At 59.9% G+C, this 56,895-nt stretch carries 53 protein-coding genes; 28 read left to right on the top strand and 25 right to left on the bottom strand.

Annotated elements, in window-relative coordinates:
• Nucleotides 1-142 precede the first annotated feature (142 nt).
• From ACP7B1_RS22960 to ACP7B1_RS22945, 4 genes are read left to right on the top strand one after another with little or no spacing between them, the layout of a single operon-like run.
• Complete coding sequence (locus tag ACP7B1_RS22960; RefSeq protein WP_346305375.1) at nt 143-1,549, top strand: efflux transporter outer membrane subunit; 1,407 nt, start codon at nt 143-145, stop codon at nt 1,547-1,549.
• A gap of 4 nt (nt 1,550-1,553) precedes the next feature.
• Nucleotides 1,554-2,687, top strand: a complete 1,134-nt coding sequence (locus ACP7B1_RS22955; protein ID WP_346305376.1) for an ABC transporter permease — start codon at nt 1,554-1,556, stop codon at nt 2,685-2,687.
• A gap of 5 nt (nt 2,688-2,692) precedes the next feature.
• The gene (locus ACP7B1_RS22950) at nt 2,693-3,424 is read left to right on the top strand and encodes an ABC transporter ATP-binding protein (protein ID WP_223615822.1); all 732 of its coding nucleotides are present in this window, start codon (nt 2,693-2,695) and stop codon (nt 3,422-3,424) included.
• A complete protein-coding gene (locus tag ACP7B1_RS22945; RefSeq protein WP_346305377.1) occupies nt 3,411-4,331 on the top strand; it encodes an HlyD family secretion protein in 921 nt (306 codons plus the stop codon). The genes ACP7B1_RS22950 and ACP7B1_RS22945 overlap by 14 nt, the downstream gene beginning before the upstream one ends.
• A 50-nt stretch (nt 4,332-4,381) precedes the next feature.
• Here the strand turns inward: ACP7B1_RS22945 and ACP7B1_RS22940 are convergent, their stop codons facing one another.
• The gene (locus tag ACP7B1_RS22940) at nt 4,382-5,245 is read right to left on the bottom strand and encodes an AraC family transcriptional regulator (RefSeq protein WP_403182507.1); all 864 of its coding nucleotides are present in this window, start codon (nt 5,243-5,245) and stop codon (nt 4,382-4,384) included.
• 245 nt (nt 5,246-5,490) lie between these two features.
• On the opposite strand from ACP7B1_RS22940, the gene ACP7B1_RS22935 reads away from it, so the two are divergent.
• From ACP7B1_RS22935 to pepT, 8 genes are all read left to right on the top strand, one after another.
• Nucleotides 5,491-6,963, top strand: coding sequence for an alpha-glucosidase/alpha-galactosidase (locus ACP7B1_RS22935; RefSeq protein ID WP_346305378.1), 1,473 nt, complete (start codon nt 5,491-5,493; stop codon nt 6,961-6,963).
• A 76-nt stretch (nt 6,964-7,039) separates the two neighbouring features.
• Nucleotides 7,040-9,115, top strand: coding sequence for an ABC transporter substrate-binding protein (locus ACP7B1_RS22930; RefSeq protein ID WP_426137283.1), 2,076 nt, complete (start codon nt 7,040-7,042; stop codon nt 9,113-9,115).
• A gap of 126 nt (nt 9,116-9,241) precedes the next feature.
• On the top strand, nt 9,242-10,252 hold the full coding sequence (locus ACP7B1_RS22925; RefSeq protein ID WP_223615826.1) for an ABC transporter permease: 1,011 nt from the start codon (nt 9,242-9,244) through the stop codon (nt 10,250-10,252).
• A complete protein-coding gene (locus ACP7B1_RS22920) occupies nt 10,252-11,379 on the top strand; it encodes an ABC transporter permease (protein ID WP_346305545.1) in 1,128 nt (375 codons plus the stop codon). The genes ACP7B1_RS22925 and ACP7B1_RS22920 overlap by 1 nt, the downstream gene beginning before the upstream one ends.
• Before the next feature lie 35 nt (nt 11,380-11,414).
• Nucleotides 11,415-13,061, top strand: coding sequence for an ABC transporter ATP-binding protein (locus ACP7B1_RS22915; protein WP_346305544.1), 1,647 nt, complete (start codon nt 11,415-11,417; stop codon nt 13,059-13,061).
• Between the two features lie 17 nt (nt 13,062-13,078).
• Complete coding sequence (locus tag ACP7B1_RS22910; protein ID WP_426137273.1) at nt 13,079-14,452, top strand: alpha-glucosidase/alpha-galactosidase; 1,374 nt, start codon at nt 13,079-13,081, stop codon at nt 14,450-14,452.
• 8 nt (nt 14,453-14,460) lie between these two features.
• Nucleotides 14,461-14,625 (top strand): hypothetical protein, encoded by a 165-nt coding sequence (locus tag ACP7B1_RS22905; RefSeq protein ID WP_426137272.1) that lies wholly within the window; start codon nt 14,461-14,463, stop codon nt 14,623-14,625.
• 4 nt (nt 14,626-14,629) lie between these two features.
• Nucleotides 14,630-15,862 carry a peptidase T gene (pepT, locus tag ACP7B1_RS22900; protein ID WP_426137271.1) on the top strand — a complete coding sequence of 411 codons (1,233 nt, stop codon included), beginning with the start codon at nt 14,630-14,632 and terminating at the stop codon, nt 15,860-15,862.
• Nucleotides 15,863-15,875: 13 nt separating this feature from the next.
• On the opposite strand, the gene ACP7B1_RS22895 is transcribed toward pepT, so the two are convergent.
• The 4 genes from ACP7B1_RS22895 to ACP7B1_RS22880 form a co-directional block, all read right to left on the bottom strand.
• Nucleotides 15,876-16,553 carry a Pr6Pr family membrane protein gene (locus ACP7B1_RS22895; protein ID WP_346307169.1) on the bottom strand — a complete coding sequence of 226 codons (678 nt, stop codon included), beginning with the start codon at nt 16,551-16,553 and terminating at the stop codon, nt 15,876-15,878.
• Nucleotides 16,554-16,652: 99 nt separating this feature from the next.
• Entirely contained in the window at nt 16,653-18,272 is a 1,620-nt protein-coding gene (locus tag ACP7B1_RS22890; protein ID WP_346307168.1) for an ABC transporter substrate-binding protein, read from the bottom strand.
• Nucleotides 18,273-18,349: 77 nt separating this feature from the next.
• The gene (locus tag ACP7B1_RS22885) at nt 18,350-19,141 is read right to left on the bottom strand and encodes a creatininase family protein (protein WP_346307167.1); all 792 of its coding nucleotides are present in this window, start codon (nt 19,139-19,141) and stop codon (nt 18,350-18,352) included.
• A gap of 54 nt (nt 19,142-19,195) precedes the next feature.
• The gene (locus ACP7B1_RS22880) at nt 19,196-20,020 is read right to left on the bottom strand and encodes a M55 family metallopeptidase (RefSeq protein WP_346307166.1); all 825 of its coding nucleotides are present in this window, start codon (nt 20,018-20,020) and stop codon (nt 19,196-19,198) included.
• Between the two features lie 109 nt (nt 20,021-20,129).
• Between ACP7B1_RS22880 and ACP7B1_RS22875 the strand changes: the two genes are divergently transcribed.
• Nucleotides 20,130-21,596 carry a M81 family metallopeptidase gene (locus tag ACP7B1_RS22875; RefSeq protein WP_346307165.1) on the top strand — a complete coding sequence of 489 codons (1,467 nt, stop codon included), beginning with the start codon at nt 20,130-20,132 and terminating at the stop codon, nt 21,594-21,596.
• A gap of 47 nt (nt 21,597-21,643) precedes the next feature.
• Here ACP7B1_RS22875 and ACP7B1_RS22870 read toward each other — a convergent pair whose 3' ends face one another.
• From ACP7B1_RS22870 to ACP7B1_RS22845, 6 genes are all read right to left on the bottom strand, one after another.
• Entirely contained in the window at nt 21,644-22,639 is a 996-nt protein-coding gene (locus tag ACP7B1_RS22870) for an oligopeptide/dipeptide ABC transporter ATP-binding protein (RefSeq protein WP_346307164.1), read from the bottom strand.
• Nucleotides 22,636-23,655, bottom strand: a complete 1,020-nt coding sequence (locus ACP7B1_RS22865; protein ID WP_346307163.1) for an ABC transporter ATP-binding protein — start codon at nt 23,653-23,655, stop codon at nt 22,636-22,638. The genes ACP7B1_RS22870 and ACP7B1_RS22865 overlap by 4 nt, the downstream gene beginning before the upstream one ends.
• Nucleotides 23,655-24,548, bottom strand: a complete 894-nt coding sequence (gene ddpC / locus ACP7B1_RS22860; protein WP_223615838.1) for a D,D-dipeptide ABC transporter permease — start codon at nt 24,546-24,548, stop codon at nt 23,655-23,657. Before ddpC ends, ACP7B1_RS22865 begins: the two co-directional genes overlap by 1 nt.
• Nucleotides 24,548-25,564, bottom strand: coding sequence for an ABC transporter permease (locus tag ACP7B1_RS22855; RefSeq protein ID WP_223615839.1), 1,017 nt, complete (start codon nt 25,562-25,564; stop codon nt 24,548-24,550). Before ACP7B1_RS22855 ends, ddpC begins: the two co-directional genes overlap by 1 nt.
• A gap of 178 nt (nt 25,565-25,742) precedes the next feature.
• Nucleotides 25,743-27,284: an ABC transporter substrate-binding protein gene (locus tag ACP7B1_RS22850; protein ID WP_426137270.1), complete on the bottom strand. Its 1,542-nt coding sequence runs from the start codon at nt 27,282-27,284 to the stop codon at nt 25,743-25,745.
• 96 nt (nt 27,285-27,380) lie between these two features.
• Entirely contained in the window at nt 27,381-28,055 is a 675-nt protein-coding gene (locus tag ACP7B1_RS22845) for an XRE family transcriptional regulator (protein WP_346305901.1), read from the bottom strand.
• A gap of 128 nt (nt 28,056-28,183) precedes the next feature.
• Between ACP7B1_RS22845 and ACP7B1_RS22840 the strand changes: the two genes are divergently transcribed.
• Together ACP7B1_RS22840 and ACP7B1_RS22835 are read left to right on the top strand one after the other, a co-directional pair.
• The gene (locus tag ACP7B1_RS22840; protein ID WP_346305900.1) at nt 28,184-29,329 is read left to right on the top strand and encodes an FAD-binding oxidoreductase; all 1,146 of its coding nucleotides are present in this window, start codon (nt 28,184-28,186) and stop codon (nt 29,327-29,329) included.
• A 28-nt stretch (nt 29,330-29,357) separates the two neighbouring features.
• Nucleotides 29,358-30,620: an amino acid deaminase gene (locus ACP7B1_RS22835; protein ID WP_346305899.1), complete on the top strand. Its 1,263-nt coding sequence runs from the start codon at nt 29,358-29,360 to the stop codon at nt 30,618-30,620.
• A gap of 20 nt (nt 30,621-30,640) precedes the next feature.
• Here the strand turns inward: ACP7B1_RS22835 and ACP7B1_RS22830 are convergent, their stop codons facing one another.
• Nucleotides 30,641-32,002 carry a HAMP domain-containing sensor histidine kinase gene (locus ACP7B1_RS22830; RefSeq protein ID WP_346305898.1) on the bottom strand — a complete coding sequence of 454 codons (1,362 nt, stop codon included), beginning with the start codon at nt 32,000-32,002 and terminating at the stop codon, nt 30,641-30,643.
• Nucleotides 31,999-32,673, bottom strand: a complete 675-nt coding sequence (locus ACP7B1_RS22825) for a response regulator transcription factor (RefSeq protein ID WP_223615845.1) — start codon at nt 32,671-32,673, stop codon at nt 31,999-32,001. The genes ACP7B1_RS22830 and ACP7B1_RS22825 overlap by 4 nt, the downstream gene beginning before the upstream one ends.
• Nucleotides 32,674-32,940: 267 nt before the next feature.
• Between ACP7B1_RS22825 and ACP7B1_RS22820 the strand changes: the two genes are divergently transcribed.
• Both ACP7B1_RS22820 and ACP7B1_RS22815 read left to right on the top strand, forming a co-directional pair.
• Complete coding sequence (locus ACP7B1_RS22820; RefSeq protein WP_346305897.1) at nt 32,941-33,540, top strand: class I SAM-dependent methyltransferase; 600 nt, start codon at nt 32,941-32,943, stop codon at nt 33,538-33,540.
• Entirely contained in the window at nt 33,533-34,171 is a 639-nt protein-coding gene (locus ACP7B1_RS22815) for a DedA family protein (protein WP_346305896.1), read from the top strand. Before ACP7B1_RS22820 ends, ACP7B1_RS22815 begins: the two co-directional genes overlap by 8 nt.
• 47 nt (nt 34,172-34,218) lie before the next feature.
• Here ACP7B1_RS22815 and ACP7B1_RS22810 read toward each other — a convergent pair whose 3' ends face one another.
• Together ACP7B1_RS22810 and ACP7B1_RS22805 are read right to left on the bottom strand one after the other, a co-directional pair.
• The gene (locus ACP7B1_RS22810; protein WP_288194375.1) at nt 34,219-35,007 is read right to left on the bottom strand and encodes a COG4705 family protein; all 789 of its coding nucleotides are present in this window, start codon (nt 35,005-35,007) and stop codon (nt 34,219-34,221) included.
• Between the two features lie 33 nt (nt 35,008-35,040).
• Nucleotides 35,041-35,301 (bottom strand): hypothetical protein, encoded by a 261-nt coding sequence (locus tag ACP7B1_RS22805; RefSeq protein ID WP_346305895.1) that lies wholly within the window; start codon nt 35,299-35,301, stop codon nt 35,041-35,043.
• Nucleotides 35,302-35,757: 456 nt separating this feature from the next.
• Between ACP7B1_RS22805 and ACP7B1_RS22800 the strand changes: the two genes are divergently transcribed.
• The 4 genes from ACP7B1_RS22800 to ACP7B1_RS22785 are packed head-to-tail and all read left to right on the top strand — an operon-like array spanning nt 35,758 to nt 39,275.
• Complete coding sequence (locus tag ACP7B1_RS22800; RefSeq protein WP_346305894.1) at nt 35,758-36,435, top strand: response regulator transcription factor; 678 nt, start codon at nt 35,758-35,760, stop codon at nt 36,433-36,435.
• Nucleotides 36,422-37,870, top strand: a complete 1,449-nt coding sequence (locus ACP7B1_RS22795) for a HAMP domain-containing sensor histidine kinase (RefSeq protein WP_346305893.1) — start codon at nt 36,422-36,424, stop codon at nt 37,868-37,870. The genes ACP7B1_RS22800 and ACP7B1_RS22795 overlap by 14 nt, the downstream gene beginning before the upstream one ends.
• Nucleotides 37,867-38,466: a tyrosine-protein phosphatase gene (locus ACP7B1_RS22790; protein WP_346305892.1), complete on the top strand. Its 600-nt coding sequence runs from the start codon at nt 37,867-37,869 to the stop codon at nt 38,464-38,466. The genes ACP7B1_RS22795 and ACP7B1_RS22790 overlap by 4 nt, the downstream gene beginning before the upstream one ends.
• Before the next feature lie 23 nt (nt 38,467-38,489).
• Nucleotides 38,490-39,275: an undecaprenyl-diphosphate phosphatase gene (locus ACP7B1_RS22785; RefSeq protein ID WP_346305891.1), complete on the top strand. Its 786-nt coding sequence runs from the start codon at nt 38,490-38,492 to the stop codon at nt 39,273-39,275.
• On the opposite strand, the gene ACP7B1_RS22780 is transcribed toward ACP7B1_RS22785, so the two are convergent.
• Nucleotides 39,261-40,169: a MurR/RpiR family transcriptional regulator gene (locus tag ACP7B1_RS22780; protein WP_346305890.1), complete on the bottom strand. Its 909-nt coding sequence runs from the start codon at nt 40,167-40,169 to the stop codon at nt 39,261-39,263. The genes ACP7B1_RS22785 and ACP7B1_RS22780 overlap by 15 nt on opposite strands.
• 79 nt (nt 40,170-40,248) lie before the next feature.
• On the opposite strand from ACP7B1_RS22780, the gene ACP7B1_RS22775 reads away from it, so the two are divergent.
• Together ACP7B1_RS22775 and ACP7B1_RS22770 are read left to right on the top strand one after the other, a co-directional pair.
• Nucleotides 40,249-41,004, top strand: a complete 756-nt coding sequence (locus ACP7B1_RS22775) for a hypothetical protein (protein WP_346305889.1) — start codon at nt 40,249-40,251, stop codon at nt 41,002-41,004.
• On the top strand, nt 41,001-41,222 hold the full coding sequence (locus tag ACP7B1_RS22770) for a hypothetical protein (RefSeq protein ID WP_346305888.1): 222 nt from the start codon (nt 41,001-41,003) through the stop codon (nt 41,220-41,222). The genes ACP7B1_RS22775 and ACP7B1_RS22770 overlap by 4 nt, the downstream gene beginning before the upstream one ends.
• Before the next feature lie 47 nt (nt 41,223-41,269).
• Here ACP7B1_RS22770 and ACP7B1_RS22765 read toward each other — a convergent pair whose 3' ends face one another.
• The 3 genes from ACP7B1_RS22765 to ACP7B1_RS22755 form a co-directional block, all read right to left on the bottom strand.
• Nucleotides 41,270-42,109 carry a bifunctional allantoicase/(S)-ureidoglycine aminohydrolase gene (locus ACP7B1_RS22765; protein ID WP_346305887.1) on the bottom strand — a complete coding sequence of 280 codons (840 nt, stop codon included), beginning with the start codon at nt 42,107-42,109 and terminating at the stop codon, nt 41,270-41,272.
• A 236-nt stretch (nt 42,110-42,345) separates the two neighbouring features.
• Entirely contained in the window at nt 42,346-43,152 is an 807-nt protein-coding gene (locus ACP7B1_RS22760; RefSeq protein WP_346305886.1) for an inositol monophosphatase family protein, read from the bottom strand.
• 8 nt (nt 43,153-43,160) lie between these two features.
• Entirely contained in the window at nt 43,161-43,988 is an 828-nt protein-coding gene (locus tag ACP7B1_RS22755; protein WP_346305885.1) for an IclR family transcriptional regulator, read from the bottom strand.
• Nucleotides 43,989-44,117: 129 nt separating this feature from the next.
• Here ACP7B1_RS22755 and ACP7B1_RS22750 point away from each other — a divergent pair, with 129 nt between their 5' ends.
• The 5 genes from ACP7B1_RS22750 to ACP7B1_RS22730 all read left to right on the top strand — a co-directional run bounded on the left by ACP7B1_RS22750 (nt 44,118) and on the right by ACP7B1_RS22730 (nt 49,587).
• Nucleotides 44,118-44,870 carry a ribonuclease Z gene (locus ACP7B1_RS22750; protein WP_346305884.1) on the top strand — a complete coding sequence of 251 codons (753 nt, stop codon included), beginning with the start codon at nt 44,118-44,120 and terminating at the stop codon, nt 44,868-44,870.
• An 11-nt stretch (nt 44,871-44,881) separates the two neighbouring features.
• Nucleotides 44,882-45,715, top strand: coding sequence for an acriflavin resistance protein (locus ACP7B1_RS22745; RefSeq protein ID WP_346305883.1), 834 nt, complete (start codon nt 44,882-44,884; stop codon nt 45,713-45,715).
• Nucleotides 45,712-46,524 carry an ABC transporter permease gene (locus ACP7B1_RS22740; RefSeq protein WP_346305882.1) on the top strand — a complete coding sequence of 271 codons (813 nt, stop codon included), beginning with the start codon at nt 45,712-45,714 and terminating at the stop codon, nt 46,522-46,524. The genes ACP7B1_RS22745 and ACP7B1_RS22740 overlap by 4 nt, the downstream gene beginning before the upstream one ends.
• Nucleotides 46,525-46,595: 71 nt before the next feature.
• Nucleotides 46,596-47,633 carry an ABC transporter substrate-binding protein gene (locus ACP7B1_RS22735; RefSeq protein ID WP_346305881.1) on the top strand — a complete coding sequence of 346 codons (1,038 nt, stop codon included), beginning with the start codon at nt 46,596-46,598 and terminating at the stop codon, nt 47,631-47,633.
• 475 nt (nt 47,634-48,108) lie between these two features.
• Nucleotides 48,109-49,587 carry an MDR family MFS transporter gene (locus tag ACP7B1_RS22730; RefSeq protein WP_346305880.1) on the top strand — a complete coding sequence of 493 codons (1,479 nt, stop codon included), beginning with the start codon at nt 48,109-48,111 and terminating at the stop codon, nt 49,585-49,587.
• A gap of 5 nt (nt 49,588-49,592) precedes the next feature.
• On the opposite strand, the gene ptsP is transcribed toward ACP7B1_RS22730, so the two are convergent.
• The 6 genes from ptsP to ACP7B1_RS22700 form a co-directional block, all read right to left on the bottom strand.
• On the bottom strand, nt 49,593-52,067 hold the full coding sequence (ptsP, locus tag ACP7B1_RS22725) for a phosphoenolpyruvate--protein phosphotransferase (protein WP_346305879.1): 2,475 nt from the start codon (nt 52,065-52,067) through the stop codon (nt 49,593-49,595).
• A complete protein-coding gene (gene dhaL, locus ACP7B1_RS22720; RefSeq protein ID WP_346305878.1) occupies nt 52,064-52,693 on the bottom strand; it encodes a dihydroxyacetone kinase subunit DhaL in 630 nt (209 codons plus the stop codon). The genes ptsP and dhaL overlap by 4 nt, the downstream gene beginning before the upstream one ends.
• Before the next feature lie 111 nt (nt 52,694-52,804).
• Nucleotides 52,805-53,806: a dihydroxyacetone kinase subunit DhaK gene (dhaK, locus tag ACP7B1_RS22715; protein ID WP_223615867.1), complete on the bottom strand. Its 1,002-nt coding sequence runs from the start codon at nt 53,804-53,806 to the stop codon at nt 52,805-52,807.
• Nucleotides 53,807-53,821: 15 nt separating this feature from the next.
• Nucleotides 53,822-54,547, bottom strand: coding sequence for an MIP/aquaporin family protein (locus ACP7B1_RS22710; protein ID WP_223615868.1), 726 nt, complete (start codon nt 54,545-54,547; stop codon nt 53,822-53,824).
• A 78-nt stretch (nt 54,548-54,625) separates the two neighbouring features.
• Nucleotides 54,626-56,125 (bottom strand): glycerol kinase GlpK, encoded by a 1,500-nt coding sequence (gene glpK, locus ACP7B1_RS22705; protein ID WP_346305877.1) that lies wholly within the window; start codon nt 56,123-56,125, stop codon nt 54,626-54,628.
• 542 nt (nt 56,126-56,667) lie between these two features.
• Nucleotides 56,668-56,895, bottom strand: a 228-nt coding sequence (locus tag ACP7B1_RS22700; RefSeq protein WP_426137269.1) for a glycerol-3-phosphate dehydrogenase C-terminal domain-containing protein, incomplete at its 5' end; no start/stop codon positions are given.

The raw sequence follows: 56,895 nt of genomic DNA, 5'->3' as shown, positions 1-56,895 counted from the left end.
CACCGAGCGCGATTGGGAAAAACGTTCGTTCCCGCGGCTTCCACGACCATGGCTGTGCCCGAAATACCGGGTGCCCGGTCCAAGGTCGCGTGCGTGAGATTTGACATTGCCCCTTACCCCATTTTTCTGTCGCCATGCGTGCGTGAAGACCATCTGCGTCCTTACCGGTGCGGCGATGCTGACCGCTTGCCAGAATGATGCATCGGGCTTGGCTCTCTCGGCGCCAAGCCTGCCGGCGCGCTATGCGGCCGCCGCGAAGATGCCTGCTGGCCGGCAGCGGGACCTGCGCGACTGGTGGCAGACGTTCGGCGATCCGGTCCTGAGCGGGCTCGTCGTGCGTTCGCTTGGACAGAACCTCACCATCGTCCAGGCGAAGCAGCAGCTTGTCGCCGCGCGAACAATGGCGCGGACATCAAGAACACTTTTCATGCCCACCGCCGATGTATCGGGCACAGCCAATGCCGGAACGGGTTCGACCAAATCGCAGGAACTGCTGCGCCGACCGGTTCAGCTCAACCTTGAAGTGGGCTGGGAGCTTGGCCTGTTTGGCTTGAGCGAGAACACGCAGCGGGCAGCCAAGGCATCCGCCGATATGGTCGCCGAGGATGTCGAAGCCGCACGCATCGCTGTTGCCGCCGAAATTGCCAGCGCTTACGTGCGCCTGCGCGCGCTGCAGGAGCGCGAGGCGATCGCCCGCGCCTCGCTTGCCCTGATCGAGCGCGATGGCAAGCTTGCCGCGGTCAAATACCGTTCCGGCCTTGCCGCCGCATCGGACGCAGAGGAATCCCGGATAAGCCTTGGCGATGCGAAGGCGGAACAGGCCCGGTTCCAGACACAGATCGACATCACCCTGCAGCAGATTGCCACCCTTCTCGGGACCACGCAGATCGACACCTCCCTGCAGCACACAAAACCTCAACCCGTCGCCCGGCTCGACCCCGTCACAGGCCGTCCGGCGGACCTCCTGCGCGCCCGTCCGGATGTCCGGCGGGCCGAGCTTGCAACCGTGCGTGCTGCCGCCGATATCGGCATCGCCCAGGCCGACCTCTACCCAAAACTCCGCCTGAGCGGCATTGTCGGTGTTGGCGGTCCGTCCAACGGTTCGCCATTCGGCATCATGGGCGGGCCGTCGGTTCAAATTCCGGTTTTCGATCAGGGACGGCGGCGCGACGTCGTTGCGGCACGGCAGGCTCTGTTCGACGAAGCTGTTGCGGCCTACCGGCAGAGTGTTCTTGTTGCCTATGAGGAAGCATCATCCGCGCTGCGGGCGTGGTCGGCCGTTCATGCCACGACCCGGCAACTGAATGCGAATCTGGCATCCGCGCAAAAAATGCGCTCCGCAACCACGGTCCTCGAACGGGAAGGCCTGAGCGACGGATCCAAGTCGATTGGCTCGGCGATGCGCGTCCTGGCGCAGCGCAAGCAGCTGGCCGAGGCGCAGGAAGCCGAAGCGCTTGCCCTGATCACATTCTACAAGGCCATCGGCGGCGCCTCGCCCCTGACGACCAGCACGCAAGACGCCGCCCCCACCCGGCAACGGAAGGGGTAACCGGATGTCCGTTTCGATAGCACGCAAAACATTGGTCCATGAATGGCGGCGGTTTCTTCCGGCGATTGTGGCTGTGGGTTTTTCCGGCGTTCTCATGATCGTCCAGGGCGCCCTGCTTCTCGGCATCATCGGGTCCAATGCGCTCTACGTTACACAGTCCAGCGCGCAGTATTGGGTGGGTTTTCCCGGCACGCAAAGCGTGGATCTTGGGCGGCCGATCAGCGCCAGCATCGCAACCAGCCTGTACATGGAACCGAACATTTCCCATGTGGAACGCTTCCTGCTCGGCTCCGGCGACTGGCGCGGCGCGCGCGGCGGCGGCACCAGCATCAATATTGTCGGCATTGACGCGCGCCCTCGCAGCATCGGCCTCTCGACGGTTGTTCCCCCGGCAATGCGCAACCTGCTGCAGCAACCCGGAACTGCCCTGGTGGATGCCACCGACAGGCACAAGCTGGCCATCGATGTCGGCGATACCGCCGAGGTCAATGGCCGCCGCATTCACATTGTCGGTTTGATCGAGGGCCTGCGCGGGCTGGGCGGCGTAAACGTCGTCACGTCGATAGAAACTGCGCGGACTCTGGACAATGCGCTTGGGGCAACGGACGACGTGACCTATTTCCTTTACACTGTGACAAAGTTCGGACCAGCGGAAGCCATTCGCGAGCGTTTGAACAATCCAGCGGGAATCCCGCGCTTTCACGTGTGGTCCGCCCCGGAACTGGCGGGAATGTCGATACGGTACTGGCTTCTCGAATCCGGTGCCGGTATCGCCTTCATCTTCGCAACCATCATCGCCATGCTCGTCGGCGCTCTCGTCACCAGCCAGACACTGATGGCCGCCGTGGCCGGATCCATTCCGCAATATGCAACGCTGCGGGCCCTCGGCGTATCATTCAAGGGACTGCGGGCCATCGTCATCGAACAGGCCGCCTGGGTCGGGGTTCTCGGCTTGATTGTCGGCGCCGTCTTCAGCACCGCCGCCGCTCTCATAGCCCGCATCTACAGCGTGCCCTTTGAACTGCGGACAAGCATCGTTCTGGCAGCATCCACCGTTGTGCTCACCGTGGCGTTCGCTGCCGGCCTTTTCGCCCTGCGGCGTCTGCAGCACGCCGATCCAGCAACATTGCTCCGGTGACCGCCATGCAGCCAACGATTTCCGCGACCGGCATCAGCAAGGCATTTGTCGTCAAGCAAATCCGCACGATTGCATTGCAGGACGTATCCATCGATATCTTCCAGGGCGAACTGACCCTGATCATCGGGCCATCCGGATGCGGCAAGAGCACTTTGCTGGCGACGTTGAGCGGCCTGACCATTCCCGATTCAGGCGCGATCAGAACGCTTGGAACCGATCTTGTGGCGGCAAGCGATGCCGAGCGCGATTCCTTTCGCCTGCATCATTGCGGTTTCGTCTTCCAGGGCTTCAACCTGTTCCCGGCCCTGACCGCCGTCGAACAGGTCCAGGTGCCGTTGGACTATCTCGGTGTTGCCGCCGAAGAGACGGCGGAGCGGGCGGAACGGGCGCTGGAACAGGTTGGTCTCGCTGCCCGGCGCCACCTGCACCCCGCCGAACTGTCCGGCGGCGAAAAGCAGCGGGTGGCCATCGCCCGCGCCATTGTGAAGAAACCCGCCATTCTGTTTGCCGATGAGCCGACCAGCGCGCTCGACAGCGTCAACGGCCAGATCGTAATCGAGATTCTTCACACGATTGCAAGACGAACCCGGGCCACGGTTCTGTGCGTGTCGCATGACCCGCGTCTTATTGCCCACGCGGACCGTGTCCTGCAAATGGAAGATGGCCGCATTCTTCGTGACTGGCGTCCCGCCGCCGGTGCAAAAGCGTCAGGAAATACCAGTCATGACTATGTTTAGCCGCACCTCTCTGCAGTATGCGATCGTTCTGGCAGCGCTGGGCGGTGCCGGTCTGGCACTCTGGGCCATGTCGAGCGCGACGGAGGCCAATCAGGCGGAAATTGCCCAGGCCAGACCAGGCATTATTGCGGCGGCACGCGGTGTCGTGGATGTCGAGGGCGGCCTGCTGCGACTCTCCACCCAGCGTGACGGGGTAATTCAGGATGTGCCGGTGAAGGAAGGACAGCGGGTCAAAGCCGGCGATATCCTCGCCGCGCTTGACAATCGCCGCGAACTGATCGCGGTTCGCACCGCCGAAGCCGAAGCACGCCAGTCCAAGGGCCAGCTGGACGCGTTGCAGACAAAGCTGAGTGCCCAGACTCGTCAGGCGGCACGGCTGCGCCGGGCAGCGGCAGGAAATGCCGTTTCGGCCCAGGCGCTTGACGAAGCCGAGGCGCAGTTGTCGGCAACCAAAGCCGAAGTGGTCATCGCCGAAGCCGCCCTGGCGGCAGCGGAAAGCCGTGCGGACAACAGCCGTCTCGAAGTCGAGATGCGGCTTGTCCGCGCGCCCATCGCGGCACGCATCATCCGCCAGTCCGCCCGCGTTGGCGAAGTCGTATCGACGCAAGCCGTTACCCAACTTTTCACGCTTCTGCCGGAGGCACCGCGTATCGTCCGCGCCGAAATTCAGGAGCAGTTTGTCAAGCTGGTCAAACCGGGCATGGATGTCGACATCATCGCCGAAAACGATGACACCATGTCCATCCAGGGACGCGTCACCAGCATCCAGCATGTGCTCGAACAGCCCAAATCGCGGGATGCGCCCGGTGATCGCGTCGACATCCGCACGGCGGAGTGCATTATCAGCATTCAGCCCAAGTCACCATTCCTCATCGGGCAGCGCGTGATCGTCCGTTTCAAAACCTGACCGGATGATCGCAGCAGGGGGCAGCTTCGGTTCGCCGCCCGTCTGCCGCATCAGCTTTCACCCGATCCCGATGCGCGCGTTGAAAGACTGGCATACATGCCCGTGGTGCGGAATTCCGTCGGACTGGCGCCGTAGATGCGGCGGAATACCTTTGAAAAGTAATTGGCATCGTCGAAACCGGTCATGATCGCCACTTCCTTGACCGGAAGGAATGCGGCGTTGGTCAGAAGCTTTGTCGCCCGCTGCATCCGCTTCTGCAGCACGAACTCCGCCGGGGGCAGCCCCTCGCACTCGGCAAAGACCCGGGAGAAATGCGCCCGGCTCAACCCCGATACCCGTGCCAGCTCGTCGACGGGAAGCGGTTTGTCCAGATTGGCGCTGATGTGATCGATGACGGGCTGCATGACGGTCTTCTCGTGCTGATCGACGGGGTGCGAGCCGAACACGCCGTCATAGAGCGCCATGGCGGCCTCGTAGGCGATGGCCGAGGCGCGGCCGGCGGTCTCCGCGTCCGCGATCAGGCGCAGGCTGCAATCGGCCAGATGCTCTATCGTCTCGCCCGGCAAGCGCAAAACCGGCCCTTGGGCGGCGAGCACCGAGCGGTGGATGCGCAGCGCTTCCTCGCCATTCATGGAAATCCAGAAATACTCCCAGTGATCGCCTTTCTCGAGCCAGTAGCGATGGTTATGCGGCACGAGGACCAGCAGAGTTTCACCCTCGCGCACCTTGTAGTTGCGGTTCTCATAGCGGAGCATGCCCGTTCCGCTGATCGTGTGCTGCAGGACGGTGAAGGGGGTCTGGCCGCGTTTTCGGCCGTCCCAATCATAGATTTCATCGCGCCGCACCTCATAACCGGTGCTGGTCGGCATGGTGTGCAGCGTATGGCGGCCTCGCGGCAGGGAAACCGTCTTCATGGTATGCCCGGTATCGATCAGTTTCTGCAGCACAAAATTACCCTCAAAAGCATAATCCCTCTCTATTCGCTCCCACGAATATACGCATAATGCCAATCAAGAACAGCGGATGAACTGCGGGTAAGGAATAGAACAAGGGGAAAGACAGGAAAATCCTGGTCTTTGCAAAGCCCGGTGTTTTTCCACCGGAGCTACCCTGCCCTGTTGCTTTCACCCGCATTGATGATGGGCACGGTGAGGTCAGCATGAGCAGTTTCAAAATTGCCATTATCGGCGCGGGCAGCGTGGGTTTCACAAAGAAACTGTTTACGGACATTCTGTGCGTGCCGGAATTCAGGGACATCGAATTTGCCCTGACCGACATCAGCGAACACAACCTTGGAATGATCAGGTCCATTCTCGACCGTATTGTCGAGGCCAACCATCTGCCAACCCGGGTAACCGCCACGACCGACCGGCGCACGGCCATCGAAGGTGCCCGCTACATCATCAGCTGCGTGCGGGTCGGCGGGCTCGAAGCCTATGCCGATGACATCCGCATTCCCCTGAAATATGGCATCGATCAATGCGTCGGCGATACGATCTGCGCCGGCGGCATCCTTTACGGACAGCGTAACATCCCCGTCATTCTCGACTTCTGCAAGGACATCCGCGAAGTTGCGGAACCCGGCGCAAAATTCCTCAACTACGCTAACCCGATGGCGATGAACACATGGGCGGCCATTGAATATGGCAAGGTCGACACGGTCGGCCTGTGCCACGGGGTTCAGCATGGGGCGGAGCAAATCGCGGAAGTTCTGGGCGCCCGGTCCAAGGACGAGCTCGACTATATCTGCTCGGGCATCAATCATCAGACCTGGTTTGTCGATATCCGCCTGCGCGGACGCAGGATCGGCAAGGAGGAACTCATTGCCGCATTCGAGGCGCATCCGGTCTTTTCCCAGCAGGAAAAGCTGCGCATCGATGTGCTGAAGCGCTTCGGCGTCTATTCCACCGAAAGCAACGGCCATCTCTCGGAATATCTGCCGTGGTACCGCAAGCGTCCCGATGAAATCGCCAGATGGATCGACATGTCCAACTGGATCCATGGCGAGACCGGCGGCTACCTCCGGCATTCGACCGAAACCAGAAACTGGTTCGAGACCGAATTTGCGCAGTTTCTCGAAGCGGCCGCCAAGCCGATCGATCCGGCACGCCGCTCCAACGAACATGCGAGCCATATTCTGGAAGCGCTGGAAACCGGACGGGTCTACCGTGGCCATTTCAACACCCGCAACACCGGGATCATCACCAACCTTCCCGCCGATGCGATCATTGAATCACCTGGCTTCGTTGACCGGTTCGGCATCAACATGGTCTCCGGCATCACATTGCCGGAAGCCTGCGCCGCGACCTGCATGGCATCGATCAACGTGCAGCGCATGGCCGTCCACGCCGCCATCAGCGGCGACATCGATCTTCTGAAGCTTGCCGTCCTGCATGATCCGCTGGTTGGCGCCGTGTGCACGCCGGAGGAAGTCTGGCAGATGGTCGATGAGATGATCGTCGCGCAAGCACCCTGGCTGCCGCAATATGCCCATGCGATCGATGCGGCAAAGGAACGCCTGCGCCACAAGACCGTGGCAACGCGTGAATGGAAAGGTTCTGCCAGCCGTTCCGTGCGCTCGATCGAAGAATTGCGGGCAGAGAAAGCATTGATGACGCAGGCCGTGAATTAGCTTTCCAGCGGCTTTTCCCGGCTTGGAGGAGACGGGAATGGCCATACCGGCTGGATCAAATCGAGAGGGAGAGACGATGAGCCATCTGCGCTATTGGAGTACACTCGCCTTGGGTGTTTCGATGCTGGCCGTTCCGGCAGCGGCATCGGAGCCGACAGTTCCGCCTGAACCGCCATCCTTCAAAGCGCAAGCCAAAATCACCTATGTCCCGCGCGACGCGATCCTCGAATTCAAGACCCTGCCCGCCTATCATGAGCCGGATTGGATGACCGAGAAGTTCGTCAAGACCGGCAAGCTTCCGCCGGTTCAGGACCGCCTGCCCAAGCAGCCGCTTGTCTACCGGACGACCAACATGCCCGATGGCATCGGTGTCTACGGTGATACCTTGCGGCACGTCATCGGCGGCCGGCCGGAGGGCTGGAACTACAGTGGCGGCCAGTCGCAGGGTTATGGAGGCATCGACATCGGCCTGTCCGAATGCCTGACGCGAACGGCACCGCTGTTCCAGGTCGAAGCGAGCGACGTCGAACCGCTGCCCAACCTCGCCAAGGGGTGGGACTGGTCGCCGGATGGCCACACGCTGACCATGCATCTGATCGAAGGCGCAAAATGGTCCGATGGTGCGCCATTCGATGCCGATGACGTCATGTACTATTGGGAAGACAATGTCCTCGATCCCAATGTTTCACCGCTGAATGGCGCAACACAGGAAACCTTCGGCGTTGGCACAACGCTGAAGAAAATTGATGCCTATACGGTCCAGTGGACTTTCAAGGATGCGTTCCCGCGCCAGTATCTCTATGCCATGGCCTATGGCACGTTCTGCCCCGGCCCGGCGCATATCCTGAAGACGAAACATCCCAAATATGCCGGGACAACCTACGACCAGTACAAGAACGCTTTCCCGCCGGAATATATGAACATGCCGGTCATGGGTGCCTGGGTACCGGTCGAATACCGCCCCGACGACATCATCGTGATGCGCCGCAACCCCTACTACTGGAAAGTCGACGAAGCCGGCAACCAGCTGCCCTATGTCAACGAGATGCATTACAAGCTTTCCACATGGGCCGACCGTGACGTCCAGACCGTTGCAGGGGCCGCCGATTTCTCCAATCTCGAACAGCCGGAAAACTTCGTGGAGTCGCTGAAACGCGCCGCGCAGGACAATGCACCCGCCCGGCTTGCCTTCGGACCCCGCCTGATCGGCTATAATCTCGACATGAACTTTTCCGCCAATGGCTGGGGCGCACCCGATGCGCGCGGTCAGGCCGTGCGCGAACTCAATCGCAACGAGCATTTCCGCAAGGCCGTCACCATGGCCATCGACCGCAAGAAGCTCGGCGAAGCCCTTGTCAAAGGACCGTTCACGGCGATCTATCCGGGCGGGCTGTCATCAGCAACGAGCTTCTACGACCGGCAGTCCACCGTCTATTACCCCTTCGATCTGGAGGGGGCGAAGGCTGAACTGGCCAAGGCCGGCCTGAAGGACACCGACGGCAATGGTATCGTCAATTTCCCGCCGGACAAGGCTGGCGGGAAGGACGTCGAGATCACCCTTCTCGTGAACAATGCCTACAGCACCGACAAGAACCTTGCCGAGGGTGTCATCGCGCAGCTGGAAAAACTCGGACTGCGTGTCATTCTCAACGCCCTTGACGGCAACCAGCGGGATGCTGCCAATTACGGCGGGCGCTTTGACTGGATGATCCTGCGCAACAGGTCGGAACTCGCCTCCGTCGTGCAGAACACGGAACAGTTGGCGCCTGTCGGGCCACGCACAAGCTGGTACCACCGTGCCCCGGAAAACGGCACGGTCGACCTGATGCCCTACGAGGAAGAACTGGTGAAAATCGTCAACGCATTCATCGCGAGCCAGGACAATGCCGAGCGGGCTGAACTGATGAAACGCTATCAGAAGGTTTACACCGCCAACGTCAACACGGTCGGGCTGACTGAATTTGCCGGCGCACTGGTCATCAACAAGCGCTTCTCCAACATCCCGTCCGGGGCGCCGATTTTCATGTTCAACTGGGCTGAAGATGCCGTCATCCGTGAACGCATCTTCGTCAAGGCGGACAAGCAGGGCGACTATGAACTGTTCCCGCAGCAATTGCCGGGAAAACCCGGCGGACCCGGACCGATGAACTAAGCCTCCCAAGGCCTCTGATCCGGCCGGTCGCACCGCGTTGCGACCGGCGGGGTGGACTGAAAAATCCAACGGCATGAATGTGTTCACGCCAGTTTTGAAACCAACACAAGAAAAGCGAACCGGCCCATGCTACGATTCCTGCTTGTGCGTATCGCATCCGCCATCCCGGTGCTGTTTGTGCTGAGCGTCGTGACCTTTGCCATCATTCAGGCACCGCCTGGCGATTACTCCGACTACATCCGCTCACAGCTGATGAACCAGGGTGGCGCGTCCTTCGAGGCAGCCGATGCACAGGCGCAGGCGTACCGGGTTGCCAATGGCCTCGACAAGCCGCTGCCCGTGCAATACGTCAACTGGATCGTCGGCATGGTGACCCGCGGGGATTTCGGCCACAGCATGTTCTACAACAAGCCGGTTGCCGATGTGGTTGGCGAGCGGTTGCCGCGCACGCTTCTCCTCGCCCTCACCTGCCATATCCTCGCGTCGATCATCGGGATCAGCTTCGGGATACTGGCCGCCACGCGGCAATATTCCTGGGTGGACAGCCTGCTCTCCGGCATATCGTTCCTGGGCATGACCGTGCCGCGCTTCCTGATGGCGCTGATCATTGTCTACATCATGGTGTTTCACTTCAACGTCTCGGAGATCGGCAGCTTTTATTCCCCGCGCTATGGCGGTGCGCCGTGGTCGTGGGGCAAGTTCGTCGATCTGGTCCAGCACGTGTGGCCGGTCGTTGCCATCGCCACCTTTGGCGGGCTCGCCTACAATATGCGCGTGATGCGCGGCAATCTGCTCGACACGCTCAACGCCCAATATGTCGAGACGGCACGGGCCAAGGGTTTGAGCGAGGGCGCTGTCATCATGCGCCATGCGGTGCCGAATGCGCTGCATCCCCTCATCATGTATCAGGGCGTCGTCCTGCCATACATGCTGACCGGCGAGATCGAAACCGCCATCATCTTCGCGCTGCCGACGGTCGGGCCCGCCATCGTCGGGTCCATGTGGATCGGAGACGTCTATGTCACGGCGACCTTCATGCTGGTGCTCTCGGCAACATTGATTGTCGGCAACATCATTGCAGACGTTCTGCTGGCGCTGATGGACCCGCGGGTTCGCCAGTACGGGGAGGCGCGGTGATGCAAATCCAGATAAGACCGCCGGTTGCCGCCGTGGACATCCGCAAAGCCAACCGCGGCAATGAAAGCTATTCGGCTCTCGTGTGGCGGCGCCTCAAACGGTCCTGGACCGGCATGATCGGACTTGTCCTCGTCTGCCTGCTGCTTGTTATGGCCGTCTTCGCCGGTTTCTTTGCTCCTGTCGATCCCTCCCAGACGGAGATCGGCTTCGCACCGCCGGAAGCCGTGCGCTTCTTCGACAAGGACGGGCATTTCAATCTGCGCCCGCGCACCTATCCGGTCGCCGAGACCGAGGAACTCGATCCGGTGACATTCCAGCCGGTGGTCGGGCTGGACTATGGCAATCCCCGCCTGTTGGGGTTCTTCGTCAAGGGCTTTGAATACAAGCTGCTTGGCATCATCCCGGCGGACCGGCATTTCTTCGGCACCCTCGACGGCAAGCCCGTGCATTTCCTTGGAACCGACAAGTTCGGCCGTGACGTTCTCTCCAGAGCCATTTACGGCTCCCGCGTCTCGCTGATGATTGCGCTGATTGTCGTCTCCATCGTGACGGTTGTCGGCACGACCGTCGGACTGGTCTCCGGCTATTTCGGCGGACGGTTCGATGCCTGGACACAGCGTTTCGTTGAACTGGTCCTGGCATTTCCCCAGCTTCCACTGTATCTCGCCCTCAGCTCGCTCATACCCGTCACGGCTCCGACGAGCATTTTCCTTGGTTTCGTCATCATCATCATGTCGGCGCTTGGCTGGGCGCAGATGTCGCGTGAAGTGCGCGGCAAGACACTGGCACTTGCCCGCATCGAATATGTGCGTGCGGCGCTGGCGGTGGGTGCCTCAGACCGGCGCATCATTTTCCAGCACATCTTTCCCAATGTCATGAGCCACGTGATCGTTGCCGTCACCATCGCGATCCCGCACATTGTCCTTCTGGAATCCTTTCTGGGCTTCCTCGGGTTTGCGGTGAAGCCTCCGCTGATTTCCTGGGGGCTGATGCTGCAGGACACCGCCACCTATTCCGTCATCGGGTCCTACCCGTGGATTCTCACCCCCGTCGCCTTCGTGCTTGTGACCGTCTTTGCCTTCAATGCCCTGGGCGACGGTTTGCGCGATGCTGTCGATCCCTATTGAGGCCGGAAATCATGCACACGCAGGAACCAAGCACCATGGCACCCGAACAGCGGCTGGACAATTCAGCCCATCGGGACAATCCGATCATCGATGCCCGCAATGTCGCCGTCCGCTTCACGGTCGAAGAGGGGGTCGTGGAGGCCGTCAAGGATGTCTCCTTCCAACTTTATCGCGGCGAGACGATTGCCATTGTCGGCGAATCCGGGTCGGGGAAATCGGTGACCGCCCGCACCATCATGGGGCTCCTGACAAAGCGCGCCGTGGTGTCCCAGGAATCGAAAATTGCCTATGACGGCAAGGATATTCTCAAGTTCTCGAGCCGGGCGCGGCGCGCGTTGCGCGGCAATCGCATGTCCATGATCTTTCAGGAGCCCATGAGCTCGCTCAACCCGATCTATACGATCGGCAGCCAGATCGTCGAAGCCATCCGCGTGCACCAGCGCATCAGCCGGCGCGACGCCCGGCAACGCGCGCTGGACCTGTTGATACAGGTGCAAATTCCCGATCCGGAATCCCGGCTCAACCAATATCCGCACCAGCTTTCCGGCGGTCAGCGCCAGCGCGTCATGATTGCCATGGCGCTCGCCAACAATCCCGACGTATTGATTGCCGACGAGCCGACCACCGCTCTCGACGTGACGGTGCAGGCCCAGATCCTCAACCTCATCCGCGATCTGCAGAAGCGGCTTGGAATGGCGGTCATTCTCATCACCCATGACCTTACCGTCGTCCGGCAGTTTTCCGATTATGTCTACGTCATGCAGCATGGCGAGGTGAAGGAGCACAACACGACCGCAGCGCTCTTTGCCACCCCCCGCCACCCCTATACGTGCCATCTCCTCGGGTCCGAACCCAGAGGGCAGGCCAACCCGATGCCGGCGGACTGCGAAGCCATTCTGGAGGGCAAGTCGGTGCGGGTGACCTACATGTTGAAACGCGGCGGTTTCTTCAAGCCGCAATTGCACGAGCTTGTGGCTGTCGACAGTCTCAGCCTGAAACTCCACAGACACGAGACGCTCGGTATCGTCGGTGAATCCGGCTCCGGCAAGACCACCTTCGGACAGGCGCTCGTCCGGCTGGTGCATACGGACAGCGGCGAGATTTACTTCGACCGGCAGCCGATCCACGACAAGTCGCGGGCCGAAATGCGGCCGCTGCGCTCGCGCATGCAGATCGTGTTCCAGGACCCGTTTTCCTCGCTCAACCCGCGCATGTCGATCGGGCAGATCATCGAGGAAGGACTGGTTATCAATGGGATCGGCGTCAACCGGGCGGACCGTCTCGACCGTGTCCAGAAAGCCCTGGCGAGTGCCGGGATGCCGCACAATATCCTGTCCCGCTTCCCGCACGAATTCTCCGGCGGCCAGCGCCAGCGCGTCGCCATTGCACGTGCCATTGCGCTGGAACCGGAATTCATCCTTCTCGACGAACCCACATCGGCGCTCGACCTGTCTGTCCAGGCGCAGATCATCGATCTCTTGCGCAAGCTGCAGGATGAGCGCGGTCTCAGTTACCTCTTCATTTCCCACGACCTGAAAGTGGTTCGTGCGCTTTGCCATCGTGTCATGGTCATGCAGCACGGCAAGGTCGTCGAGGAAGGCCCCGTCAACGACGTTCTCTTTCATCCCAAGACCGCCTACACTGAACGGCTTGTCAAAGCCGCCTTCGAGGTAGCCGCATAATCCTCCCGGAGATTGCCATGTCAAAACAGCCCAAAGTCACCTTTATCGGAGCCGGATCGACCGTCTTCATGAAAAACATCATCGGCGATGTTCTGCAGCGCCCGGCCCTGTCGGGCGCAAAAATCGCGCTGATGGACATCAATCCGCAGCGCCTCGCCGAGAGCGCCATCGTCGCCGGCAAGCTGGCAAAAACACTCGATGCCAAGGCCATCATCGAAACGCATACGGACTGCCGGCGTGCACTCGAGAAGGCGGACTTCGTCGTGGTTGCGTTCCAGATCGGCGGATACGAGCCCTGCACCGTCACAGATTTCGAGGTTCCGAAGAAATACGGCCTGCGCCAGACCATTGCCGACACCCTTGGTGTTGGCGGCATCATGCGCGGCCTGCGGACCGTACCGCATCTCTGGGCAATCTGCGAGGACATGCTGGCGGTCTGCCCGCAGGCCATCCTGCTGCAGTATGTGAATCCCATGGCCATCAACACCTGGGCAATTGCTGAAAAATACCCAACGATCCGTCAGGTAGGTCTTTGCCATTCCGTGCAGGGAACGGCGAGCGAACTGGCGCGCGACCTCGACATCCCAATTGGAGAAATCCGCTATCGCGCTGCAGGCATCAACCATATGGCCTTCTACCTGCAGTTCGAGCACCAGCAGCCCGATGGCAGTTACCGCGACCTCTATCCGGATCTAGTCCGGGGCTATCGCGAGGGGCGGTTGCCCAAGCCCAGCCACTGGAATCCGCGCTGCCCGAACAAGGTCCGCTACGAGATGCTCACGCGGCTCGGCTATTTCGTCACTGAAAGCTCCGAGCATTTTGCCGAGTACACGCCCTATTTCATCAAGGAAGGCCGTGACGATCTGATCGAAAAGTTCGGCATTCCGCTGGATGAATACCCCAAGCGCTGCATCGAGCAGATCGAACGCTGGAAGGGACAGGCGGAAACCTATGCCAAGGCCGATAGGATCGAAGTGAGCGAAAGCCGCGAATATGCCTCGTCCATCATGAATTCCGTATGGACCGGCGAACCATCGGTCATCTACGGCAATGTGCGCAACAATGGCTGCATCACGTCCCTGCCCGCCAATTGTGCGGCGGAAGTGCCATGCCTTGTCGATGCGTCCGGCATTCAGCCAACCCATGTCGGCGCGCTGCCGCCGCAACTCACCGCCCTCATCCGCACCAACATCAATGTACAGGAACTGACCGTACAGGCGCTGATGACCGAAAACCGGGATCACATCTACCATGCGGCGATGATGGACCCGCACACCGCCGCTGAGTTGGATCTCGATCAGATATGGTCGCTCGTCGATGATCTTCTTGCTGCGCACGGCGATTGGCTTCCCGCCTGGGCCCGTGGTTCCCGGAAAGTGCAGGCCGCTTAGGCGGAGCGATGCATCGTATCAATTGCAGGGCTGTCACCCTGCAATTGAACACCGGCGGCATGCTTGCGGCGGAGGCGAACGGGAAAAAGCGGGGAGCAAGGCAAAAATCTGTTCACGATGCCGGCGGCAAAGGCTACAGCAGTGCATCACTGGCATGCAAAGGTTGGAGCTGAGCCCATGACCGATACCGTTACCGATCGTTTTCTTCGCTACGTCGTCATCGACACCCAATCGGATCCCAAATCGTCCGCACAACCGTCCACCGAGAAGCAGAAGAATCTCGGCCATGTGCTGGTTGGGGAGTTGCTCGCCATCGGCCTGTCCGATGCGCATATGGACGAGCACGGCTACGTCCACGCAACCATCCCGTCCAATGTCGACAAGCCGGTGCCGGTCATCTGTTTCTGCTCGCACATGGACACAGCGCCCGATTTTACCGGCACAAGCGTCAAGCCGCGCATCCTGCAGAACTATGGCGGCGGCGACATACAGCTGCTCGGCGATCCGCAGCAGGTCATTCGGGTCAGTGACCATCCCGTCCTGCTCGACCAGATCGGCAATGACATCATCACGACAGACGGAACCACCCTTCTCGGCGCCGACGACAAGGCCGGGCTGGCGGAAATCATCACGGCGGCACAGTTCCTCGTCGACAACCCGGATATCCGCCACGGCACCATCAAGCTGCTGCTCACCGTGGACGAAGAAATCGGGCGCGGCGTCGACAAGGTGGACGTGGCCAAGCTCGGGGCACAGTTCGCCTATACCGTCGACGGCGAAACCGCAGGCCATATCGAGGACGAGAGTTTCTCGGCCGACGGGGTCGACATCACCATTTCGGGCGTCGCAATTCATCCGGGCTTCGCCAAGGACAAGATGGAAAACGCCATCAAGATCGCCGGCGCCATCATCGACCGGTTGCCCCGGGACATTGCGCCCGAGACAACGGAAGGCAAAGTGGGTTTCATCCATCCGACAGGCGTCACCGGTTCGATGGAAAAGGCGGCGCTCAGCTTCATCATCCGTGATTTTACCGATGACGGCCTTGCCGCCAAGGAAGCCATGCTCGAAGCGCTGGTGAAGGACGTCATGGCCGGTTATCCCGGTTCGTCCTACACGTTCACCGTCAGGCAGCAGTACCGCAACATGAAGTCCGTCCTCGACCGCCACCCGGCGATCGTCGACAACGCGGTTGAAGCGGTCCGCCGGGCCGGCATGGTGCCGGTGCGCGGCAGCATCCGTGGTGGCACCGACGGTTCGCGGCTGTCCTTTATGGGCTTGCCCTGCGCCAATATTTTTGCCGGCGGCCACGCCTTCCACTCACCGCTCGAATGGGTCAGCCGCCAGGACATGGAAAGAGCCGTCAAAACGCTGGTCGAGCTCGCAAAGATCTGGGAAGAACGGGCCTAGCGCCAAATTTGCTCTAGAGTGCCCGCGCAATGCGGGCACCATATCTGCAGGCCAGGCGATCGATAGTGATGACCAGTGTTCCCAGCCCCAGAAAACCGGCAGTCATCCAGGCCATGTTCACCGCCGTTTCATCGAGACCGATCTCCGGGACATCGATGAAGGGATAGGGATAGAACCCGGAGACATAGCCGTGGATCAGGGTGTAGACCGCATAAGCCGCGGGGAAAGACAGCCACCACAAGGCATGGCGCCACAAGAGCGCGCCGCGCCTGACCCAGAACAGCCAGTCAATGAAGTAAAGCACCGGCACGGCGTAATGCAGAATCTGGTCGCCGCGTGCCTGCCATCCCGTTGGCCGCCACGCGGTCTGCAGGACAAGGGCATAAATGATGCTGGTCATGACCACATATGACAACAGCGCCGACCTGACCGGAGGACATAGCGCCCATTGCCCCGGCCGGGACCGTGGTGCCGCCAGGGAAAACACCAGGCCGAGAAAAACAAGCGCATTGGTCTGGATGGTGAAATAACTGAAAAAGTTGGCCGTCAATCGGAGCCGGCTGACATGGGCGGCGGGTATGATGGCAAAATACGCGATACCAATACCCGCCAGCACGACCATTGCGAGCATGGAGCGGTAGATTCGAACGGCCGTCATACCCGATGTTTGAGTGATTTGTGGTGATTTCACCGCCTCAGTTTCCTCCGATGGCCGGAGAATGCTCTAGCCATATCCGTCCGGAAACTGAAGCGGTTTTTGCCTAAATCGTCACTGCACCGAAGCTTTCAGCTATTCCGACAGATCGACACCGTCGAAACGATGCGAACCCAGCGGATCCAGCACATATCCGGACACTTTTTTCGACATCGGCATGACGACGGTCGAATGATCAAGGGCCGCGATCGGTGCCTCTTTCTTGATGATGAGCTGCGCTTCCTCGTAGAGCTTTGTGCGCTCGGCCTGATCAGAAACCTGGCGTGCCTTTTGCAGAAGCGTATCGAGCGGCTGGAAACACCAGTTGGAGTAATTGCTGGCACCGACGCTCGTACAGCTGAAGAAGAAACTCAAGAGGTTATCCGGATCGCCATTGTCGCTGGTACCGCCGAGGATGACGGCTCCGTCCCGGTTCTTGTCGCGCGCCTTCTTGAGATATTCGCCCCATTCATAGGAAACGATCTCGACTGAGACGCCAACCTTGGCGAAATCGGCCTGGATCAATTCGGCGGCCCGGCGGGCATTGGGCATGTAGGGACGGCTGACCGGCATTGCCCAGATCTTCATCGCCAGATTGCTGACGCCCGCAGCCTGAAGCATTGATTTCGCCTTTTCCGGATCGTAGGGATCGTCTTTGACGGCATCGTTGTAGCCCCAGACTGCCGGCGGCAACGGGTTCTTCGCGACCTGCCCCATACCCTGAAACACGGCTTCCACGATGGCCTGTTTGTTGATCGCCATGTTCAAGGCCTTGCGCACCTCCGGCTTGTTGAAGGGCGGAACAAGCGTGTTGTAGGCGAGATAGGCGACATTCAGGCCGGGTTGTTCCAGCACCTTCAATTCGCTGTCGGCTTTCAGCACGGCGACATCGGCGGGCGACGGATAGGAGGCAACCTGGCACTCCCCTGCCCGCAGCTTCTGCATCCGCGTCGTCTGGTCGAGGGTAATGGAGAAAATCAGGTCATCGATCTTCTGCTTGCCGCCCCAGTAATCCGGATTGGCGGTGAAACGGATCACGGAATCCTGCTGGTAATTGACGAACTGATACGGTCCGGTCCCCACCGGCAGTTCGTTGAGCTGCGTCATCTTTCCATCCGCCTGCAGATGATCAGCATATTCCTTGGAAAGGATCGATGCGAAGTCCATGGCAAGGTTGGCAAGCACCGAAGCGCTCGGGGCCGCCAGAACGATCTTGACCGTCTTGTCGTCCACCTTGCTGATTTCCCTGACCATGTCGGGAAGGCCCATGGCGGTTGTCATTTCCCAGGTAACGCCCGTGATATAGCTGTGCCAGGGACTGGTCTTGTCGAGCTGGCGCTGCAGCGAGAAAATAACATCGTCAGCGTTGAGATCGCGGCTGGGCGTAAAATACTCGGTGGTGTGGAATTTTACGTTGTTTCGAAGCTTGAACGTATAGGTGAGCTTGTCATCGGAAATCGTCCAGCTCTCGGCGAGACCGGGAATGACCGTCGTTGTTCCGTTCTGAAACTCCACAAGCCGATTGTACACCGGCTTCGAGGAAGCATCCCAGGTGCTGTTGGCGGAATAAAGCGCCGGGTCAAACCCTTCAGGCGAAGCCTCTGAGCAGTAAACCAGTGTTTTGGCGCTGGCCGGTGATGCCAGGACCGGGAAAAGCGCGAGGGATAAAGCGGTGCAGGCAAGAGCTGCGGATTGCCGGGCAATACCGAAATTCATCAGATGTTCTCCTCTTTTGTTTTTATCGGCGGGGCCAGGACAACGCCCCGCCAGTCTTCCTTGCAAACCAAATCGGATTACGATGCGGCCCAGACCGCCTGCGGCTTGGACCAGAGTTGTTCCGACCGGATCAGCGACACAAGCTCGTCCGCCTGAATCTGGAGGAAGCGCTCGCCCTTTTCTGCCGATGCCGACCGCGGGTCTCCCATGGTGCCGGTGACCGGAGCTCGTTCCGGGAAGGCGTAGAAGCGCGAAATCCCGGATGGAACCGATATGGCGCCGTCATGCTTTTCCGCAGCTTCGGAGAACTTCTCCGTCTTCACCATATCCCCGGCGATGGCCAGCATCAGCGAGGATTCGCCTTCACAGGCATGGGTCGGGCCGGCATCCACCTCCAACACCGCGGCCAGCTTTTCCGGAGCAAGCATCCACGGTGTCGTAGCGACGATGGGCATGGCGTATTCCACCGCCAGCTCACGCACCGAAACCGCCAGCGGATCGATGTTGCCGCCATGGCCGTTGACGATGAGCAGCCTCTGGAAGCCGAGAACCTTGAGCGAGCGGACAATGCTCGTCAGCACGGCGCGATAGGCCGCATAGTCGAGGCTGATCGTGCCGCCGAAGGGAAAGTGATGTTCGCTCATGCCGAGCCAGAGGCCGGGCAGAACCGTCACCGGCATCTCGCCTGCGATCTGCCTCGCCGCCTGCAGCGACACCGCAACAGCGCTGGCGGTATCGGTGATAACCGGAAGATGGGGACCATGCTGCTCAAGCGAGCCAACCGGCAGGATCACCAGCGCATTTGGACGCCCTGCCCGCTCCTTCAGTTCCGGGGCCGTCAAGCGGGCCCATTCTACTTCCCTTGTCATTGTTCCAATACTCCCGAAAATGCTCTGTCATCGCGGGTGACAGGCTGTGCGTGGCTAGAAGGTCAACTGCGAATTGAAGCCGAGAACGAACATGATGAACTTCGACACATCGACCATATCGTCTCCCTGATAGCGGATCGTATAGCCGTCTGTTCGCTCGACGAACTTCAGATAGGACAGGAATTCGGCGGGAAGCCGGTTGCGGAAGGTGATCTCCAGAACGGGTTTCTCAATCACCAGCGGCTGCGTCGAACCAATCCGCGACAGGGCCGTCTTCACGCCCGCCCGCAGTTTTTCATGGGCTGCATTGGGGGTGAGCGAGCGCGCCGAACGGCTGCCATAGGCCCACTTTACGGGAACGGTCACGATGTCCCCGAGATGTTCGCTGATCTCCTGCATCGCCACATCGTCTCCGGACGCCAGGATGACCGGAACGCCGAAATCACCGGCGGTCGCGGCATTGATACCGGCCTCGGGGACAACCTTGCCGTTGATGCGGATTTCGTGAAATGCCGTTCCGCCAATGGTGTGGGAGAGCACCCCGCCCATATGGCTGGCCCCCGCATGGTAACCGATCAGCATGGCTCCGGCGAATGTCCCGACCTCGATCCCCTGCATCATCATCAGCGGCCGCGGCCAGCTGCGGACGATCTGAACATAATCGGGCAGGCGCTCGATCTTGATGCTCTGGCCATTGCCGTGCGAGTCGCTCAGCACGATTTCCTCAACGCCGTTTTCGTGCGCCTCCTCGCAGGCGGCGACAACCGTGTCCGTCATCCAATCGCGGGCACGTTCATACTCGAATCCCTCAGGCGTCAGATGATCGCGGCTGACCACACCAACGATCCCCTCAATATCGGCAGAAATGTAAAGGCGCATGTTTTCCTCCCAGCTCCAGACCATATGGCTTAATACGAGATTGACTTTCCGACAAGAAACATAATTTATCTATAGGAAAATTAATTTTCAAAAGTTTCGGAGGATCACCGTGAAGCTGTTCATTGCAGGCCTGGATACGGAGACAAATACCTTTTCTCCCATACCAACGGGCTATGAAGCATTCCGTGAAAATCTCATTGCCCATGGCGATGCCACGTCCAGGCCATTGAACTGCTGCTCGTCGCAGATGCATGTCTGGTCGAATGCGGCAACGGCTCGCGGCTGGAGTGTGGTTGAAAGCCTCTGCGCGGTGGCAGAGCCGGGCGGCACCACCACCCGGACGACCTATGAAGCGTTTCGTGCGGAAATTCTTGCCGACCTTCGAGCGGCGATGCCCGTTGATGGCGTGCTGCTGGCGCTGCACGGCGCCTGCGTTGCCGAGGGTTATGACGATGTCGAAGGCGATCTTCTGTCCCATGTCCGCAAGATCGTGGGCCCGGATATACCGATCGGTGCGGAACTGGACCTGCACTGCCATCTGACAAAGACCATGATCGACAATGCCACCATGCTGGTCGCCTACAAGGAATATCCGCATACGGACATAGAAGAGCGCGCGGAACATCTTTTCCAGCTGCTGGTCAAGGCGCTTGAGGACGACTGCCGTCCGGTGATGGCCGATTTCGACTGCCGCATGATCGGCATGTTCCGCGTGCATCAGCAGCCGCTGCGCGGACTGGTTGACCGGATGAAAGCGCTCGAGGGACAGGACGGCATCTTGTCTGTCTCCTTCTGCCACGGTTTCCCGTGGGGCGATGTTGCGGATGTCGGCGCAAAGATGCTGGTGGTGGCGGATCGCGACATCGGCAAGGCGCAGGCGCTGGCAACGGCATTTGGCCAGGAAATATTCGCGCTGCGAAAAGAGCTCAAACCGGAACACAGCAGCATTGACGAAGCGCTCGACCAGGCACTGGAGGTGCCACACGGCACGGTTGTGCTTGCCGACGTATCGGACAATGCGGGTGGCGGCGCCCCCGGAGATTCGACATTCGTGCTCAGACGGGTCATCGAACGGGGCATCAAGGACGTTGCCAGCTGCCTCTATTGGGATCCCATCGCCGTCCGGCTTTGCCACGAAGCCGGGGAAGGCGCGGTGCTTCCCTTGCGGATCGGCGGCAAGATCGGCGAGGCATCGGGCCAGCCGCTTGATCTGACGGTGACCGTACGGCGTCTTGCCTCCGGCATCACCCAGCGTTTCGGCATTGTGCCGCTGTCGATCGGCGATGCCGCCTGGGTCAGTTGCAATGGTGTCGACATCGTCCTCAACAGCCTGCGCACCCAGACGTTCCATCCGGAATGCATGACAGCGCTCGGGCTTGATCCCTCCACGCGGAAAATCGTCATCGTCAAATCAAGCAATCACTTCCGCGCCGGATTTGAGCCGATCGCCAGCAAAATTCTTTACATCGCCGCACCGGGCGCATTGCAGCCGCACTTTGAAGACCTGCCCTATACAAAACTGAAGAACAGCTATTGGCCCAGGGTGGAAAACCCCTTTGCCACCGCCATAGCCTAGAGCGCCTGGAAACGCCGCAGATCAAAACGACCTGCGGTGTTTCCAATCTATGCCGGCATATGCAGATGGCAGCGCGCTTGATGAGGGGATGCTTTCTCCGCATCGGCCTTTGGCACAGTCAACAGCGCTTGCGGCAATTCGCATCCCGGCACGGCGGACCCGCACCGCTCGCGATAGTAGCACCCGGCGGGCAGACGACGGTTGTTCGGAAGCTCGCCGGTAAGGCTGGCATCCACGTCAAGAAGAGAGTTTTTCAAACTGGGAACGCTGGCGAGCAAGGTCCGGGTATAGGGGTGTGCGGGATGGTCAAACACCGCCTCCGCTGGCCCCGCCTCGACGATCTGGCCAAGATACATGACGGCAACCCGGTCGCAGAAGTTACGGACCAGCGACACGTCATGCGAGATGAACAGGTAGGAAAGCCCAAGCTCGCGCTGCAGCTTCAAGAGCAGATTGATGATCTGCGCCTGCACCGACACGTCCAGTGCCGATGTCGGCTCGTCGAGGATCAGAAGCTCGGGGTCCGTGCTCAAAGCCCGGGCAATGGCGATGCGCTGGCGCTGCCCCCCGGAAAACTCGTGCGGCAGGCGGTCGAGCTGGTCGCTTCTCAACCCGACGGAGATGGCAAGTTCTTCCGCCCGCGCCCGCAAGGCAGCCGCCGGCATGCCTCCCCTGATATGCAGCGGTTCCGTGATCAGGCGCCAGACCGGCAACCGCGGATCAAGCGACGATTGCGGGTCCTGAAAGACGATCTGCATCTTCTGCCGGAGATCGCGCTTGAGCGTGCCGTTTGCACCGGCAAAATCATGCCCGTCCACCAGTACTCTGCCGCTCGTCAGCCCCACCAGGCCGATCACCGCCTGAACGAGCGTGCTCTTGCCGCAGCCGGATTCCCCGACGATGCCGAGGCTTTCGCCCGGCAGCACGCAGAGATCGACATTGTTGACGGCATGGACCTGCGAGGTCACCCGCCCGTACCAGTTTGTTGCTCCGGGAAACCGGACAGTGAGATTTTCAACGCTGAGGAGAGGTGCTGCTTTCACGACGGAACCTCGCTCGACGGCAGGGATGGATGGCCGGCCCGTTGCCAGCAGGAGACCGACTGCCCGCCCGGCAAGGCGGTTTCATGCGGCTTCTCCATACATCTCGTATCAGCCTCCGGGCATCGCGGCCGGTAAAAACATCCGGGCGGCGGATCGAGGAGATTGGGTACCGTGCCGGGAATGGACTCAAGCGGCTCCTTTGGCCGGACACGTTCGGGCAGGCAGCGCAGAAGCGCCCGGGTATAGGGATGCTGTGGCCGGTCGAGGACCGCGCGGGTCGGCCCTGACTCCACGATGCGCCCGGCATACATGATGTAAAGCCGGTCGCAGATTTGCGATACCACGGCGATATTGTGGGATATGAACACCACCGATGTTCCGGTTCGCCTTGCCCGCCCCTGAATAAGCCGCAGGATCGCCGCCTGGACCGTGACGTCCAGAGCCGTTGTCGGTTCGTCGGCGATGATCAGGCCCGGATTGCACGAGAATGCCATGGCGATGAGCACCCGCTGGCGCATGCCGCCCGACAGTTCAAAGGGATAGGCCTGCATGATGCGGGCGGGCTCCGGGATGAGCATATCGGCCAGAATATTGACCGCCACCGCTTCGGCCGCTTTTCTGCCAAGCGCTTCGTGACGCCGAATGACGCTCACCAGCTGCTGGCCGATCCGGATCGTCGGGTTGAGCGCATTCATGGGCTCCTGGAAAATGGTCGAAACCAGTTTGCCGCGAACCTGCTGAAGCTCCTCTTCGTCCATCGCCATCGGATCGCGCCCAAAGAGACGAATGCTCCCTTGCGTGATCTTGTACCGGCCTTCCGGCAACAGGCGTGTTGCCGCCATTGTGCTGACGGACTTGCCGCAGCCTGACTCGCCGACCAGACCGACGATTTCGGCATTTCCTACTTTGATCGTCACGCCATCCAGCGCCTTGATGGCGCCGGCATAGGTCGGAAATTCGAGCGAAAGGTTTTCGATGCTCAACGCGTGCGGACGCTGTACGCTGTGTGCCGTCATTATCTCGTCCCCAATCGCGGATCCAGCATGTCGCGGATGCCGTCACCCAGAAGATTGCAGCCCATGGCCGTCACAAGAATTGCCAGCCCCGGAAACGTGCCATACCACCACTGATCGAGGATGAAACTCCGGCCGCTGCTGACAAGCGCGCCCCATTCCGCCGTTGGCGGCTGTGCGCCAAGGCCAATGAAACTCAGCGCCGCCGCGATGAGGACAATGCCGCCGAGATCGAGCGTTGCCTGTACGATCAGCGGGGAAAGTGCATTCGGCAGCATGTGCCAGCGCAGGATGTAGAGGTTGGAGGCTCCGAACGTTCGGGATGCCTTGACGAAAACCCGCTCGCGCAGCGAGAGCGTCTGGCCGCGCGCCAGCCTGACATAGGCCGGTATACGCACGATCGCCACCGCCAGCATCGAATTGAAAAGGCTTGGGCCAAGGGCGGCCGCCAAGGCCATGGCAAGCACCAGTGCGGGCAAGGCCAGGACGACGTCCATGATACGCATCATGGCGCTGTCGAAAATTCCGCCAGCAATTCCCGACAGGCAACCCAGAAACACGCCGATGCTCATGGAAATGAGCACGATCATGAAGGCCGCGCCGCAGGACGCGCGCGAGCCGTAGACAACGCGGGAGAACAGGTCCCTGCCAACTTCATCCGTGCCGAACCAATGGGCTGCGCTCGGCGGCATCAGCCGCGCCGACAGCATGACCTTGTTGGGGTCATACGGCGCGATGAAGGGGGCGCCGACGATCATGATGACGAGCAGCGTGATGATCAGCAGCCCGACCAGTGTCAGCGGGCTGCGCCGCGTCAGATACCAGAGAAAATGCAGTCGCGAGCGCTTCGACACGCGGCCTGCAGCGGTTTGATCTTCGGGATTGATTGCAACCATTATCCCACCTCCCGGATTTGCGGATCAGCAAGCATGTAAGCCAGGTCGATCACCAGATTGATGAGGACGTAGCCGATGGAGGCAACCACGGTGAATCCCATGATGGCCGGGAAATCCAGGGTCTGGATCGACGTCACCACGTAGGTGCCCATGCCCGGCCAGGCGAAGATGGTTTCGGTGAGCACGGCCCCGTAGAGCAGATCGCCCAAGGCAAGACCGAGCAGCGTGATCGAGGGTATCAACGCATTGCGCAAGGCATGGTTGAAAATGACGACCCTGCGCCGCAGGCCGCTTGCCCGGGCGGTGCGGATATAGTCTTCCTGCAGCACATCCAGCATCGACGCGCGGATCTGCCGCGTAATGACACCGAGATTGGCGAAGGCCAGCACGAAGGTCGGCAGAATGAGATGCCGCACGGCACTGAGAAACGCGTCAAACCGGCCCTCAAGCAAGGTATCGATCAGGAAGAAGCCGGTGACACGCTGCGGTACGGCAAAGGCCATGGCCAGCCTGCCGCTTCCCGGCAGAATCTGCAATTTGGCATAGAACAGGAGGATAACCACCATGCCGAACCAGAAGACCGGCATCGAAATACCGCAGACCGAGATTGTGCGGGCAATCTGGTCGATCGGGCCATCCTTGTAGATCGCCGAGAAAACCCCGAGCGGCACGCCAATCAGGACCGCTAGCACGAGCGAGAGAATGCCAAGCTCCAGCGTGGCCGGCAGAAAGGTCGCGATGTCGGCGGCTACCGGCCGCCGCGTTCGCAGCGACGTTCCAAGATCGCCGTGCAGCAGGCTACGCACATAGATGACGAACTGATCGGTGACCGGCCGGTCGAGCCCCAGGTCGCGCCGCACATTCTCCAGCGTTTCCGCGCTCGCCCGGTCTCCGGCGATCAGGCGTGCGGGATCTCCGGGTATCAGGTGCGAAATGGCGAAAGTAATGATGGCAACGCCAAAGACGACGAAGAACAACAGGATGAGGCGCGGAACGATAATTCGAGTGATTGTCATGAACATCAATCCTCATTTCGTGCAGGTTATGCTGAGTCACATCATGGAAATGCGCGCATCCCTTCCGTCCTGTCCGGACGGAACCCGATGGTCCTCCTGTCCCTCGCGTTGCGTGAACGCTTAGGACAGGAGTTTCAACTGACGAAATGTCAGGCCGGGTGGTCACGCCAGCGCCCGGCTATTCCTTCTTGGACATTGTCGCGAAGTTGTAGACCTGGATCAGCATCGGGTTATAGACATAACCCTGAACTGCGGCCCTCCGCGCAAAAATATCATTCTTCTGAATGAGATAGAGATAAGGCGCATCCTGCGTGGAAAGCGTCTGGGCTTCCAGATAGAGCTTTTCGCGCTTGGCCTGATCAACTGTGCTGGCCGCCTCCTGCACGAGGCTTGTTACCTTGGCATTATTATAGAATGCGCGATTGCCCGGCCCGCCCATTTTCGCCGGGTCGAACCAATAGTTCATGAACATGTAAGGATCGGCAAAATCCGGTGTCCAGGCACCCGGGGCAAGGTCGTAATTGCCCTTGGCCGCCATTTCGCGCTTTGTCGTATCAGCCACCGCCTGCAGATCCAGCTTGATGCCGATTTCGGCAAGACTGGCCTGCAGGGCAAGGCCGACCGGTTCCCACGACGTATCGGCCTGGGAGAACGTATAGGTCAGATGAACATTGGACTGACCCGCTTCCTTCATCAGTGCCTGGGCTTTTTCAATGTTGTAGCTGTACTGGAAACCTGCGGGATCATGGCCCCACATTCCGTCGGGCACGGCCCCGCGCATTTGCACGGCCTGCCCCTGCATGATGCCGTCCACGATGCCCTTATAGTCAACGGCATAGGAAATCGCCTGGCGGACGCGGACGTCATCCAGCGGCGGACGCTTGTTGTTGAGGTAGACGTAGCTGACATAGAGGCTCGGATTGCTCTCGACAACAATCGAGGGATCCTTCTTCAGGGCTTCCGCTTGATCGACGGGCACCTGTTCGATGATATCCGCGTCACCATTGACGAGTTGCAGGCGGCGGGCGGAAACTTCTCCCATGACCCGAATGACGACCTGCTTCAGGGCAGGTGCCGGCCCGGAAAAATGCGGATTGCGGTCAAGCACGATGCTCTGATTGCGCTCCCAGCTCGAAATCCTGTAAGCGCCGCTCCCTGCAGAGTGCTCGACAAGCCAGGCCTTGGCCATGTCGCCGTTGACTTCGTGCTCCATCACCTTCGGATTGACAATCGCCGCACCCGAAACCGCAAGGGTCGACAGGAACGGAGCGAAAGGCGACGACAACACGAATTTCAACGTCATCGGATCGACGACCTGCACTTCCTTCAGCACGGGAAATGAATCGGACGGCCCGGCCTTGAGCTTCATCAGGCGATCGAAACTGAATTTGACCGCCGCCGCGTCAACGGCGGTGCCATCGTCGAATTTATGGCCGGCGGCGAGCTTGATCGTCCACACCAGATTGGCGTCATCGACAGACCAGCTCTCGGCAAGTTCGGGAACAACCTCGGTGGTCGCTCCTTTATACGCAACCAGATGTTCGTAGGCTGCGTAGATCAGCGTATAGCCGCTGTTGCTGATTTCCACGCCCGGGTCCGCTGTCGGCGGATCCTCGGCGCGCGCAAGAACCAGGACATCTGCGGCGGCCATGGCGCTGCTGCTGACCGACGTGGCAAGCAACAGGGCAAGCCCAATTTTTTTCCAATGTGAGAAAACCATTTTAGACCCTCTGAGGTTCGGCGGACTCGAACGGCGCCTTGTTTCCGGCAATTTATCCGCACAATCAGAATAGGTAATGATTTTCCTAAGCGCAACTTATTTTCTTATCATACTAGTCTTGCGCTGGTTTTTGGATTTCTTTTTCAAATTCGAAACCTCGCCATCGGCACCGATCAGTGAGTTGATCAGATCCTTTTCAGAGGTCGAGCAAACACAGAGAATCCGCGCCGGAGTTTCGCTGACGGAGAGATAGGCGTGCCCCATGGAAGCATCGAAATAGACTGAATCACCGGCTTTCAACGTCGCGGGCTCATAGTGTTCCGTGTGCAGTTCCAGAGCACCTTCAACGACGTAGGTATATTCCTGACCGTCATGGCGGACGAATTCACCAAATTCCTCCATTGTCCTGGCATGCAGAACGGCAAGGATCGGCACCATGGATTTCTTGGATATTTCCGTGCAAAGGTAGAGATAGTCATAGTTTCCGGTCTGGATCAGCCGCCCTTCCCCTTGCCGGCTTATGGCGCGGCGCCCCAAAAGATTGGGGGTGGAATCCACAGGCCTTGTGCCGAAAAGCTCAACAATATCGACGCCCAGCCCCGCTGCGAGTTGAACCAGACGATCATAGGTCAAGGACATCTGATTGTTCTCGACCTTGGAAAGCGTCGACACCGCAAGCCCGGTCATTTCGCTCACTTCCAACAAAGTCCAATGCTTGCGAACGCGAATGTCCCGAAGAAAGTCACCCAAGCCAGTTTTCTGATCGGTCATTATAATTCTATCATCCTACAATTTATCGCGATTTACGCTACTACAGCCCGCCCATTGACGCGATAAGGAAAATTTACTTGATCATTAGGAAAATTAAGTTTCTTATGCGCTAAATTCGGGAGCGATACATGTTCGATTTCATTATCATTGGCGGTGGCATTGCCGGCGCTTCGGCAGCCTACGAACTGGCTGCCAAGTCATCCGTGCTTCTTGTCGAGCGCGAGTCCCATTGTGGATATCACACCACGGGACGATCCGCAGCGCTCTTTTCCGAAACCTACGGCAATGCCGCCATCCGCGCGCTCACCCGGGCAAGCCGCAGCATGTATGAAGTGCCGCCGGAGGGTTTTGCCCAGAATGAACTGCTCAGCCCCCGCTCCGTCCTTTATATCGCCCGGGACGATCAGCGCGACGGTATCGCGGCCATGGCCGATATCCTCGGCTCCAGCGGGAAAACCTCTCCGGTCATGACACCCGCCGATATATGCAGGCGCGTATCGATCATCCGTCCCGACTATGTCGCCTGCGGACTGCTGGACGAGACCTCCCGGGATATCGACGTCCACGCCCTGCATCAGGGATATTTGAAAGGTGCGCGCGCCCGCGGCGCCAGCATCGCAACGTCGGCGGACGTCCTTGCGCTGAAGCGAACCTCGACAGGCTGGGACGTTGCGACCTCGAATGGTGTTTTCCATGGCACAACGGTCATCAATGCTGCGGGAGCCTGGGCCGATGAGGTGGCGGCGGCGGCCGGTGCGGCCCGGATCGGCCTGACGCCGCTGCGCCGGACGGCGATGATTTTGGACGCGCCGGACGGCATCGATGTCTCCTCCTGGCCGCTCGTTCTCGACGTTGACGAGGAATTCTACTTCAAACCGGAAGCGGGCAAGCTGCTGGCGTCCCCGGCCGACGAAACACCGAGCGAACCCTGTGACGCGCAAGCCGACGAAATGGATGTGGCCATCGCTGTCGACCGCATCCAGCAGGCGGCCGATCTGCCGGTCCGTTCCATATCGCGGCGATGGGCTGGCCTGCGGACCTTTGCCGCCGACAGAAGCCCGGTCGTTGGCTACGATCCCGCGCTCGCCAACTTTTTCTGGCTTGCCGGCCAAGGCGGTTATGGCATACAGACCGCTCCGGCGCTGGCAAAAGTGGCGGCGGCGCTTGCCTGTCACGAGCCCGTGCCGGACACCATCCTTGAAGCCGGTTTCGACGCGGGGTCCGTTTCCCCCGCGCGAAAGGAACTCCAATCACTTCAACGGCTGCAAGCCTGATATCTTGCGGCATCAAAGGGACCGGCTGATGACTTTCAACGTGGATTCACTGGCATCGCTGATGCTGGACGACAGCTTCAAGGGCTTTCCATTCGGAAAGCGCATGCCGCTCAGCGATGTCGGCAAACAGCATTGGAACGTGCTCGCCGGCGATGTCCCGCTTCCTGCAGCGGTGATCCGTGCCGATGCGCTGGCGCACAATTCACGCTGGATGCAGCGGTTTGTCTCCGATCGCGGCGCGCTGATCGCTCCCCATGTCAAGACGACCATGTGCCCGCAGATCATGGCCCGCCAGATTGCGGATGGAGCCTGGGGATTGACGGTTGCCACGGTTCACCAGTTGCGCGTTTGCCGCCAGTTCGGGGCGCAAAGGATCATTCTCGCCAACCAGGCCGTGGGTGCAGCCGAGCTCAATGCCATTGCCGAAATGCTGAAGGCGCCGGACCTCGACTTCATGATGATCGTCGACAGCATCGAAGGCGTCACCGCCGTCGCCGACGCTGCACGGCGCAACCGTCTTGCCCGGCCGGTCAAATTGCTTGTCGAGCGCGGATACAGCGGCGGGCGCACCGGCTGCCGAACCAACGACATCGCCACCGCACTTGCGCATTACATCCGCGCCACGCCGGACGTCTGCCTGGCTGGCATCGAAGCGTTCGAGGGCTTGATCAAGGCAAAATCCGGCGCGCAGGAACAGGCCGTGACCGCCTTTGTCGCCGACATCGCCGCCCTTGCGCAATCGTTCCGGGAATTGAACCTGTTCGGAACAGAGGATCCCATCGTCACCGCAGGCGGCTCATCCTATTATCACATTGTCATTGAGCAGCTGGCGAAGGCGGGAATGCGCGTGGTCACGCGCAGCGGCTGCTACGTGACCCACGATTCCAGCCTGTATCACAACCACCACAACCAGCTGAAATCCATCATCGGTGAGGAAGACGGATTGAGGCGGGCGCTGGAAATCTGGGCCTATGTGCAATCCATCCCCGAACCCGGGCTTGCCCTGCTCACGGCGGGCCGCCGCGATTGCGGCACCGACGCCGGATTACCGATACCGCTGCTCATGGCAAATGCGGAGACCGGCGTTCGGGACCTTCCCGAGGGATGTCAAATCGTCGATATCAACGACCAGCATTGTTTCATGCGCTTTGATACCGGCTTGAAACTGGCCTATGGCGACCGTATCGGCCTGGGGATTTCGCATCCATGCACGACGTTCGACAAATGGGACATCATGTATCTCGTCGATGAGGATTATAACGTCCAGGACGTGTTCAAGACATTTTTCTAGCGGCCATAAACCTTCCAAGATCAAGCCGCCGTGCTGGGAAAGCGCATCGTGAAGCAGGCGCCCTTGAGGGGGCCATTGCCGATCTCGATGGCTCCGTTGTGAAGCTGCATGATTTCCTTGACCAGGTTCAGGCCGAGGCCCGTTCCGGAGCTCTGCGGCTGCAGGCGGTTGAACGGTTCGAAAACCTCTTCGCGCTTCTCCCGCGAAATTCCTGCGCCTTCATCCGCCACGACAATGGCTTTCGTTTGCAGCACTTTGACCAGAATGGTGCCTGCCCCGCCGCCATGATCGATCGCGTTCTGAACCAGATTGGTGAGAGCCCGCTCGATGGACATCGGATCGCCATCCACGATGACTTCACCGGCGTCGGGTTCGAATGACATTTCGTACCCCGCCGCGAAGGCCAGTGGCGCAAGGTCAAGCACCACGCGTCCGGCAACACCCACGAGATCGACCGGAGCGAAAGCCACGGGCGCATGATTGAGCCGCTGCAGGTCGAGGAGTTGCCCGCTCAGGATGGCCAGTCTTGATATGTCCTGCAGGAGCTGGGTCTTCTCGGCACTCGCGGGCAATGCCGCAACGCGCGTGTTGAGGATCGCAATGGGCGTTCGAAGTTCATGCGCCGCTTGAGCCAGAAAGCGTTCATGCAAGGCATACCCCTTGTCCAGCCTGCTCAAGGCATCATTGACCGCATTGACGAGCGGACCGAGCTCGTCGGGAACTTCAGCCGTCGACAAACGCATGCCGCGTTTGTCGTAGGCGATTTGAGCGGCTTCGTCGGCAGCCCTTTTGACCCCCTTCAATGCAAACCGCACGACCAGCGGGGTTATGGCGAGGCTGGCCACGGCCATTGCCAGGAAGAGAGGGATAATGACCGTCATCATCCCGCCGGAGACGCCGGCGATCATGCGCTTGAACGACATGCGTCCCTGCGTTCCCGTGAATATCTGCACGGTCCCGGCGGCGGTATCCTGCCATTTGACGACGGCGTCGGGCCGTTTTGGACGCCCCGGTTCATCGGCCAGACGCGCATCCGCCAGATGATCGAGCATGGCGCCAGTCGGTGCGAAGGCAGGAGGAATCTTTCCCTGCGACAGTTCATTTCCCGATTTGTCGCGGATGATGAACCAGAGATCGGCGACATCCCCGCGCAATTGCACCATATCGGGCGTATCCAGCAGAACCAGTTGACCCGCTTCATTGCGGGACAGGGCATCTTTCAGGACATCGAGATTACCGCCCTCATAATCCTCGATCAGATAGCCGGAACTCCACAGGCCACCGACAATGGCGACCAGCAGCGACAGGATGATCGCGGCTTCGAAAAGCAGCAGGCGGCTGACGAGCCGCCATTTCAGCGACCGCGAACTCCACAATTTCATGCGGTCTCCCGCAGGAGATAGCCAAGACCGCGGACACCGTTGATGGTAACGCCTGCACCGGCATCGGTGAGTTTGCGGCGGACCCGCGAAATATGCGTATCGAGCGCATTCGAATCGATTTCGTCATTCATGCCGAAGACTGCTTCCATCAGCGTGGCGCGCTGCACCATGCGCCCCATGCGCCGCATCAAGGCTTCAAGCACAAGCACCTCCCGCCTTGGCATGTCGATGCGCTCGCCCTTGACCCAGGCCTCGCGGTGCCCGAAATCAAACGCCAGCTGGCCGATTTTCGCCACCTCCGGCACGAGGCTCGACGGCCGGCGCAGCAAGGCGCGGACCCGTGCCAGAAGCTCTTCATAGGCAAACGGCTTGCCAAGGTAGTCATCGGCGCCACTCTGCAACCCGGCAACACGGTCGTTCAGATCGCCGCGCGCCGTCAGCACCAGAACCGGGATGTTCTGCCCGTTTGCACGCAAGCGCGGGACCAGCGACAGTCCGTCACCGTCCGGCAACTGGCGGTCGAGAACGAGCACGTCGTGCACATTGTCTCTCAGCATGAATTCCGCGGCAGCGATGGTAGAGACACTATCGACAATCATATTCTGACGGGTCAGGACGTTGCACAGGGCGGCAACCATCTCCTTCTCGTCCTCAACCAGCAACACCCGCATTCCAGTCCCCCATAAGCCTGTCCGCCAACAAGATGACACAGGATAGCGTGCGTACATTGAGGCTGGCTTGCATCGGAAATCGCTTTTCCCGGCGCAACGCCAAATGTGTTCACAAGCCCGGACATGACACGCTGCCTCAATGTAGAAGCTGCAACCGTTTCCCCGTCAACGACAATTCACGCGAGGAAACAATGAAATCAATTCGACCGCACCGGTCATCGTACCATCTGGCATGCCGCAACACTCTTTGCGCAAAAGGATCACGTCATGCCGATTGCTGATCTTCTCCCGTTTTTTCGCTCCTGGATACGCAATCCGCTGCGCACCGCCGCCATACTCCCGTCGGGAAACAGAATCTCCGCCCTGATGACCAAAGAAATCGATGCGGATATGGGGCCGGTTCTTGAGCTGGGCCCGGGAACCGGGCCGTTCACCCGTTCGCTGCTCCAGAGAGGCATACCGGAGGCAAGGCTGACGCTGGTGGAGTACAGCACCGAATTCGCCCGGTTTCTGGGAAAAAGGTTTCCGCATGCGCGTATTCTGCGCATGGATGCCGCCCGGATCGGCGATTTCAACCTGTTCGAGCCTGGCACGGTCGGTGCGGTTGTCAGCGGGTTGGGTGTTCTGACGATGCCGCCGCGACAGGTGAAGGGAATTCTCAGCGGCGCCTTCCGCTATCTTCGCCCGGATGGCGCATTTTACCAGATCACCTATGGTCCGCGCTGTCCTGTCCCTCAGTATATTCTGGATCATCTGCAGCTGGAGGAAAGCTTTGTCGGCAAGACGATGCGCAATATCCCCCCGGCATCGGTTTACCGGATCAAACGCCGCGCCGCAGCCGTGGAACCGGACAGCGTCAATGGATGAGCTCGGCGCCGTTTCATGGCTTCTGGGCTACGGATTCATCGGCCTCACAGGTCTGGCCGTTGTGGAAAAATTCATCCCGCTGTTTCCGTCCTATGTCCTGCTCATGCTGCTGGGTATGACGGTCGCGGATCCGCAGAACCTGATTGCCACGATTGCAGCAACCACGTTGGGATCGACCATCGGTGCCTGCTGCTGGTTCGGTATCGGCCGGACATTGGGGGGTGAACGCGTGGCCCGCAAGGTCAGCCAGTATGGCAGGTTCGTGTTTCTGTCCCCCCAACTCTATGACCGCCTGACCAATGCCTACCGGCGCAATCATTTCTGGGTCACCGTGACGGGGCAAACCATCCCGACAGCGCGTGTTTATCTCGCGCTTCCCGCTGGGATACTGGGATTGGATTTCAAGATCTTTGGCGCCGCAACATTGCTTGGCAGCATGCTCTGGAACGCGCCTTTCCTCTGTCTGGGATATGTCCTGCGAACGTCTGACTATGACCCGTTTCAAGCCGCGTTCTGGGCAGCCGTTGGTCTTGTCGGGGTGGAGATGTCAATCCTTGCCATCGTTACGATCTGCAAACGCCGCATGTCCGGCAGCCTTTCCCGGCAGAGGCTTCCAGTGAAGCAGGAATAGCGATCCACTGGAAGCCTTGGTCAGGTCCGCGGGTGCGGAATGGGGCGCTAGGCGGCCTGGCTGGCGGCCTTGCGGTTTCCGCTGCGGAACATCACGGTCATATAGACGACGATGGCGATGATGCACCCCAGGAAGATCAGGCTCGTGATGATCGTTCCAAAACCCAGGCCGCCATATTCCATGGGCTGCGAGAGAAAATCACCGAACGATGCGCCGAGCGGGCGGGTGAAGATGTAGGCGAGCCAAAACGCCACCACCGCATTGAGGTGAAAAACGAAGTAGCCAACGGCAACGAGTGCAATGATTGCCCCGAATATCAGCCCGGTGGCGGCAAACCCCAAGCCGAATTTTTCCGCGACCAGATCGCCCGCCGCAGTCCCCAGGGCGAACGTAAACAGGATCGCAAGCCAATAGAACGCTTCCCGCCGCGTTGTGAAAATCGAATGGATCGAGAGCGTCTTTTCATAGGCATACCAGACCGCAAACGTGGCGATCAGTGCCAGCGTGAAGACAATCGTGGTCACCTCCAGCGGAACATGGAAATTATCGACGAGATTGTCCGTAACGAGCGTGCCGACAATGCTGATGAGAACCACGGCTGTCCAATAGACCCAGGGAACATATTGACGCTGGCGGAACTGAAGGGCCAGCGCCAGGATCAGGACAGTGCTCATGATCAGGGAAGTGGCAGACAGGCCAAGACCCAGATTCACCGCCAGATAGTCGGCCGCGGTTTCTCCCATGGTTACGGCCATCAGTTTGATCAGCCAAAAATCGACTTTGACCTCGGGAACGCGGTTGAGCGCCCCATACGTTTCTTGCCTGGTGACATCCATTGTCAGGATTCCTTCCGGTCGGTGAAAATCGGTTTATTTGCCTAGCAATTTCAAAGCTTGCGCAAAGAATTCGTCAGCGCGCTTGTCGTCGTCCGCATTGCATCGTTCGACGCCCTTGGCTTCAAGCTGCTCGACCTGCGCCTTGTCGGCCTCGTTCAGCTTCGCCGTGGCCTTGGCAGCACGGACATCCTTCAACATGTCTTCGCAAGGTGCGGGCCCGGCGGCAAAACTCTGCGGTGCAACAAAATTGGTCGAGAGCACAAGCAGGCACAAAGGGAGGGCATATTTCTTCATCGTGGACACTCCATTGAATGATCGGCGGGGGGAAAGGGCGGCAAACCGAACGCAACACATTCCGGTTCGCTGCCCGTATTTGGGTTTGTAAGGGGCGGTGCGGCGGTTCCCTCAGGAGGGAACGGTCAGGAACGAGAGCAGCAGGGCCACCAACAGCACGGCCCCGATAAACAGGGTGGGGTATTTCGCGAGATATCGATCCATTGGGTCTCTCCAGCATGGTTTGGTCGTTGCCGGAGAGTTTGAACGGCCATTCTTACGGGCACTTCGCCCCACCCTTACCATTTCGTAAGCGCAGGCATGCGCCGGTTTCTTACCAAACTGTAAGGTGCCGGAAAGGTGGCCGTGACGAGAAACCTGTACGCCCCATGGTAGAGGACACGAATCCAGATCAAGACATCATGTGCTTTTGGTTTATGCTACAGTCGATCAACACGGACGAATTCGGGACGGAACATGCGCATACTGATCATCGAGGATGACCGGCAGACTTCGGACTACATTGCCAAAGGTTTTACCGAAGCCGGACACATCGCCGAGGTGATTTCAGACGGCAGAAGCGCGCTTTCCCATGCAGCCGGCACGGAATACGATATTCTCATTGTCGACAGGATGCTTCCGAGTCTTGATGGCCTCTCCATCGTCAAGGCGCTGCGCGTGGCTGGCGTGAAGACGCCGGTCCTGTTTCTCACATCGGTCGGCGGACTGGATGACCGGGTCGAGGGATTGGAGGCGGGCGGCGACGATTATCTGGTCAAGCCGTTCGCCTTTTCGGAACTGTCCGCCCGCGTCAACGCACTGCACCGGCGACCGCCCTTTCAAAGCGAGAGCAACACTGTCGCGGTCGCGGATCTGGAAGTTGATCTCATGCGCCGAACCGTGAAGCGCGGCGGCAACATCATCGATTTGCAGCCGCGCGAATTCAGACTGTTGGAAGTCCTCATCCGCAATGAGGGCCGGGTCTTGACCCGTACAATGCTGCTCGAGCGCGTCTGGGATTTCCACTTTGACCCGAAGACCAGCGTTGTCGAAACGCATATCAGCCGTCTCAGGGCAAAGATCGACAAGCCGTTTTCGTTTCCTCTGCTGCACACCATCCGAAACACCGGCTACAGCCTGCATGCGCCGCATTGACCTTCTCAAAAGCACGCCGTTCCGGCTGGCCATCATCTTTGCCACGCTCTTCATCATGTCGTTTGTCGTGGCGGGCTTCATCACGTTTCAACTGCTCAAACAGGAGCTTGCCGACCATCTGGACCAGACCATCCAGGATACCTATGCGATACTGACCGCCTCCTACGGAGAGGGCGATGCCTCCGAACTGTCCGAGACGGTCACCAGCCACGTCCTGTCTTCTTCGGGCCTCGGCCGTGTCTTCCTGTTGTCGTCGAAGGACGGGCAACGCCTGGCAGGCAACATAGAGAAGGCGGAGGTGCCTTCCGGCTGGTCGACGGTTGAGGGGATGCGGCTGGGCTTGGCCAATGACGAGCCCTATCGCGTCTATTCCGGCCAGGTGGACAAGCAACCACTGATTGTCGGAATGAGTTTCAGGGAAAACGAAGAATTTCTGCGGATCGTTTTCATCAGTTTTGCCTGGGCCAGCGTCATGGTTTTGATCCTTGCCGCGGCGGGCGGTGTTTTTCTAGCGTCGCGCGTGCAGAAGCGCCTGGAAACGGTTGCTTCGACCATGCGCAAGGTCGGCTCCGGCAAGCTCGACGTGCGCATTCCGCTGGTTGGGAACGGCGACGATATCGACCGCCTTTCGGAGCAGGTCAACCAGGCCCTCGGCCGGGTCAGTTCGCTGGTGGAAGGCATGCGCCAGGTCAGCACCGACATTGCCCACGATCTCAAGACACCCCTCAACAGATTGTCCCTGACCATCAGCCAGGCCATCGACAGGGCGGGCCGGGGGTCGTCGATTGTCGCCGATCTCAAGCGGGCGCAGGACGAAAGCCATCACATCAACGCGACATTTGATGCCCTCCTGCGCATCGCGCAGATCGAGGCCGGATCGCGGCGGTCGCGGTTTTCCGGGATCGACCTGCGGGAATGCCTTGAAACGATCATGGAGGTTTACGCTGATGTAGCCGATGATCGAAAACAGCAATTGCGGCTATCGCTCGAACCGAATGTTGCATTTACGATGACGGGCGACCGCGAGCTGCTTATTCAGCTCTTCGCCAATCTGGTTGAGAATTCGATACGCCACAGCCCGGAGGGGGCGAAAATCTGGATCAACGCAACCCGTTCGAACGCCGCGATCAATGTCGACGTTGCCGATAATGGCCCGGGAATCCCTGTTGAAGAACGCGACAAGGTCTTCCAACGGCTTTACCGTCTCGATAAAAGCCGGACGACACCCGGCACGGGGCTGGGTTTGAGTCTGGTCAAGGCTATTCTCGACCTCCACCAGGCGAGTATTGCGTTGCAAGACAATGCTCCGGGGCTGCGGGTAAAATTGTCGTTCCCGGTTGTTCCGCCTTACAACCGCCCTGATCTGGCTGCGACTACGGCCCGCGCGAAACAATCATTCATGTCAAACCCATCTGCGGAGAACAACGGCCAATGAAGCAGCACACGCATTCGGCTCGTCGCGGCAGTTGGCGAAAACTTCTCAAAGGCAGCGGCGCGGTGCTGCTTGTCGCAGTGCTGGGCGTCGGCGGCTATTACGGCACCATGCGGTGGCAGGGTAATTTCCATACGACAATCCCCGGCGAACTTTACCGGTCGGCTCAGCCGACACCGTCGCAGATCGCGTTCTACAAGAAGACCTATGGCATCAAGACCATCATCAATCTGCGCGGTGAAAATACCGGCACGGGCTGGTATGACAAGGAAGTGCTCGCCGCCCGGGATCTTGGGGTCAAGCATGTCGACTTCCGCATGTCGTCGCGGGAAATCCTCTCGCAGGATGACGCCGCAGCTTTGCTCGCCGTGATGAAGCAGGCCGAAAAGCCGGTGCTGATCCATTGCGAAGGCGGGGCCGACCGGACCGGGCTGGCCGCGGCCCTTTACATCGCGGCAATCGCGCACGGTGGCGAAGAACACGCGGAATCGCAGTTTTCTCCGCTGTTCGGTCATTTCTCGGTTTGGGGCAACCCTGCCTATGCGATGGACATCACGTTCGAAAAACTCGAACCTTGGCTTGGCTTCCCCGATTCGTAACCCCTCAGTTCTAGGCGCGCAAAATGGATATTCTCAATTCGGTCATCCTGGGAATTATTGAAGGCATCACGGAGTTCCTCCCGATTTCCAGCACCGGCCATCTTCTGATCGCCGAGCATTGGCTGGGGCAACGGTCGGACCTTTTCAACATCGTCATTCAGGCCGGTGCCATACTGGCGGTGACCATCGTGTACTGGCGGCGGATATGGTCCCTCGCATTCGGGCTCCATCTGCCGGAAAACCGAGCCTATGTCGGCAAGCTGCTTCTGGCATTTCTGATAACCGCCGCTTTGGGGCTTATCGCCAAGAAGCTGGGCTTCAAACTGCCGGAGACCCTGCAGCCGGTCGCGTGGGCGCTGATCATCGGCGGCCTGTGGATGCTGGTGGCCGAATGGCTTGCGGCAAAACAGCCGGACCGGACTGAAGTAACGTGGCTGGTTGCCATTCTCGTCGGTATCGCACAGATCGTGGCCGGCATATTCCCCGGCACCTCCCGGTCGGCCGCCACCATTTTCATTGCCATGCTGGCCGGAACCAGCAACCGCGCAGCGGCAACCGAGTTTGCATTTCTCGTGGGCATCCCGACGATGTATGCAGCCAGCGCCTATGAATTGTACGGCCAGTGGAAAACCGGTGGCGGCAATGAGGACTGGGGCGCCCTCGGCATAGCGTTCGTCGTGTCGACCATCACCGCATTCATCGCGGTCAAATGGCTGCTCAACTACATACGTTCAAACCGCTTCACCGCTTTCGCGATCTACCGCATTCTCTTCGGGCTTGTCCTGCTCGGTGTCTCAGTGCTTGCCTGATCTGCCGCCTTTGTGGAGACGATGCATGAGCCTGACATCGTCTCCGGCCAGCTCCGAGCGCAACAGATTGAGAAGTTCAAGCTTTTCAATCACCGCCTTCGGCTGAAAGGTCGCCAGGCCGACGATGATCGCCTCGATGAATGCCAGCGTTGCCGTGTGCGTGCTGAAGGCATCGGTCTTTCCGCGCGGGATCGTGAGCGTCATATCAACTCTTGGCCCCAGCTGGCTTTCCAGCGTATCCGTCACCAGTATTTTTCCCGCATTCACGCGGTCCGCATGATCGACGAGCACGTCGAGTTCCGAATAGACCCGCCCATAGGCCATAATGAAAAGCAAATCGCCCTTCTCCATCGGCAGGAGCTGATCCGCCAGCAGAAGACCGGTCGCCGTCACTGCCCGCGCCCTCAAGCCAAACCGCGCCAGCTGGGTCGCGAAGTAAACGGCAAGCGCACTCGTGGGGCCAATGCCAAAAATGACGATCTCGCGCGCCCCGGCCAGCCTTGTCACCAGCGCAACGTAATCATCCACCGGCACATTCTCGCTGATTGCTTCGATAGCCTGGATGTGAGCCCTTTGCGTGTCTTCAAACGCCTTCTTCAGATCTCCCCCGGTTTCCCTGATGGTCTGGGTGATCCGCTCTGCCGGGTTGTCCTGTGTCTTCAAGTCATCGGCAATGGCGCGGCGCAGGGCATCAAGCCCGTCGAAACCGAGAGCCTTGGCGGTGCGAATGACGGTCGCGTCACTGGTACCCAGAGTCCTGGCAAGTTCCATCGCGGACATGACCAGCACCTGATGCCTGTTTGCGGCGAAATAAGTTGCGACCCGCCGCTCCGTCTGGCTCAGCGGAAGAGAGCCGTCATGGACCGGCCGAAAGATGGAACGTGCTCCGGACAACGTGTTCTCCATTGACATTTGTCGTATTTACTACATTATCACGTGTAATGTAGTAAATACAACCAAGCGACTCATCATCATGGACAGTATCTCGTGGAGCATAGCGGGACCAGCAATCGGCGCGGCCTTCCTGGCCTCCGTTGTCGAGGTCGTCGAGGCGTTCACCATCGTTTTGGCGGTCGGTGTCCTCAGGGGCTGGCGCCCCGCCATCGCCGGCACCCTTGCGGGCCTGGCGGTCCTTGCAATCATCGTCGCCGGTCTGGGACCGCTGCTCGATCAGGTTCCGCTGCATGGCCTGCAACTGGTCATCGGCGTTCTGCTCCTGCTGTTCGGCATGGGCTGGCTGCGCAAGGCCATCCTCCGGTCGGCAGGCATTGTTCCCCTGCACGACGAGCTTGCCGCATTTCAGGCGGAAAAGGCCAATCTCGACAAGGAGGCACAGACGCATGGCACCTCGCTCGATTGGATCGCCGGCATAACGGCATTCAAGGCCATTCTCCTCGAGGGACTTGAAGTCGTGTTCATCGTGATCGCCGTCGGCTCCGGTCGCGGCCTCGTCGGCCCGGCTGCGCTTGGGGCACTGGCCGCGTGCGTGCTCGTGTTGCTGGTCGGCGCCGTTGTCCACAAGCCCCTGTCACGCGTTCCGGAAAACACCATGAAGTTCGGCGTCGGGGTCATGCTGTCCTCCTTCGGCGTGTTCTGGACCGGAGAAGGCCTGGGTATCGCCTGGCCGGGACAGGACCTGACATTGCTGCTTTTCGCCGCCCTCTTCCTGCTGACGGGAATCGCGATGTCCTATATCCTAAGCGCAAAGCGGCAGGAGCTTTCCCGATGAATATTCTGAAGGAAGTGTTTGCGGAACTCTACAAGATGTTCCTCGGCGATGCCAAGCTGACGGCGGCCACCTGTGCCGTGGTGGCGGCGACGGCGGCCATCATCAGATGGGTGCCTGCCGTGAATACGGCCATCGTCGGATATCTGTTTCTGGCGGGATGCCTGGCGACGCTGATTATCGTCACAACCGCAGCTGCGGTCCGTTCACGCCGGCCATAACCGGACACGCCTGCGGGTGTCCGGCCACGATTCTATTCGCCTTTGCCTCAGCGCTGCTTGGGATGCAGCGTCAGTTTCATGTGGCGGTTGACATCCTTGTAGAGCAGGTAGCGGAAAGGCTGCGGGCCACCGGCATAGCAGGCCTGCGGGCAGAATGCGCGCAGCCACATGAAGTCGCCGGCTTCGACCTCGACCCAATCCTGATTGAGACGATAGACGGCCTTGCCTTCCAGCACATAGAGGCCATGTTCCATGACGTGCGTCTCGGCAAACGGGATAACCGCGCCCGGCAGCAGCGTGACAATGGTCACGTGCATGTCGTGCCGCACATCGGCCGGATCGACGAAGCGCGTGGTTGCCCATCTGCCATCCGTGTCCGGCATGACCGATGGCGCAATGTCGTTTTCATTGAGCACAAGCGGCGTGGGCAGGTCGATCCCGTCGACGGCCTCGTAGGCTTTGCGTATCCAGTGAAAACGCACGAACGTATCCGTTGTATTCACAACGGACCAATCGGTTGCAGGCGGGATAAACGCATATCCGCCCGGCTGCATGGTGTGGGTCTTGCCGGCAAGCGTCAGCTGTAGCGCGCCCTCGACGATGAACAGCACCCCTTCCGCGTCCGGGTCCAGCTCCGGGCGTGCGCTGCCGCCGCCGGGTGCGACTTCCATGATGTACTGCGAGAAGGTTTCCGCAAAGCCGGACAATGGTCGTGCCAGAACCCAGCATCGGGTCTTGTCCCAGAACGGCAGAACACTGGTGACGATATCCTGCATCACCCCCTTCGGCAGGACGGCATAGGCCTCGGTGAATACGGCACGGCCCGTCAGCAACTGGCTTTGCGAGGGATGTCCGCCTTGGGGTGCATAATAGGTGTTTCGGGACATAGGAGACTCCTCAGCTTGTCCAATAATGTTTGAGCGCCAGATGCGCAATTCCGCGGCCAATGTTACCCGCTCCTATGAACCATCTTGCAAATGAAGCAAACTCCCAATCCCTAGCAGAATCCCATTGAAATCACATGGGTCGATCAGCGCCGCTCACGCGGCGATTCCGCCCATAGTAAATCAACCGGATGCGCAGCATTTTCAAAATGATATTGAAGATGTTTTGACGATTTCGTCTACGACATTTTGTCCAAGCGGTCGCTGGCGCCATTCATGGCTTCCTGCAACTGCCTCGCAAGCCCGCGTGTACAGGCACGGACCGGCAGCCCCTTCTGCCCATCGCCTTCAAGGGGAAAAGGATCGGCATACCCGCCGGCTTCTTCGACAAGCAGCAAACCGGCAAGTACATCCCAGGCAAAGAGATGCGCCTCGACATAGCCGTCAATGCGCCCTGCGGCGACCTGAGCCAGGCCGCGCGCCGCAGAACCGAATTGCACGCACTCGCACCCCGCATCGAGCAAACGCGCCATCAAGGCCAGATAGTCGCGTGACGATGTCCTTCTGGAATAGCCCGCTTCAACCGCTGCCCGTCCCATCGTCGCGGTTGTGCTCACCCGCATGCGCTCGCCATTGCAGAACGCCCCATGGCCACGGCGCGCAACAAACAATTCCTCAGCCACGGGATCAAACACCACGCCAATCCGCGTATCGCCATTGAGGCTGAAAGCAATCGAGATGGCAAAACCGGCGATGCCGCGGGCAAAATTTCCCGTGCCGTCGATAGGATCGACAACCCACACCTGCGCGCTGATGTCTCCGCCGGACTCCTCGGTCAGAATGCCATCATCCGGAAATCGGCTCTGGATCGCATTGCGGATGAGAGCATCGATTGCGTGATCCGCTGCGGTGACCAGGTCCTGCGGCCCCTTCTCGATAATGCCGAGACCGTCAGACCCGCGGAAGTGGCGCATGGCAACCGCACCAGCCTGCTGCGCCAAAGAAACCGCGAAATCGTAACGCGCGGAAAGCGCGGCATCGCTCATGGAAACATTCATGGTTTTGCTGTGCCTGCCCGTGATTTCATGCGCCAGGCCGTGGCGGACGGCAGGCCGCCCAGTGCCGCGGCAATGCGGTCGGCATGTTCGATGAGCGATCGCGCCATCGCCGGTACCGCGGCATCCGGCAGCAGCTGTTTCAAAGTCGTCACGCTGATCGCCCCCACAGCAGCTCCATCATGTCCGAAGACACCGGCAGCGACGCAGACCACGCCTTCGTGATCTTCCTCGTCATCAATCGCATAATGCCGCTCGGTCACGAGATCGAGCGCGGCGCTCAATGCCGGTATCGAGCTGAGTGTCTTGGCGGTCCGCGCGGGGTATCCGACACGCTCCAGAATGGTCACCGCATCTTCGCGCGCCATGGCCGCAAGAAAGATTTTGCCGACTGCCGAACAATGCGGCCGTTCGCGCCGGCCAAGGGCTGCTTCGAAGCGAATGGCATCGGGTGCGTCAGCCCTGCCGATCACCACGGCCGCATCCTCGTCCCAGATGGCAACGCGCGAGGTGATGCCTATCGACTGCGTCAGCTGGCGCAGCACCGGCATGGCAACGTCGGCGATCCCCGTTCCGCTGATGGCGAGATCCCCAAGGCGCACCAGGGCCAGGCCGAGCAGATAGCGCCGCGTCATCCCCTCGCCCACATCCGTTACGATGCCGCGTGCCTTCAGCGTCTGCAGAATGGCATAGGCCGCCGCTTTCGTGATGCCGACATCCCGCGCAAGGTCGGTGAGACGCGCGCCCTCCCGCCCCGAAACCGCGATCTTGTCGACGATATCCAGCGCTCGTCCCACGCTTTGCACCCGGTAGAGATCTTCAGCCATTGCGCACAATTCCTCCTCCCTGTCATTAAACAGACACGTGTTAATAGTAAACACTGTTTCGTAATAAAAAACAAATCCTATCCAAGCAATCTCTTTGTGCCAAGGACAGGATGCTACCAGGAATGAATCATGCACGTGACAGTACTCGGAGCAGGCACCGTCCTTCCCTGCGCCAACCGCAGCCCATCCGGCTACCTCGTTGATATCGCCGATGAGCGGCTGGTGTTTGATATGGGCGCGGGAACGCTGGCGCGCCTGCATTCGGCAGGGTGCAGCTATCGCGACCTCGACAAGGTTTTTATCTCCCACCTGCATTCGGACCATGTGCTCGATCTCATCGCCTTGCTGCAGGCTTTCAATGCCACACCCGGTTGGACCCGCACGACACCCCTCACCCTCTTGGGCTGCAAGGGTTTGAGCGATTTCGTTGCCGGCATCATGAACCTGTTCGACGGCACGGAGCCGGAAAACTACGAACTGAATATCGTCGAATTGACTGCCGGCCGGCATGATTTTCCCGGCTTTGTCATCGAAACAGCACTGACCGGCCACACGGACAACAGCCTGGCATTCCGGCTTGAAGCCAATGGCCGGGTCTTTGTCTATTCCGGCGATGCAATCGAAAGCGCCGCCCTTGCCGGACTGGCCCGCAAGGCAGACCTTTTCGCCTGCGAGTGCTCCTTCCCCACAGGTTTTGTTACGGCGGATCATCTCACGGCCGATGGCGTTGGCCGGCTCGCAGCGTCTGCCGGGGTAAAACGCGTTCTGCTGACGCATCTCTATCCGGATACGGATGACGACGAGGTAGCGCGGCAGGTCTGTTCCCTGTTTGACGGCGACGTCATCGTGGCGCGTGACGGCACGGTGGTGGTGCTGCCGTGAAGAGGATTGGGTTGGGAAAGCTCAACCGCACCTGGTTGGGCCTTCTGCCGCTGCTGGCATTCGTCAGTGCCTTCGAAATCCTCCCGGTCCTCATGCTGGTGAAGTCGAGTTTGAGCGGGCTGGATGGCTTGCTGCTGGGTAATTTTGCGCGGGCATTGACGCCATCCGTCGCCACAGCCTTCGCCAACAGCCTGCAATTGTCGCTCGCAACGGCCCTGGGCGGGACTCTTTTGGGGACGATCATCGCCTATGCCATTGCCACATCCTCCAACGCCACCGTCCGGCTGTCGCTGACCGCCCTTGCCAATGTCACGGCAAATTTTGGGGGTGCCCCGCTTGCCTTTGCCTTTGTCATCACGCTTGGCTCAACCGGCTTCATCACGATCCTCCTGGGCTATGCCGGTATCGACCTCTATCCCGGTTTCCGGATCTATTCGATCGGCGGCCTGGGTATCGCTTACCTCTATTTCCAGCTGCCGCTGGCCATTTTGCTCGTCATCCCCGCGCTGAAGGGGCTGCGGCGGGAGTGGCGGGAAGCGGCGGAATGCCTCGGCGCTTCCGGCCTGCAATATTGGACCGGCATCGGACTGCCCATTCTCGCGCCGGCCATGCTGGCAAGTTTTTTCCTGTTGTTCGCCAATGCCTTCGGCGCCTATGCGACCGCGTGGACCCTTACCGGTTCCGACGTCAATATCATCCCTGTGCAGATCGCCGCCCTCATACGCGGCGAGGTGAAACTTGACCCGGCACTGGCTGATGCGCTTGCGGTTCTTTCCCTGCTTGTCATGGGAAGCTGCCTCGTTGCCTATCAGCATTTCATGCGCCGCATGAGGCGTTCCGCATGAGCATGAAATCCCTCACATGGCGGGCGCCGGTCATCGGTTCCTTCATCGCGTTCATGATCGTCCCGGTCATTGCAACGGCGCTGTTTTCCGTCGCAACCCGCTGGGACCGGACCCTGTGGCCGGAAGGACTGACGCTGAACTGGTGGATCAAGGTTTCATCGCGCTCGGCTTTCCTCGATACGCTGATGAATTCGCTCTGGCTATCCGCGCTGTCCGTTCTGGTTTCGCTGATCCTTGTGGTGCCTGCGGCCTATCTCGTCCATGCGCGCATGCCGCGGGCCAAGCCATGGCTGGAATTCCTGTCGCTCGTGCCCTTTTCCCTGTCGGGGGTGGTGCTGGCGCTTGCTCTCATCCGCCTCTATTCAAAGCTGCCGCTCCCCCTCATCAACACGCCCAATCTTCTGATTGCGGCCTATGTCATCATCACGCTGCCGTTCATGTATCGCGCGGTGATGAACGCACTTGAAAGCGTGGATACGAACAGGCTTTCAGAGGCTGCCCAAAGCCTTGGTGCCAACCCCGCGCAGGTTTTGCTGCGGGTTATCGTGCCCAACATCGCACCTGGCATTGTCAACGGCAGCCTGCTGGTCTTTTCCACGGCCTTCGCCGAGTTCGTCCTTGCCAATCTGCTGACCGGCACGCGCTTCAAGACCTTTCCGATCTATCTCGTCGAGTTCACGCGTTCCGATGCCCGGCAGGCAAGCGCCCTTGCCTTCATGAGCTTTGCATTCGCCTGGCTCATTTCGCTTGCCATCCTGTGGAGTGCAACGCGGGTTCGCCAGAACGCGAGAGCCGATACCCCGCACTGAACGCAAACACCGACATGCACGCCGCAAGCGGGAGCGGCGTGTATCGAACAAACCCGCCTCTGGAGAAAACCATGACCAAGAAACTCGTTACCATGATCATCGGCGCTGCCGTCTTCAGCGCCCAGCTTCTGCCGGCGATGGCCGACGACAAGCTCGCCGCCGCCAAGAAGGAAGGCCAATATGTCAGCTATGGCATGTCGGATGACTGGGTCAATCTCGGTACCATCTTCGCCAATATTGAAAGCAAATACGCGCTCAAGCATGTCGATACCGACATGACATCGGCGGAGCAGATAACGCACCTTCTCGCGGAGAAGGATGCACCGGTCATGGATATTGCCGATATCGGCTACGATTTCACCGCCCGTCTGCTGGAGAACGGCCTGGCTGCCAGCTACAAGAATACCTCGTGGGACAGCATAAAGCCGCAATATAAGGACCCCGAAGGCCGTTGGGCCGCGTCCTATTGGGGCGCCATCGCTTTCCTCGTCAACACGGACAAGGTGAAGGAGCTGCCGCAGACCTGGAATGACCTGCTCAAGCCGCAATACAAGGACATGGTCTGCAGCCGCGATCCGCGCATCTCGACCTATGCAACAGCCTCCGTCCTTGCCGCAGCCTATGCCAATGGCGGCAGCGAGGCCAATGTGCAGCCCGGCCTCGACTGGTTCAAAACACTGCGCGACAGCGGCAACCTGCGCAACGGCGTGGTCCTGAATGTCGGCTCCGTACAAAAGGGCGAATGCCCGATTTCCCTGGTCTATGATTTTGACGGCTTTGCCAAGCGCGATGCGACCGGCTTGCCGCTCAAGGTCATCATTCCCGCCGACGGAACCGTTGGAATGCTGTTCGCCCAGTACATCAGTTCGGTCGCGCCGCACCCGAACGCGGCAAAGGTTGCCATCGACTATCTGTTCTCCGATGAAGGACAACTGCTCCTCGCCCAGGGCTATGCTCATCCGACCCGGGACATCGCGCTGCCAGACGACGTGAAGACGAAAATGCTGCCGGCCAGCGCCTATGAGAAAGTGCGTTTTCCAACCAATTTGACCAGCTTCTCCGGCGCGATCAAGGCGATTGCCGATGGATGGGATAAACTCGCAAAATAGTTTCTTCCAGCGCAAAATGAACCGTGCGCTTACGTCGGTAAGCGCACGGTTTCCTCATTCAATTTATCATGAAAATATGACATCTATTTAATATATCGCTATAATTTCTGTTTCACTTGTGAAATTGAATTCCTAAAGCCGTACATGAAGACATACATACCCGCCAGTGGCACGAAGTGGCTGGTTCGGGAATATGATATCAAATATTTAAGCCTGTCAGAATTCGTTCTATTGCATTATGGGCAATCAAATGAGAATGCTTGTTTCCATGAGTCGCGTTTGAGTCCGCAAGGAATTTGTTCCGATGCCTCGTTCAATGCTGAGCCTCGCTTTGCCGATGTACATTTCAAAATAATCCATCGCACCCGTCGAAATCCCCCGTGATGGTTCGTCATCACAGACGAGACGCATCAAGCGCTTCTGTTGCCGGACGAACCGGGCCTACCCAGATTCCATATCAAATCAAGGCAGCTCCATGACCCATGATACACCGACCTATGCCGATGGGACGTCGTCTGCGTCTCCCGTGCAAGACCATAGCGCCCGCAACAGGCTTGTCATTGCCTTGCTCCTGGTGTCGGCATTTGTCGTCATTCTCAATGAAACCATCATGGGCGTGGCGTTGCCGCATTTGATGGCGGATCTGAAGATAATCGCAAGTGCTGCCCAGTGGCTGACCACGGCGTTCATGCTGACCATGGCCGTGGTGATCCCGATCACCGGCTTTCTGCTGCAGCGGCTGCACACGCGGCAGGTGTTCATTCTGGCCATGTCGCTGTTCAGCACCGGCACATTGGTATGCGCGCTGGCACCGGGTTTCCCCGAGCTGGTCGTCGGACGGATCGTCCAGGCGTCCGGCACCGCGGTGATGATGCCATTGCTCATGACCACGATCATGAATCTCGTGCCGCCGGAAACGCGCGGCAAGACCATGGGCAACATCTCCATTGTCATTTCCGTGGCCCCGGCCATCGGACCGACAATTTCCGGGCTGATCCTTTCCGCACTCGACTGGCGCTGGCTGTTCCTGCTGGTCCTGCCGATTGCGCTGCTGGCGCTGGCCCTCGGCACCCTGCGCATGCGCAATGTAACGGTTCCGATCAAGGCGCCGATCGACATCCTCTCCATCTTTCTCTCGGCCGTGGGTTTCGGCAGTTTCGTCTACGGCCTCAGCGGACTGGGTGAAGCCGCGATTCACACGCCCACCGTATCGCCCTGGTTCCCGCTTGTGCTGGGAGCAGTGGTCATTGCGGTTTTCCTCCTGCGCCAGCTGCAGCTGCAAAAGCAGGAGCGGGCCCTGCTTGACCTGCGCACATTGACCATACGGACGTTCGCCATTTCCACCGCGATGATGGCGATCCTGATGATGTCGATGTTCGGCGTTTTCATCCTGCTACCGCTTTATCTGCAGAACGTCCTCGGGCTTTCGACGCTGGAGACCGGATTGCTGATGTTGCCGGGCGGCCTGATCATGGGTCTTTGCGCGCCCACTGTCGGCAGCCTCTTCGACAAGTACGGACCGAAGCCGCTGATCATCCCAGGCGCCATCGTCTTGAGCCTGGTGCTGTGGGGTCTCGTCTTCGTGCAGCAGGACACGCCCTTCTGGGTCCTTTTGATCGCGCATATCGTGCTGAGCATCGGCCTCGCGCTCATGTTCACGCCCCTGTTCACGGTCAGCCTCGGTTCATTGCCGCCACAGCTTTATTCCCATGGCAGCGCCATGATCGGCACCACCCAGCAGGTGGCCGGCGCGGCGGGAACGGCGCTGTTTGTCGCCATCATGACCTTGCGTTCGGCGAGCCTCGCCGCGGGCGGGGCCGATATTCTGACCGCGACGACCGGCGGCATCAAAACCGCGTTTCTCTGCGGAGCGATTATCTCGCTGGGTGCGGTTGTCGCGGCGTTCTTTATCCGGAAACCCGAAGGGAGCCAGGCTTCAGGCGGGCATCACTGAACGGTTCAAGCCCGTTTCGTCGAACGCTGATCGCCGGTTTCGCCATCCGAAAGGATCTGCCGCATATCGGCCGCTGAAGCAGCATCCTGCCAGCGGTCCCGCAGATCCTGCAGGTTTACCTCTGTTCCGAGCAATCGCTTTGCCACACGCGGCAGGGATGCCGCCCCCATGCTGAGCTTGGTCACGCCGGATGCGACAAGAAGCAGGGCTGCACCGGGATCGCCTGCGGCTTCACCGCAGACGGAAACCGGAATAGTGGTCGCTCCCGCCGCTTCGACAACATCGCGGATGAGGGAAAGCACGGCCGGATGGGCGGCATCGGCAAAGGTGCCAAGCCGTGGATTGCCCCGCTCCGCCGCAAGGGTGTACTGGGTCAGATCATTGGTGCCGATGGAAAAGAAATCCGCCGCTCCCGCAAACTGTTTCGCCGTCAGCGCGGCACCCGGCACCTCAACCATGATGCCAAGATCAATCGGCCAGCGATGATCGATTTTTGCGGCATCGAGCGCCGCGTGTGCCTCGTCCAGTGCCCGGCGCGCCGCGTGCAGTTCATCGACCTGCGTCACCATGGGCAGCATGATCCGCACATCGTGCCCGGCGGCAGCACGCAGGATCGCACGCAGCTGCGTCTGGAAGATTGCCGGTTCCGCGAGGGAAAGACGCAAGCCACGCACACCGAGGAACGGATTGGCTTCTTTGGGCATGTTCATATAGGGAACCGGCTTGTCCCCTCCGGCATCCAACGTGCGCACCACGATCGGCTTGCCCGTGAATACATCGAAGATCGCTTTGAGTTCGCGCATCTGCTCGATTTCACCGGGAGCTTCCTGCCGGTCCAGGAACATCATTTCCGTGCGCAGCAGGCCGATGCCCAAGGCACCGGCTTTCACTGCAGCCTTGGCATCGCCAACGCCGACAACATTGGCCCACAGCTCAATTCGGCGTCCGTCCCGCATTTCGATGCTGCCGTCGATCAGAGGGGAGCCGGAAGCATCCAGCTTTTCTTCATCACGCGCCGTGAGGAAAGGCGCGCTTTGTTCGGGTGTCGGATCGAAGAGAACAGCACCGGTGGCGCCATCGAATGCAACGGTTGCCGCATCCGCCGGAACAAGTCCCCCGGCATTGGCGATGGCTGGAATACCGGCCCCGCGCAGCAGGATTGCCGCATGCGATGTCGCGCCGCCGCGCCGCTCGATCACGCCGAGGACCTGAGCGGGGTCGAGAACAAGCGCTACGGACGGCGGCAACTCGTCCGCAAGCAAGATGGCTGGCGGCCCAGCCGGCAGTTCAAACGCCGCGCGGCCGAGCAGCGCCGCGATGATTGTATCGCGCAGATCGAGCAGATCGGCTTCGCGCGCACGCAAATAGGCATCTTCAAGGCTGCGATATGCCAGTGCCGCCTTGTCAAAGACCGCCGAAACCGCCGCCGTTGCATTCAATTTTTCATCGGTGATTTTGGTCCGGGCAGCGGGAATGAGTCCAGGCTCGGCCAGAAGTCCGATTTGAACAGCCGCAATATCTCCCGCCATGCCATGCGTCTTGCCTAGGGTTTCGCCGACGGAGGCAATGACAGCATCCAGACGGGCAATTTCGGCCTGCGGATCGGCAATGGATGCGTTCGACACCTCAAGCACGGGGCGTTTGAGAACAGTCAGCGGTCCAACGGCGATCCCCGGAGAAACGGGTGTCGCATTGCCTTTCGCAACGACTTGCGCCGGTGCTGCTGCAGGGTCGGCCTTGCCGGCCAGGCTCTGGATGAGGTCGCGCATGGCCGATACGGCCTCTTGTGCATCCGCACCGCTCGCCGTGATGATGAGGCGATCGCCTTGCCGCACGCCCAGCGTCATGAGGTCGATCATGCTGACCGCCGAAGCGGCTGATTTGTTGCCTTCCGCCCGGGCAATGCCGATCTGCGATTTGAATTTTGCAGCCAGTGCCGCAACCTGCGCGGCGGGGCGCGCATGCAGACCATGCGGATCCGGAATGACCGCCTCCGCCGTGGCATCGGGCGCGCCGGCATCTGCCGGTGCGGCTTCCGGCGCGGACGACACCTCACCGCCCAGCTGCTCGATCTTGGGCCGCAGCGCCTGCACCGCCTGACGCTCAACCTCCGCGCGCGGCAGGCCCTGCCCTGCTGCCACTGCAGCTGCGATGGCACCTTCGACAAACGGCGCCGCCGATAAAATCACACGCGTGCGCTGGTCGCCCTCGGTCAGGTCCAGCGCCATCTCCGCCGACAGTAGCGCGCTGCCGAGATCCATGAGCACGAGACAGCCCGCCGGATGGTCCGCCTCCGTCAATGCCTCGAGAATACGCATGGCGTCAGTGCCGATCTCGTCACCATTGTCGCCCATTCCGGCGGCGCAGATGATCGTGACCGTATCCCCTGTCATCTGCCGCGCCAGCGCGGCGACACCTTCGGCAAGCATGCGGGAATGCGAAACGAGGATGAGCGCGACGTGATCAGACGCGCCGCTCATGCCGCGGCAACATCGGCGAGTGCTTTAAGCAGGTAATGGGTGGACGTCGCGCCGGGATCCTGATGGCCCACGCTGCGGTCTCCAAGATAACTCGCACGGCCCTTGTGTGCCACGAGCGGAATGGTTGCCTTCATGCCGGTTTCGGCCGCCGCCGCGCTCAGGGCCAGCGCTTCGGCAAGTGGCTTGCCGGCGGCCTGCTTCAGCGCATCGGCGGCAGGAGACAGCGCATCGATCATGGTCTTGTCGCCCAGCGCCGCCTTGCCGCGCTGCACGATGCCGGCAAGAGCGGCTTCCAGGCACGCCGTCCAGTCGGCAAGGGTAAGATCAGCCTTGCCCGTCGCCTTCACCGCAGCGCTGAGAAAAAATGTCGAATAGAGCGGACCGCTGGCGCCGCCCACGGTCGAGAGCAATGTCATCGCCGCCGTCTTGAAGACAGCAGCGGCATCCGGGAATGACTGATCCGCCAGCTTGGCTTTGACCGCGAGGAAGCCGCGGGCCATGTTCTCACCGTGATCGCTATCGCCAATCGGCGCATCGAGTTCCGTCAGATAGGCCTTTTCACGCTCATAGACATCGGCAGCACGGTTGATCCACGTGACAAGCGTTGCGACGGACAGCACATCCATTTGAATATCTCCCGGATAGATTTTGACAACAATGGTCCCACCCCGCGAACGGGATGGGACTTGATTTCATAGCTTGGCCGAAACCCGGACAGAGGGCTTCAGCCGATCATGTCAGGCGCCCCAGCGCAGCGATGGCGTGACCACCGGAGCGTCCCAGAACTTCACCATTTCATCGTCCAGTTTCAGCAGGGTGATCGAGCAGCCCGCCATTTCCAGACTGGTGACATAGGACCCGACAAGATTGCGGACGACTTTCAGCCCGTGTTTCGCCGCGATCTCATATGCCTTGCGATAGACGATATACAGTTCGATCTGCGGCGTTCCCCCCATGCCATTGACGAAGAGAAGCACATTGTCGCCGCTCTTGAAAGGCAGGTCCTCGAGAATGGGCTCGAGCAGCATTTCCGCCACACGATCCGCACTCTCCAGCTTCACCCGGTGCCGGCCCGGCTCGCCGTGAATGCCGATGCCGATTTCCATCTCATCCTCCTGCAGGATGAAGGATGGCTTGCCCGCATGCGGCACGGTACAGGCCGACAATGCCATGCCCATGGAGCGGCCGTTGGCATTGACCCTGCGGCAAAGATCGGCCACCGGTGCGAGCGGCATCCGGGCTTCTGCGGCACCGCCGCATATCTTCTCCGCCAGAACCGTCGTGGCAACGCCGCGCCGGCCGGCGGTCCATGTCGAGTCCTTCACCGCCACGTCATCGTCGATAACAACACTTTCGACGTCAATGCCTTCTGCCCGGGCAAGATCGGCGGCCATTTCGAAATTCATCACATCGCCGGTGTAGTTTTTGACGATGTGAAGAATGCCTGCGCCGCCGTTGACCGCCTTTGATGCTTCCAGCATCTGGTCCGGGGTCGGGCTGGTGAAGACCGCTCCCGGACAGGCTGCATCGAGCATGCCCCGGCCGACAAAGCCGCCATGCATGGGTTCATGACCGCTGCCGCCCCCCGAAAGGAGGGCGGTTTTTCCCCGAACGGGCGCATCGGCCCGCGTGATGAAATTGGGGTTGCGGTGGACTCGGATCAGATCGCCATGGGCGGCAGTCATGCCGTCCAGAGCTTCCTCCACGACAGCGTCGGGAGCGTTGATCAGCTTTTTCATGCCAGCCTCCTTGGGTTAAATCAGGGCCTTGATGAAGAACGCAGCAATGATAGCACCAACGATAGGACCGACCACCGGAATCCACGAATAGCCCCAATCGGAGCCGCCCTTGCCGGAGATCGGCAGCACGGCGTGAGCAATACGCGGTCCAAGATCGCGGGCCGGATTGATGGCGTAACCGGTGGTTCCGCCGAGCGACAGGCCGATGGCCCAGACCAGCATGGCAACCATGTAAGGCCCGATTGCCGGGGTGATGCCGGCGCCTGCAACCGCTTTCGAGAAAATGGCGGCAATGACGAAGACCAGCACGAAGGTGCCGATGATTTCACTGATAAGGTTTGCCCCCGTATTCCGAATGGCCGGTCCCGTGCAGAAAACTGCAAGTTTCAGGCCGGCGTCCGATGTTTTCGCCCAATGCGGCAGATATTGCAGCCAGACGATGACGCCGCCGAGGAAGGCACCAATCAGCTGAGCCGGAATATAGGACGCGATCTTCGAATAATCGCCCGATACAACAGCAAAACCGATTGTCACTGCCGGATTGATGTGCGCGTCTGGACTGCCTGTCGATGTGGCGACAAACACGCCCGCGAGCACCGCAAATGCCCAGCCGGCGGTGATGGCCACCCAGCCCGCATTCTGCGCTTTCGAACCCTGCAGCAAAACACCGGCAACGACGCCGTCGCCGAGAATGATGAGCATCATCGTCCCCAATAGTTCACCGATAAATGGTGTATGCATAGTCTCCTCCTCCTAAAAATGATGATGAACGGAACAAAGGGAGCTGCGACGAGCGCAGCTCCCCCAATTGACGATGTATTAATCCACCCAGTCAAGCGAACGGGTTACAGCCTTGTTCCAGGCGGCAAAGAGCTTGGTACGCTCGGCCTTTGACATGGCCGGATGCCAACGCTTGTCGACACCCCAGTTTTCCACGATGTCATTGGTGGATTTCCAGTAACCGACGGCGAGACCGGCGGCGTAGGCGGCGCCGAGGGCTGTGGTTTCGATGACCTTCGGGCGCACGACCGGCACGTCGAGAATGTCCGACTGGAACTGCATCAGCAATTCATTGACGGTCATGCCGCCATCCGTGCGCAGTTCCTTGATCTCGACCTTGGAGTCCTTGACCATGGCGTCGAGCACTTCGCGCACCTGGTAGGCGCTGGCCTCGAGCGCCGCACGGGCGATGTGCCCCTTGTTGGCAAAACGGGTCAGGCCGGCAATGACGCCGCGGGCGCTGTCCTTCCAATGCGGCGCATAAAGACCGGAAAACGCCGGGACGAAATACACGTCGCCATTGTCTTCCACCGTCCGGGCCAAAGCTTCGACGTCGGGGCTTGTCTGGATGATGCCGAGGTTGTCACGCAGCCATTGCACGAGGGCGCCGGTGATGGCGATGGAACCTTCGAGCGCATAAACCGCCTTCTTGTCCCCGAGCTTGTAGCCGACCGTTGTCAGCAGGCCGAAGGTCGATGGAACGAGCTTTTCACCCGTATTCATCAGCATGAAGCAGCCGGTACCGTAGGTATTCTTGGCTTCACCCGGATTGAGGCATGCCTGGCCGAACAGCGCCGCCTGCTGATCGCCGAGAATGCCGGCAACGGGCACGCCCTGGAGCGGTGCCGCCTTGATCTCGCCATAGACTTCACTCGATGAGCGGATGGTCGGCAGGCAGGCGCGCGGAATGTTGAAGAGCTTGAGAATCTCGTCATCCCAATCCAGGGTCTTGAGGTTCATTAGCTGCGTGCGGGAGGCATTCGTCACATCCGTGATGTGGATGCCGCCATCGGCGCCGCCGGTGAGGTTCCAGACCAGCCAGGTATCGATATTGCCGAAAAGCACCTCTCCTGCCTCAGCCTTGGCGCGCGCGCCGGGCACATTGTCGAGAAGCCAATGCAGCTTCAATCCGGAAAAATACGTCGCAAGCGGCAGACCTGTCTTTTCGCGCAGCCGATCCTTGCCACCGTCCTTCGCGTAGCGGCCGACGAGCTGGTCCGTGCGGGTATCCATCCAGACCACGGCATTGTGCAGCGGCGCGCCCGTCTTCTTGTCCCAGAGAACGCTTGTTTCGCGCTGGTTGGTGATACCAACCGAGACCAGATCCGATGCGGAAAGCTTGGCTTTCTTGAGCGCACCGGCAACGACGCTCATCGTGTTGCGCCAGATCTCGATCGCGTTGTGTTCAACCCAGCCGGGTTTGGGAAATATCTGCTCGTGTTCCTTTTGATCGACGGCAATGACAGTACCCTTTCGATCAAAGATGATGAAGCGGGAACTGGTTGTGCCCTGATCAATGGATCCAACATATTTCGTCATACTTTCCTCCTGTTTCTTCTCTTGCGTTCGGTGTGGTGTTTCGGCTCGGCCAGAGGTCGCAACCGCAAGCCTCCCGGCTCCCCAGACGGATTGCGATCCCCTTGGTTTGGATGTCGGATGGTGAATTGAAAACAAGGTTTTGAACAGCCATTGCGTTGCGGCAAACGGCGCGTTTCGGACTGGCGGCCATGCTCAAAAGAAGTGACGGCGTATGCACTGGTCCGGCAGACTCATGATCGGAGAAACGCCAGATCCTGCTATCGGATACCCCGCAAAACGCCGTATCCACGGCGGGCTGGGCAATGCCGCAGCCGTCGAGATCAACTCCGAAAACAATGAGCCCGTAAGGACGTGCTTGCACGTGCCACCCCAACTCTAGCGTTCCACCGGATACAGCCGCTGTCTAAGCGATCATTTGTCGTTGATGAAACGATAACCGAAACCAAACGCGAAGGCAAGGAATGTAAAGTGAAAATAAAACGCGCATTCACAACCGCTTACACGTCACTGAATGGGCTGGCCGCGAGGCCAGCCGCCACCTGCTATTGCGATCGGCGCTGGACGGTTTTGGCCATGAAGGTTTCGAGGGCGTCGGCCTGGGCGTCGGTGACATGCAGGCCGACCTTGGTGCGCCGCCACAGCACATCCTGCGCGGTCATCGCCCATTCCTGCGCGATGAGGTAGCGCACCTCCGCCGCATAGAGATCCCAGCCGAAATGCTCACCGAGATCGGTTAGCGATGCCGCCGTGCCCAACAGCACCCAGGCCCG

This window comes from Phyllobacterium sp. SL163, assembly GCF_049896885.1.
In the GTDB taxonomy this organism is placed as follows: domain Bacteria; phylum Pseudomonadota; class Alphaproteobacteria; order Rhizobiales; family Rhizobiaceae; genus Phyllobacterium; species Phyllobacterium calauticae.
Note: the sequence above shows the minus strand (reverse complement) of the source record. Positions and strands in the feature narration are given on the sequence as shown.

Bases quoted from the DNA above. Each gene is read 5' to 3' on its own strand.
- ACP7B1_RS22955 (WP_346305376.1), top strand. From the start codon at position 1,554: ATGTCCGTTTCGATAGCACGCAAAACATTGGTCCATGAATGGCGGCGG.
- ACP7B1_RS22950 (WP_223615822.1), top strand. From the start codon at position 2,693: ATGCAGCCAACGATTTCCGCGACCGGCATCAGCAAGGCATTTGTCGTC.
- ACP7B1_RS22945 (WP_346305377.1), top strand. From the start codon at position 3,411: ATGACTATGTTTAGCCGCACCTCTCTGCAGTATGCGATCGTTCTGGCA.
- ACP7B1_RS22940 (WP_403182507.1), bottom strand. From the start codon at position 5,245: ATGAAGACGGTTTCCCTGCCGCGAGGCCGCCATACGCTGCACACCATG.
- ACP7B1_RS22935 (WP_346305378.1), top strand. From the start codon at position 5,491: ATGAGCAGTTTCAAAATTGCCATTATCGGCGCGGGCAGCGTGGGTTTC.
- ACP7B1_RS22930 (WP_426137283.1), top strand. From the start codon at position 7,040: ATGAGCCATCTGCGCTATTGGAGTACACTCGCCTTGGGTGTTTCGATG.
- ACP7B1_RS22925 (WP_223615826.1), top strand. From the start codon at position 9,242: ATGCTACGATTCCTGCTTGTGCGTATCGCATCCGCCATCCCGGTGCTG.
- ACP7B1_RS22920 (WP_346305545.1), top strand. From the start codon at position 10,252: ATGCAAATCCAGATAAGACCGCCGGTTGCCGCCGTGGACATCCGCAAA.
- ACP7B1_RS22915 (WP_346305544.1), top strand. From the start codon at position 11,415: ATGGCACCCGAACAGCGGCTGGACAATTCAGCCCATCGGGACAATCCG.
- ACP7B1_RS22910 (WP_426137273.1), top strand. From the start codon at position 13,079: ATGTCAAAACAGCCCAAAGTCACCTTTATCGGAGCCGGATCGACCGTC.
- ACP7B1_RS22905 (WP_426137272.1), top strand. From the start codon at position 14,461: ATGCATCGTATCAATTGCAGGGCTGTCACCCTGCAATTGAACACCGGC.
- pepT (WP_426137271.1), top strand. From the start codon at position 14,630: ATGACCGATACCGTTACCGATCGTTTTCTTCGCTACGTCGTCATCGAC.
- ACP7B1_RS22890 (WP_346307168.1), bottom strand. From the start codon at position 18,272: ATGAATTTCGGTATTGCCCGGCAATCCGCAGCTCTTGCCTGCACCGCT.
- ACP7B1_RS22885 (WP_346307167.1), bottom strand. From the start codon at position 19,141: ATGACAAGGGAAGTAGAATGGGCCCGCTTGACGGCCCCGGAACTGAAG.
- ACP7B1_RS22880 (WP_346307166.1), bottom strand. From the start codon at position 20,020: ATGCGCCTTTACATTTCTGCCGATATTGAGGGGATCGTTGGTGTGGTC.
- ACP7B1_RS22865 (WP_346307163.1), bottom strand. From the start codon at position 23,655: ATGACGGCACACAGCGTACAGCGTCCGCACGCGTTGAGCATCGAAAAC.
- ddpC (WP_223615838.1), bottom strand. From the start codon at position 24,548: ATGGTTGCAATCAATCCCGAAGATCAAACCGCTGCAGGCCGCGTGTCG.
- ACP7B1_RS22855 (WP_223615839.1), bottom strand. From the start codon at position 25,564: ATGACAATCACTCGAATTATCGTTCCGCGCCTCATCCTGTTGTTCTTC.
- ACP7B1_RS22850 (WP_426137270.1), bottom strand. From the start codon at position 27,284: ATGGTTTTCTCACATTGGAAAAAAATTGGGCTTGCCCTGTTGCTTGCC.
- ACP7B1_RS22845 (WP_346305901.1), bottom strand. From the start codon at position 28,055: ATGACCGATCAGAAAACTGGCTTGGGTGACTTTCTTCGGGACATTCGC.
- ACP7B1_RS22840 (WP_346305900.1), top strand. From the start codon at position 28,184: ATGTTCGATTTCATTATCATTGGCGGTGGCATTGCCGGCGCTTCGGCA.
- ACP7B1_RS22835 (WP_346305899.1), top strand. From the start codon at position 29,358: ATGACTTTCAACGTGGATTCACTGGCATCGCTGATGCTGGACGACAGC.
- ACP7B1_RS22830 (WP_346305898.1), bottom strand. From the start codon at position 32,002: ATGAAATTGTGGAGTTCGCGGTCGCTGAAATGGCGGCTCGTCAGCCGC.
- ACP7B1_RS22825 (WP_223615845.1), bottom strand. From the start codon at position 32,673: ATGCGGGTGTTGCTGGTTGAGGACGAGAAGGAGATGGTTGCCGCCCTG.
- ACP7B1_RS22820 (WP_346305897.1), top strand. From the start codon at position 32,941: ATGCCGATTGCTGATCTTCTCCCGTTTTTTCGCTCCTGGATACGCAAT.
- ACP7B1_RS22815 (WP_346305896.1), top strand. From the start codon at position 33,533: ATGGATGAGCTCGGCGCCGTTTCATGGCTTCTGGGCTACGGATTCATC.
- ACP7B1_RS22810 (WP_288194375.1), bottom strand. From the start codon at position 35,007: ATGGATGTCACCAGGCAAGAAACGTATGGGGCGCTCAACCGCGTTCCC.
- ACP7B1_RS22805 (WP_346305895.1), bottom strand. From the start codon at position 35,301: ATGAAGAAATATGCCCTCCCTTTGTGCCTGCTTGTGCTCTCGACCAAT.
- ACP7B1_RS22800 (WP_346305894.1), top strand. From the start codon at position 35,758: ATGCGCATACTGATCATCGAGGATGACCGGCAGACTTCGGACTACATT.
- ACP7B1_RS22795 (WP_346305893.1), top strand. From the start codon at position 36,422: ATGCGCCGCATTGACCTTCTCAAAAGCACGCCGTTCCGGCTGGCCATC.
- ACP7B1_RS22790 (WP_346305892.1), top strand. From the start codon at position 37,867: ATGAAGCAGCACACGCATTCGGCTCGTCGCGGCAGTTGGCGAAAACTT.
- ACP7B1_RS22785 (WP_346305891.1), top strand. From the start codon at position 38,490: ATGGATATTCTCAATTCGGTCATCCTGGGAATTATTGAAGGCATCACG.
- ACP7B1_RS22775 (WP_346305889.1), top strand. From the start codon at position 40,249: ATGGACAGTATCTCGTGGAGCATAGCGGGACCAGCAATCGGCGCGGCC.
- ACP7B1_RS22770 (WP_346305888.1), top strand. From the start codon at position 41,001: ATGAATATTCTGAAGGAAGTGTTTGCGGAACTCTACAAGATGTTCCTC.
- ACP7B1_RS22765 (WP_346305887.1), bottom strand. From the start codon at position 42,109: ATGTCCCGAAACACCTATTATGCACCCCAAGGCGGACATCCCTCGCAA.
- ACP7B1_RS22760 (WP_346305886.1), bottom strand. From the start codon at position 43,152: ATGAGCGATGCCGCGCTTTCCGCGCGTTACGATTTCGCGGTTTCTTTG.
- ACP7B1_RS22755 (WP_346305885.1), bottom strand. From the start codon at position 43,988: ATGGCTGAAGATCTCTACCGGGTGCAAAGCGTGGGACGAGCGCTGGAT.
- ACP7B1_RS22750 (WP_346305884.1), top strand. From the start codon at position 44,118: ATGCACGTGACAGTACTCGGAGCAGGCACCGTCCTTCCCTGCGCCAAC.
- ACP7B1_RS22740 (WP_346305882.1), top strand. From the start codon at position 45,712: ATGAGCATGAAATCCCTCACATGGCGGGCGCCGGTCATCGGTTCCTTC.
- ACP7B1_RS22735 (WP_346305881.1), top strand. From the start codon at position 46,596: ATGACCAAGAAACTCGTTACCATGATCATCGGCGCTGCCGTCTTCAGC.
- ACP7B1_RS22730 (WP_346305880.1), top strand. From the start codon at position 48,109: ATGACCCATGATACACCGACCTATGCCGATGGGACGTCGTCTGCGTCT.
- ptsP (WP_346305879.1), bottom strand. From the start codon at position 52,067: ATGAGCGGCGCGTCTGATCACGTCGCGCTCATCCTCGTTTCGCATTCC.
- dhaL (WP_346305878.1), bottom strand. From the start codon at position 52,693: ATGGATGTGCTGTCCGTCGCAACGCTTGTCACGTGGATCAACCGTGCT.
- dhaK (WP_223615867.1), bottom strand. From the start codon at position 53,806: ATGAAAAAGCTGATCAACGCTCCCGACGCTGTCGTGGAGGAAGCTCTG.
- ACP7B1_RS22710 (WP_223615868.1), bottom strand. From the start codon at position 54,547: ATGCATACACCATTTATCGGTGAACTATTGGGGACGATGATGCTCATC.
- glpK (WP_346305877.1), bottom strand. From the start codon at position 56,125: ATGACGAAATATGTTGGATCCATTGATCAGGGCACAACCAGTTCCCGC.